Origin of the sequence: Acinetobacter sp. MD2, assembly GCF_035615575.1 — a bacterium.
GTDB lineage: Bacteria > Pseudomonadota > Gammaproteobacteria > Pseudomonadales > Moraxellaceae > Acinetobacter.
The window spans coordinates 1-54,943 of the sequence record NZ_VTDK01000009.1 but is presented as its reverse complement, the minus strand read 5'-3'; the positions used below and the strand labels follow the sequence as shown (position 1 = coordinate 54,943).

General features: G+C 39.8%; 46 protein-coding genes and 1 rRNA gene. 23 read left to right on the top strand and 24 right to left on the bottom strand.

Annotated elements, in window-relative coordinates:
• The 3 genes from FXN70_RS11185 to FXN70_RS11175 all read right to left on the bottom strand — a co-directional run.
• A partial coding sequence (locus tag FXN70_RS11185) for an ESPR-type extended signal peptide-containing protein (protein ID WP_324647546.1) occupies nt 1-1,564 on the bottom strand: 1,564 nt, incomplete at its 3' end.
• Between the two features lie 421 nt (nt 1,565-1,985).
• The gene (locus FXN70_RS11180) at nt 1,986-4,022 is read right to left on the bottom strand and encodes a bifunctional diguanylate cyclase/phosphodiesterase (RefSeq protein WP_324647545.1); all 2,037 of its coding nucleotides are present in this window, start codon (nt 4,020-4,022) and stop codon (nt 1,986-1,988) included.
• Between the two features lie 263 nt (nt 4,023-4,285).
• Nucleotides 4,286-6,481, bottom strand: a complete 2,196-nt coding sequence (locus FXN70_RS11175; protein ID WP_324647544.1) for a carboxy terminal-processing peptidase — start codon at nt 6,479-6,481, stop codon at nt 4,286-4,288.
• A 237-nt stretch (nt 6,482-6,718) separates the two neighbouring features.
• On the opposite strand from FXN70_RS11175, the gene nagZ reads away from it, so the two are divergent.
• Complete coding sequence (gene nagZ, locus FXN70_RS11170; RefSeq protein ID WP_324647543.1) at nt 6,719-7,741, top strand: beta-N-acetylhexosaminidase; 1,023 nt, start codon at nt 6,719-6,721, stop codon at nt 7,739-7,741.
• 132 nt (nt 7,742-7,873) lie between these two features.
• Nucleotides 7,874-9,139, top strand: coding sequence for a glutamate-5-semialdehyde dehydrogenase (locus FXN70_RS11165; protein ID WP_324647542.1), 1,266 nt, complete (start codon nt 7,874-7,876; stop codon nt 9,137-9,139).
• A 123-nt stretch (nt 9,140-9,262) separates the two neighbouring features.
• Here the strand turns inward: FXN70_RS11165 and FXN70_RS11160 are convergent, their stop codons facing one another.
• The 5 genes from FXN70_RS11160 to edd all read right to left on the bottom strand — a co-directional run bounded on the left by FXN70_RS11160 (nt 9,263) and on the right by edd (nt 15,588).
• Complete coding sequence (locus tag FXN70_RS11160; RefSeq protein ID WP_324647541.1) at nt 9,263-10,888, bottom strand: NADP-dependent glyceraldehyde-3-phosphate dehydrogenase; 1,626 nt, start codon at nt 10,886-10,888, stop codon at nt 9,263-9,265.
• A gap of 145 nt (nt 10,889-11,033) precedes the next feature.
• Nucleotides 11,034-11,546, bottom strand: a complete 513-nt coding sequence (locus FXN70_RS11155; protein ID WP_324647540.1) for a gluconokinase — start codon at nt 11,544-11,546, stop codon at nt 11,034-11,036.
• Between the two features lie 13 nt (nt 11,547-11,559).
• Entirely contained in the window at nt 11,560-12,918 is a 1,359-nt protein-coding gene (locus tag FXN70_RS11150; protein ID WP_324647539.1) for a gluconate:H+ symporter, read from the bottom strand.
• A gap of 163 nt (nt 12,919-13,081) precedes the next feature.
• Nucleotides 13,082-13,711 carry a bifunctional 4-hydroxy-2-oxoglutarate aldolase/2-dehydro-3-deoxy-phosphogluconate aldolase gene (gene eda / locus FXN70_RS11145; RefSeq protein ID WP_324647538.1) on the bottom strand — a complete coding sequence of 210 codons (630 nt, stop codon included), beginning with the start codon at nt 13,709-13,711 and terminating at the stop codon, nt 13,082-13,084.
• A gap of 35 nt (nt 13,712-13,746) precedes the next feature.
• The gene (gene edd / locus FXN70_RS11140) at nt 13,747-15,588 is read right to left on the bottom strand and encodes a phosphogluconate dehydratase (protein ID WP_324647537.1); all 1,842 of its coding nucleotides are present in this window, start codon (nt 15,586-15,588) and stop codon (nt 13,747-13,749) included.
• 932 nt (nt 15,589-16,520) lie between these two features.
• Here edd and FXN70_RS11135 point away from each other — a divergent pair.
• Nucleotides 16,521-17,720: an acetate kinase gene (locus tag FXN70_RS11135; protein WP_324647536.1), complete on the top strand. Its 1,200-nt coding sequence runs from the start codon at nt 16,521-16,523 to the stop codon at nt 17,718-17,720.
• 27 nt (nt 17,721-17,747) lie between these two features.
• Nucleotides 17,748-19,883, top strand: coding sequence for a phosphate acetyltransferase (gene pta, locus FXN70_RS11130; protein ID WP_324647535.1), 2,136 nt, complete (start codon nt 17,748-17,750; stop codon nt 19,881-19,883).
• A 96-nt stretch (nt 19,884-19,979) separates the two neighbouring features.
• Here the strand turns inward: pta and FXN70_RS11125 are convergent, their stop codons facing one another.
• Nucleotides 19,980-20,672, bottom strand: coding sequence for an IS1 family transposase (locus FXN70_RS11125; protein WP_324647548.1), 693 nt, complete (start codon nt 20,670-20,672; stop codon nt 19,980-19,982).
• Between the two features lie 89 nt (nt 20,673-20,761).
• Here FXN70_RS11125 and FXN70_RS11120 point away from each other — a divergent pair, with 89 nt between their 5' ends.
• Genes FXN70_RS11120 through FXN70_RS11110 form a run of 3 tightly spaced genes read left to right on the top strand, consistent with a single transcriptional unit; the run spans nt 20,762 to nt 23,862 of the window.
• Entirely contained in the window at nt 20,762-22,063 is a 1,302-nt protein-coding gene (locus FXN70_RS11120) for an O-antigen ligase family protein (protein WP_324647534.1), read from the top strand.
• Nucleotides 22,056-22,976 (top strand): glycosyltransferase family 8 protein, encoded by a 921-nt coding sequence (locus tag FXN70_RS11115; protein ID WP_324647533.1) that lies wholly within the window; start codon nt 22,056-22,058, stop codon nt 22,974-22,976. The genes FXN70_RS11120 and FXN70_RS11115 overlap by 8 nt, the downstream gene beginning before the upstream one ends.
• A 1-nt stretch (nt 22,977) precedes the next feature.
• On the top strand, nt 22,978-23,862 hold the full coding sequence (locus FXN70_RS11110; protein ID WP_324647532.1) for a hypothetical protein: 885 nt from the start codon (nt 22,978-22,980) through the stop codon (nt 23,860-23,862).
• Here the strand turns inward: FXN70_RS11110 and FXN70_RS11105 are convergent.
• From FXN70_RS11105 to FXN70_RS11090, 4 genes are read right to left on the bottom strand one after another with little or no spacing between them, the layout of a single operon-like run.
• Nucleotides 23,849-24,892 (bottom strand): glycosyltransferase, encoded by a 1,044-nt coding sequence (locus tag FXN70_RS11105; RefSeq protein WP_324647531.1) that lies wholly within the window; start codon nt 24,890-24,892, stop codon nt 23,849-23,851. The two genes, FXN70_RS11110 and FXN70_RS11105, sit on opposite strands and share 14 nt — an antisense overlap.
• A 14-nt stretch (nt 24,893-24,906) precedes the next feature.
• Nucleotides 24,907-25,671, bottom strand: coding sequence for a glycosyltransferase family 2 protein (locus tag FXN70_RS11100; RefSeq protein WP_324647530.1), 765 nt, complete (start codon nt 25,669-25,671; stop codon nt 24,907-24,909).
• The gene (locus tag FXN70_RS11095) at nt 25,668-26,423 is read right to left on the bottom strand and encodes a polysaccharide deacetylase family protein (RefSeq protein ID WP_324647529.1); all 756 of its coding nucleotides are present in this window, start codon (nt 26,421-26,423) and stop codon (nt 25,668-25,670) included. Before FXN70_RS11095 ends, FXN70_RS11100 begins: the two co-directional genes overlap by 4 nt.
• Nucleotides 26,420-27,448, bottom strand: a complete 1,029-nt coding sequence (locus tag FXN70_RS11090; protein ID WP_324647528.1) for a glycosyltransferase — start codon at nt 27,446-27,448, stop codon at nt 26,420-26,422. Before FXN70_RS11090 ends, FXN70_RS11095 begins: the two co-directional genes overlap by 4 nt.
• A gap of 177 nt (nt 27,449-27,625) precedes the next feature.
• On the opposite strand from FXN70_RS11090, the gene FXN70_RS11085 reads away from it, so the two are divergent.
• Complete coding sequence (locus FXN70_RS11085) at nt 27,626-29,149, top strand: phosphoethanolamine transferase (protein ID WP_324647527.1); 1,524 nt, start codon at nt 27,626-27,628, stop codon at nt 29,147-29,149.
• On the opposite strand, the gene FXN70_RS11080 is transcribed toward FXN70_RS11085, so the two are convergent.
• The 5 genes from FXN70_RS11080 to coaBC all read right to left on the bottom strand — a co-directional run bounded on the left by FXN70_RS11080 (nt 29,134) and on the right by coaBC (nt 37,019).
• Nucleotides 29,134-30,015 carry an ELM1/GtrOC1 family putative glycosyltransferase gene (locus FXN70_RS11080; protein WP_324647526.1) on the bottom strand — a complete coding sequence of 294 codons (882 nt, stop codon included), beginning with the start codon at nt 30,013-30,015 and terminating at the stop codon, nt 29,134-29,136. The genes FXN70_RS11085 and FXN70_RS11080 overlap by 16 nt on opposite strands.
• Nucleotides 30,016-30,075: 60 nt before the next feature.
• Nucleotides 30,076-31,002, bottom strand: coding sequence for a branched-chain amino acid transaminase (locus tag FXN70_RS11075; RefSeq protein WP_324647525.1), 927 nt, complete (start codon nt 31,000-31,002; stop codon nt 30,076-30,078).
• A gap of 29 nt (nt 31,003-31,031) precedes the next feature.
• Nucleotides 31,032-33,773 (bottom strand): bifunctional [glutamate--ammonia ligase]-adenylyl-L-tyrosine phosphorylase/[glutamate--ammonia-ligase] adenylyltransferase, encoded by a 2,742-nt coding sequence (gene glnE / locus FXN70_RS11070; protein WP_324647524.1) that lies wholly within the window; start codon nt 33,771-33,773, stop codon nt 31,032-31,034.
• Between the two features lie 71 nt (nt 33,774-33,844).
• On the bottom strand, nt 33,845-35,122 hold the full coding sequence (locus FXN70_RS11065; protein ID WP_324647523.1) for a HAMP domain-containing sensor histidine kinase: 1,278 nt from the start codon (nt 35,120-35,122) through the stop codon (nt 33,845-33,847).
• 643 nt (nt 35,123-35,765) lie between these two features.
• Nucleotides 35,766-37,019 (bottom strand): bifunctional phosphopantothenoylcysteine decarboxylase/phosphopantothenate--cysteine ligase CoaBC, encoded by a 1,254-nt coding sequence (gene coaBC / locus FXN70_RS11060; protein WP_324647522.1) that lies wholly within the window; start codon nt 37,017-37,019, stop codon nt 35,766-35,768.
• Nucleotides 37,020-37,122: 103 nt separating this feature from the next.
• Here coaBC and radC point away from each other — a divergent pair, with 103 nt between their 5' ends.
• The 3 genes from radC to FXN70_RS11045 are packed head-to-tail and all read left to right on the top strand — an operon-like array spanning nt 37,123 to nt 39,418.
• Nucleotides 37,123-37,818: a RadC family protein gene (gene radC, locus FXN70_RS11055; protein ID WP_324647521.1), complete on the top strand. Its 696-nt coding sequence runs from the start codon at nt 37,123-37,125 to the stop codon at nt 37,816-37,818.
• A 22-nt stretch (nt 37,819-37,840) separates the two neighbouring features.
• Nucleotides 37,841-38,752, top strand: coding sequence for a bestrophin family protein (locus FXN70_RS11050; protein WP_324647520.1), 912 nt, complete (start codon nt 37,841-37,843; stop codon nt 38,750-38,752).
• 42 nt (nt 38,753-38,794) lie between these two features.
• Nucleotides 38,795-39,418 (top strand): glutathione S-transferase, encoded by a 624-nt coding sequence (locus FXN70_RS11045; protein WP_324647519.1) that lies wholly within the window; start codon nt 38,795-38,797, stop codon nt 39,416-39,418.
• A gap of 36 nt (nt 39,419-39,454) precedes the next feature.
• Here the strand turns inward: FXN70_RS11045 and FXN70_RS11040 are convergent, their stop codons facing one another.
• Entirely contained in the window at nt 39,455-40,306 is an 852-nt protein-coding gene (locus FXN70_RS11040; protein WP_324647518.1) for a PHP domain-containing protein, read from the bottom strand.
• A 44-nt stretch (nt 40,307-40,350) separates the two neighbouring features.
• Here FXN70_RS11040 and FXN70_RS11035 point away from each other — a divergent pair, with 44 nt between their 5' ends.
• The 4 genes from FXN70_RS11035 (at nt 40,351) to mnmC (ending at nt 43,792) form a co-directional block, all read left to right on the top strand.
• Nucleotides 40,351-40,965, top strand: coding sequence for a septation protein IspZ (locus FXN70_RS11035; RefSeq protein WP_324647517.1), 615 nt, complete (start codon nt 40,351-40,353; stop codon nt 40,963-40,965).
• A gap of 17 nt (nt 40,966-40,982) precedes the next feature.
• A complete protein-coding gene (locus tag FXN70_RS11030; protein ID WP_324647516.1) occupies nt 40,983-41,285 on the top strand; it encodes a YciI family protein in 303 nt (100 codons plus the stop codon).
• 4 nt (nt 41,286-41,289) lie between these two features.
• Nucleotides 41,290-41,826, top strand: a complete 537-nt coding sequence (locus FXN70_RS11025) for a hypothetical protein (RefSeq protein WP_324647515.1) — start codon at nt 41,290-41,292, stop codon at nt 41,824-41,826.
• Nucleotides 41,827-41,926: 100 nt separating this feature from the next.
• The gene (gene mnmC / locus FXN70_RS11020; RefSeq protein WP_324647547.1) at nt 41,927-43,792 is read left to right on the top strand and encodes an FAD-dependent 5-carboxymethylaminomethyl-2-thiouridine(34) oxidoreductase MnmC; all 1,866 of its coding nucleotides are present in this window, start codon (nt 41,927-41,929) and stop codon (nt 43,790-43,792) included.
• 59 nt (nt 43,793-43,851) lie between these two features.
• Here the strand turns inward: mnmC and FXN70_RS11015 are convergent, their stop codons facing one another.
• On the bottom strand, nt 43,852-44,157 hold the full coding sequence (locus tag FXN70_RS11015; RefSeq protein ID WP_324647514.1) for a rhodanese-like domain-containing protein: 306 nt from the start codon (nt 44,155-44,157) through the stop codon (nt 43,852-43,854).
• A 91-nt stretch (nt 44,158-44,248) separates the two neighbouring features.
• Between FXN70_RS11015 and FXN70_RS11010 the strand changes: the two genes are divergently transcribed.
• Nucleotides 44,249-44,737, top strand: coding sequence for a YajQ family cyclic di-GMP-binding protein (locus FXN70_RS11010; protein ID WP_324647513.1), 489 nt, complete (start codon nt 44,249-44,251; stop codon nt 44,735-44,737).
• A gap of 24 nt (nt 44,738-44,761) precedes the next feature.
• Entirely contained in the window at nt 44,762-45,262 is a 501-nt protein-coding gene (locus FXN70_RS11005; RefSeq protein WP_324647512.1) for a DUF4442 domain-containing protein, read from the top strand.
• A 55-nt stretch (nt 45,263-45,317) separates the two neighbouring features.
• Here the strand turns inward: FXN70_RS11005 and FXN70_RS11000 are convergent, their stop codons facing one another.
• From FXN70_RS11000 to trxC, 3 genes are all read right to left on the bottom strand, one after another.
• On the bottom strand, nt 45,318-45,797 hold the full coding sequence (locus tag FXN70_RS11000) for a GAF domain-containing protein (RefSeq protein WP_324647511.1): 480 nt from the start codon (nt 45,795-45,797) through the stop codon (nt 45,318-45,320).
• A gap of 128 nt (nt 45,798-45,925) precedes the next feature.
• Entirely contained in the window at nt 45,926-46,327 is a 402-nt protein-coding gene (locus FXN70_RS10995) for an acyl-CoA thioesterase (RefSeq protein ID WP_324647510.1), read from the bottom strand.
• Between the two features lies 1 nt (nt 46,328).
• Complete coding sequence (gene trxC / locus FXN70_RS10990) at nt 46,329-46,763, bottom strand: thioredoxin TrxC (protein ID WP_324647509.1); 435 nt, start codon at nt 46,761-46,763, stop codon at nt 46,329-46,331.
• 210 nt (nt 46,764-46,973) lie between these two features.
• On the opposite strand from trxC, the gene FXN70_RS10985 reads away from it, so the two are divergent.
• From FXN70_RS10985 to FXN70_RS10960, 6 genes are all read left to right on the top strand, one after another.
• A complete protein-coding gene (locus FXN70_RS10985) occupies nt 46,974-47,309 on the top strand; it encodes a TIGR01244 family sulfur transferase (protein ID WP_324647508.1) in 336 nt (111 codons plus the stop codon).
• 288 nt (nt 47,310-47,597) lie between these two features.
• Nucleotides 47,598-48,995, top strand: coding sequence for a dihydrolipoyl dehydrogenase (locus tag FXN70_RS10980; protein WP_324647507.1), 1,398 nt, complete (start codon nt 47,598-47,600; stop codon nt 48,993-48,995).
• 86 nt (nt 48,996-49,081) lie between these two features.
• Nucleotides 49,082-50,137 (top strand): 5'-methylthioadenosine/S-adenosylhomocysteine nucleosidase, encoded by a 1,056-nt coding sequence (locus FXN70_RS10975; RefSeq protein ID WP_324647506.1) that lies wholly within the window; start codon nt 49,082-49,084, stop codon nt 50,135-50,137.
• Between the two features lie 285 nt (nt 50,138-50,422).
• A complete protein-coding gene (locus tag FXN70_RS10970; protein ID WP_324647505.1) occupies nt 50,423-51,922 on the top strand; it encodes an MBOAT family O-acyltransferase in 1,500 nt (499 codons plus the stop codon).
• Nucleotides 51,909-52,997 carry a DUF459 domain-containing protein gene (locus FXN70_RS10965; RefSeq protein WP_324647504.1) on the top strand — a complete coding sequence of 363 codons (1,089 nt, stop codon included), beginning with the start codon at nt 51,909-51,911 and terminating at the stop codon, nt 52,995-52,997. The genes FXN70_RS10970 and FXN70_RS10965 overlap by 14 nt, the downstream gene beginning before the upstream one ends.
• A 13-nt stretch (nt 52,998-53,010) precedes the next feature.
• Entirely contained in the window at nt 53,011-54,279 is a 1,269-nt protein-coding gene (locus FXN70_RS10960; protein ID WP_324647503.1) for a GDSL-type esterase/lipase family protein, read from the top strand.
• A gap of 487 nt (nt 54,280-54,766) precedes the next feature.
• Here FXN70_RS10960 and rrf read toward each other — a convergent pair.
• A 5S ribosomal RNA gene (rrf, locus tag FXN70_RS10955) occupies nt 54,767-54,881 on the bottom strand.
• Between the last annotated feature and the right edge of the window lie 62 nt (nt 54,882-54,943).

The window sequence follows — 54,943 nt, the reverse complement described above, 5'->3', positions numbered from 1 at the left end:
ATGCATCGGTTTTGCTGCTTGATGCTGCTGTCGCTGCATCTAACTGACCTTTGTTGATCGCATCGTTTGCATTGACAGCATTCGCGACATTGGTAATCTTTTTACCACCAACATCCAACCCATTTGCTGTACCAGACAAGGTAACTGCATTCGCACCGCTACCTATCGTAGATGTACCAGTAATAATACTATTGCCATTTACTTGCTGGCCAGTTGAAGTTACCGTGCCAGAGAAGTTCGGTGCATCCGCAATTTGGATTGAAATCGAACCTGATTGATCCGTTACTGTTTTGATATTCGCACCGCTAAATGTACCTGAAGTGCTTGCTAAACCACTAATGTTAATATTATTTCCAAGCTTACGAACAACATCAGTTGTATCACCTGATTTTCTAGCATTCCCAGTAAACGTAATTGCTTTATTGACCGCAGTATCTAAACTCGTCAATGCACCACCTACATTATTGCTTGTTACTTTTGTCCCTGTTGATGGATCAGTTGTTAGATTATAACTAGGCGCAGTAATACCTCCTGCACTCGTACCAGCAGCAGCACCACCACCTAAAGCCACAGCTGTATCTGTTGCAACCTTAGCTAGCTCAGTATTTGTATTGAATAATTGACTGCCATTCACTGCATCTGTGCTAGAAGCTATGACCTGACCAGCTGCAACATTTTGTATTTGTCTTTTTACTGTAGCAGAACCAACACTCACCACACCTGTGGCTGCTGTACCTATTGCAGTATAAGATTTTCCATTAATTGTTTGGGGAAGAGCACTATTGACAGAAGCTACTGTGGTTGCATTAGGGCCCAAAGCTATGCTGTCAACAATCGAAGCTTTTGCATTATAACCTACTGCTATAGACTGATCAGCAGAAGCAACTGTTGCATTCGCATTTGTTTCCCCACCACCAATTGCAATCGCATAAGTTCCAGAAGTTTGCCCTAATGTACCAACTCCAGCTAAACCATTTAAACTTGAAGCACCACCACCAATACGTAAAGAACCTTTAGAAGTGCCTGTTTGCCCACCACCTAAACCTAAATTTCCACTATTAACATAGGCATCACCACCCAGTGTTAAACTATTTGAACTGGTACCATTTCCATAAAATAATACTCTTGTAGTTTGAGTAGCCCTATCTGTTGCAATACATGTAGTGTTTGCGTTCCCACCTAGACCCGCATTTGATGGAAGAGACGCTCCTCCTCCCATTACTACACTATTACTAGCACCTGGTGCTCCAGTACCATTATAGTTCCCTAAAAGATTAACTCCATTTTGATCATACGTCCAAGTACAGCCATTATCAGTACCATCATTAATAAAAATGCCTGCCCCTGCGTGGACTAAAGAAGTTGTAAAAGTTCCAGATGCCAAAATAATAAATGACACCATTTTTGTCATTTTAAAAAATCGGCAATTTATTGGTTTCAATTGATGATTACATGGTTGACTCGAAGTCATTGCTGATGATTTGGTTTTTCCTTTTGCTAGTTCAGACACAGCAATCCATGCATTTTGCACACTTGACCAGATCAAGCGATATGTTTTATTCATTGTTTTATACCGTTATTGTGATTTATCTCACAAGAATAAACCAAAATTCTGCAAAAAAAAACAAAAACATGAACCAATTATCAATAATTTTATAATTAATACATTTTATCTCTATATTGAAATAAAACACCAACTAAGAATTGATTTTTTTAAATATATATCAAATACTTAACTGATAAATTAATTTAAATGAGATTTATTTATGCGAGAAAAAGTATAAACTATCGACTTTTTTAGTTGAATTTATGTTCGAAAATACATGAAATTTCATGTAAAATGAATGCTAAGCAATTGAAAATACAGCGCATTAAAGCAACAAAAATACAACGACAAAAAATAAAGTTTTGGGTCATCATATCAAAATTAAGGTTTTATTTTGATTTACACTAGAAACATCTAAAAGGTCGAATGCACGATTATGTTAATTTTGTAATTCAAGCATTTCTTTTGGCATTGGCTTACCCAATAAAAAACCTTGGAATTGCTGGCAACCAAGCATTTTCAGAATTTCAAACTGTGACTCTGTTTCCACACCTTCAGCCGTAACAGCCAAACCCAAACTTTGCGTTAATTGAATTAAACTGGCGAGAACCAGTTCGTCTTTTGAGCCAATTGTTAGGTTGCGAATAAATGCGCGATCAATTTTTAATTCGTTCACAGGCAAATCTTTTAAATATACAAAGCTAGAATGCCCTGTACCAAAGTCATCAATCGAAAGTTTTATACCTAACGCTCGAATCTGCCTAAAAATTTCAATGCTAAACTCAATGTTATGCATTGCCGTACTTTCCGTAATTTCAATAATCAAGTGCTCCGGCCGAATTGCATACCGCTTTATTAACTCTTGTAATCTCGCAATCAGCCCCTTATGTTCAAATTGTACGGCAGATAAATTAATCGAAATTGGATAAAAATTAAGTTTTTTAGAATCCCAATCTTGAAGTTGCCGACATGCTTGCTCCATCACCCAATAACCTAAAGGAACCATCAGCCCTGTTGTTTCAGCAACGGGAATAAACATATTTGGCGCTAACAATCCCAGCTTCGGATGTTGCCAACGAATCAATGCCTCAACACCACAGACCTGTTCATCGACAGTAAATTTTGGTTGATAAAACAAAATAAATTGATCTTCTTCTACTGCACGGAACAAGTCATTAATTAATTTAGATTGATGCCGTTCTTCGTACTGCACTAAATCAAAATTAAACAGATGAAAGGTATTACGCCCTTCAGATTTCGCAGCTAATGTCGCCATGTCTGAATGCATCAAAAGTTCTTGTAATCTTTGCCCATGCTCAGGATACATTGCAATGCCAAGACTTGCGGTAATATTAATATTGCGCCCTGAAATCACAAATGCTCGACTGACTGAATCTAATATTTTTTGTGCAAACTGCTCAGCCTGAACAACAGAACATCGCTCAAAAACGCATAGAAATTCATCACTCCCTATACGAAATAGCGTTTGTTTATTATTCAAAAGTGATGAAACACGACGTGCAAACATAAGCAAGAGTTCATCACCAATTGCATAACCAAAAGCATCATTCACCGCTTTGAAACGATCTAGATTAATACTAATGAAAGCAGCATTTTGTTTATGTAAGCAATGTTCAGCAAATAGTGGCTGTACATAGGCATTCAAGTACATGCGATTTGGCAATAACGTCAGCGTATCGTGTTGCATAAAGTGGGTGAGTTTTTTCTCGCTTGTCCATAACCGATTTTCCAAATGCATTAAACATTTTTCAAACCAAGATAAAAACAATACCATCACCGCGATGAAGCCAATCCCAAGATATGTCCCCCAAGACCAAATACGTGTATTTTCAACCAATAAAAAATGTTGCTGAAAAAGTGCTTCTAAACTTGGCATATAAATAGATTGAATCAATAACAAACTGCAACTTAATAAAAGTGCAATCATCCATCTTATCATCACCAAAGATTGAATTTCCTTGGCTTTAAAAATCAACCATAAAGTCGCCATCATACTGACACTTGCAGATAAAATCGCAACAATCCGTGTTTCCAACAAAGGAACATGAAAAATAGATACCGGCAAAAGTGCGTATGCTGCGAACTCATAACTCGCCCAATAACCACCAGTTAAAATACCCGTTGCCAATAACAATAAGCCTGATGAGAATTGCGCTTGACGAGTAATCCATATCGTAAAAGTAGAAACAGCTAATGCAACCACACATGAGCTAAGCAAGAAGCCAAACTGAATCGTTTGTCCAATGATCATTTGCACAATAAACAAGTTAGCAACCAGAATTGCCCAAATCATTAGGCCAAAAATCATACCGCTACCAAATATTCCTAGAGCAATATGTTGTTTTGTTTTTGTCTTCAATAACAACTGCTGTATCACTATACTGATATAACAAATCAGCGTGACGATGATGATAGAACCGATGACAAAGGTTGCGTCATGCTGAAATATGCTCATTTCATCTTTCCAAAATTCATAGCGCTTATTGTATTGGCCAAATTTAAGTAGAATACTAATTAATATTTTGAATATATATTCGTAACCTTAACACTAAACCCCAAAAATTAAAACTCTATTTTTCTTTTTAAAAACAATGATTAAAACTATAGAGACTCAAAATTATTTTTAAACCATGAAAATTAAGACCAGTTCTGGTGACATTAAAATTCAATTTAATCCATAAAAAAACCTGCTTTAAAAGCAGGTTTTGATAACACAAACTACCGCATCGGTTTTGTTGTTTGCAGCTTCGCATAATCAAGTAATACGTTACTTGCTTCTTGCACAAAGGCTTCGTCCTCTGGCAATGGTGGGCGTTGTGCAGTTTTCATTTTGGCACGTGCTTCGCCTAAACCATCCAACGCAGCCTGATAACTCTCCCAGTTACTATACGGCTTTAAACCTGTTGCTGTACGGCGTTGATTTTCAGCATCTAAGCTTTGTTGCTCTAAACTATGAATCTGTGCTTTACGCTGATCAATATCAAGTACCACACGTTTATCATCATCGGTTTTTTTCGACAATACACGGCGTTTTTCTAAATACGTAAATTGTGGGTCTTTACTCACTCGTTGCTCAGAAAGTTGATCTAAAGCAGAAACATACGGCTGTACCGAACCTTCACGTTTAAACGGTGCAGTTGGTATGGTATCCCACTTCAGTGCATATTTCGCTTTACGTTCGCCAAATTGGTCATTCCAAATATCGACCAATTTTACGTCTGGAATTACACCTTTGTTTTGGGTACTGCCGCCTGTAATGCGATAAAACTTACGTTGCGTTAAGGTTGCTTGGCCATAAGCCAAAGAATCAAGCTGAATTTGCGCTGTACCCTTACCCGTTGTGGTACTGCCAATAATCACACCACGACCATAATCTTGAATTGCAGCAGAGTAAATTTCACTTGCAGATGCCGAAGCCAAATTCACTAAAACTGCCAATGGCCCTGCATAGGTTTGATGCCCACCATCATTGTCTTCAAACACACTGACGTTACCATTACCATCGCGAATTTGAACCACAGGCCCCGACTTAATCACTTGCCCAATCATCTTCGCAACTTCTTCTAAAGAACCGCCTGGATTATTACGTAAGTCGATAATAATTCCTTCTACGTTTTTAGCAGCCAAGCTTTTAAGCGCATTGTTGGTATCATCTGCAACCGAACGATAATCTGCACCATCACGACGGGCACGATAGTTCAAATAAAAAGATGGAATTTCAATTACACCAAAGGTATGCGTTTTACCATCACGAGTAATATTAACTGTTCTTGATTGTACGCCTTGATCATCCTCTTTAATCACATCACGCACCAAAGTCACAACGCGTGCTTGACTCATTGATGCACCCGTACCCAACAATTTTAGGGTAATTTTGGTACCACGTTTACCGCGAATGAGTCCTACAATTTCTTGGCTTGACCAGCCAATCACATCAACCATTTTCTGACCATCTTGGGCCACACCAACAATACGATCCCCCGTTTTGACTTGCCCAGATTTACCCGCAGGGCCACCATCAACAATGGTTTCAATTTTGGTGTAATCTTCATTGCCGCGCTCAGGACGAATCGCAACGCCAATTCCTTCTAACTGCAACGTGGTTTGACGGTTCAATTCCATTGCATCTAAAGGTGGAAAATAATTACTATGCGGGTCATAACTTAAAGTCATCGCATTCAAAATTTTATCGAGCACATCATCGCTTTTCATACGACTAATGCGTTCGAGCTGACGCGTATAACGCTTGGTTAAGGTCTGTTCAGGGGTTAAATCTTCTGAACTCGCTAAGTCTTGACCACTCGCCAAAGATGGATCTTTCTTTAATGCAACTTGTTTGGCTAAATCTTCTTGTTTACTAATGGTTAAATTGATTAGTTGTGACACCAACATTTTACGCCAATACGCTTGTTGTTCCGCAGGTGTTTGGAAATAGGCGGCTTTTTCACGGTCAGTATCAATATAAATATCTTTTTGATGCAAATTTTGTGGCTTTTTCAGCTCTGCAAGCATAAAACGATAAAAATCTTTTAAATGCTCACGGTATTGTGCATGGATGCTATATGCAGGGTCTAAATCGCCGATTTTTAACGCAGCACCTAAATTTGCCCCATATTTATTTTTATAATTGGCAATATCCGATGCTAAAAACATGGTGTGGTCAGGGTCAAGACTGTCTAAATACATCCCTAAAATACGGCTTGACGTTGCCGCATCTAAACGCATATTCAAATAATGTTGACGGTCAATTAACGTTGCCAATTCGCGTGTGACTAATTTTTGCGCCTGTGTCGGCTGTATGTTTTGTACCACAGCTTCGGTGTTGGTTGCAGCAAAGGCTTGGTTAACCGTGTGAGTCAAAAACAAACTACTGGTTGCCAATGCAACTGCACATGCAATTTTTTGAAGTTTCATAGACGAATCATACTTCCTTGGAGTTCACCAAAATTTAGATTACGACGCTTTTTGCGTGGAATAACAGCTTTATCATCTTTCTCATACAAGAAATGTCATGAAGACTGATAAGATTCAATATCTTAATCAAATGATTTATGTTCTGTCGTGTAGTTTTATCATATTCTGTGCTGACAAAATGTAGCAATTCATTGCAAAATCTAAATTATTTCTCAAACTCACTTCACGGAATTCCTTATGATTGGCGCTTTAATGTTAGATATTGCAGGGACAAGTCTCTGCCCTGAAGATATTGCGATTTTACAAGCGCCACAGGTGGGCGGCTTAATTTTATTTGCGCGTAATATTGAATCACCACAGCAAGTCCGCGCGCTCACCAATCATATTCGAAGCATTCGTCCTGAACTTTTAATTGCCGTTGACCAAGAAGGTGGACGTGTCCAACGCTTAAAACAAGGCTTTACACGCTTGCCTGCTATGGGGCATTTTGGCGAATATTATTTAGCACAACCTGAACAAGCCGTTGCATTGGCAGAAAAGTGTGGTTGGTTGATGGCAACCGAAGTTCTTGCAGTGGGAATTGATTTTAGCTTTGCACCTGTATTAGACATTAACGATATTAGTGATGTGATTGGTGACCGAGCATTTTCTAAAAACCTTGAAGATATTCCTGAGCTTGCCCAAGCTTTTATGCAAGGTATGCACAGCGCAGGTATGGCCACCACAGGCAAGCATTTTCCGGGGCATGGCTCAGTCAAAGCCGACTCACATGTAGCTGCCGCAGTAGATATGCGTAGCTACCAAGACATTTATGATAAAGATATGCAAAGCTTCATTCAGCTCATGTCTGAATTAGATGCAGTCATGCCCGCCCATGTGATTTACCCACAAGTCGACTCGAATCCTGCTGGTTTTTCTCGCTATTGGATTCAAGAAATCTTACGCAAACAATTACAGTTTAACGGTGTTTTATTTTCTGATGATTTAACCATGCAAGCCGCTTGTGTTGCAGGTGGTGCAGATGCACGAATCCAAGCTGCATTAGCAGCAGGTTGCGATATGGGTTTGGTGTGCAATGACCGAGAAGCGGCAATTCTGGCTCTAAAAGGTATTGAAAACTTACCATTACCAGACCAAAACCGCTTAGAACGGATGCGTGGCAAAATCCCAAATATTGAAATTACAGAACAATTAAGCTTAGGTGAAAAATGGCAAAGCGTTAAAGCTGAGATTGAACAATTTAAACAAAGCTTTGCTTAATTTTATTGCATCACAACCTAAAGCCAGCATCAACGATGTTGGCTTTATTTTTAGCAAAACATCTGTAAATAGTTCAATTTCACAGCATAGACTGTTACTATCAAAGCTATCTTATTCATGATTTTAGCCAAGATGCAACAGTCAATCGAACAATACATGCATAACGTTGGACAGCAGGCACGTGAAGCATCACAAGTGCTCGCAAGTGCATCAACACAGCTTAAAAACGCTGCACTACAAGCCATTTATGATTGCTTAAACGCACAGCAAGACGCAATTTTAGCTGCCAACCAAATTGACATGAACAATGGGCGTGAAAAACAACTTGATAGCGCCTTACTCGATCGACTAGAGCTCAACCCCGCACGCTTTGCCGGTATGTTACAAGGTTTAAAAGATGTGATGACGTTAGTTGATCCGATTGGTGAGATTACAGACTTAGCCTATCGACCATCGGGCATCCAACTTGGAAAAATGCGTGTCCCGTTGGGTGTTGTGGGCATGATTTACGAATCACGTCCGAATGTGACCTTAGAGGCTGCATCTTTGGCCATTAAATCGGGCAATGCCATTATTTTACGGGGTGGTTCAGAAGCCATTAATGCCAACCAAGCCATTGCAACTGCAATTCAGCAAGGCTTGCAACAAGCAGGCTTACCTGAACATGCCGTACAAGTAATTGCGACGGCAGACCGCGCTGCTGTTGGGCAACTGATTACATTAACTGAATTTGTCGATGTGATTATTCCACGTGGTGGCAAAAGTTTGATTGAACGCATCACTCAAGAAGCACGCATTCCTGTGATTAAACATTTAGATGGCAATTGCCATGTCTATGTCGATGCACAAGCAGATTTAACCAAAGCACTGAACATTGCCTTTAATGCCAAAACCCATCGCTATGGGGTGTGCAATGCCATGGAAAGCTTATTGGTGCACCAAGCGGTTGCAGAAGAGTTTTTACCACAAATTGCCGAGCGTTATGCTACCAAACAGCTTGAACTACGTGGCTGTGATGCGGTTAAAGCGATCTTGGGCGATCACATCATCACCGCAACTGAAGATGATTGGTATACCGAATATCTAGGGCCTATTTTAGCCATTAAAATTGTAGCAGATATGGATGAAGCGATTCGCCATATCAACAAATATGGCTCGCACCATACCGATGCGATTGTGACAGAAAACTACACCCTTGCACGCCAATTTTTGGCTCGAGTAGACTCAAGCTCAGTGATGATTAACGCATCAACCCGTTTTGCCGATGGTTTTGAATATGGCTTAGGTGCAGAAATTGGTATTTCAACTGACAAAATTCATGCCCGTGGCCCTGTGGGCTTAGAAGGTTTAACTTCACAAAAGTGGATTGTGTTTGGCGATGGTCAAATTCGCCATTAAGCCATGAAATAATACGTGATTTAAATAAAAATGCCTGAACAATTTCAGGCATTTTTATTTGATGATGCAAAGTTTCAGTCATAAAAAAACCAGCCCAAAGGCTGGTTTTTTTAAAATACAAACTTAGAAAATGAAGTCGGTATTCACAAATGTAGAATAATGCTCAGACACCATAGAGGCCAACAAACCTTTATTGTCATCTGTCTGTTTGGTTGCAATCATTGAACGAATAGAGAAAGCACGCAGTGCGTCATGCACTGACAATGTCCCTTCTGCAGAGTCTTTACGACCACCAAATGGGAACACGTCTGGACCACGTTGACATTGTGCATTAATATTCACACGACAAACCTGATGAACTAATGGGTCAACCAAACGACCGATTTGCTCAGCATCACTACCAAAAATACTCACCTGCTGACCATGATCAGACGTTGTCACATAATCAAGTACCGTTTCAACATCATCATAAACACAGATTGGCACAACTGGACCAAACTGCTCTTCACGATACAGTCTCATCTCTTCTGTTACAGGGTAAACCACTGCTGGATAGAACATGGTTTTGCAATGTTCACCACCTTCTGGGTTAACTACTTTAGCGCCTTTCGCCACGGCATCGTCAATCACTTCTGTCATGTAAGCAGTACGGTGCAGACCTGGTAATGGCGTAATAAAGACACCTGGCTCCCACGGCATACCTACTTTGAGTTTCGCCAATTCAGTGGTTAAACGCTTGGTAAATTCATCGGCAATTGAACGATGTACCATTAACATTTTAAGCGCAGTACAACGCTGACCATTAAACGATAATGAACCAAGCAGACATTCTTTAACGGTTAAATCTAAGTCAGCATCTGGTAAAACAATCGCCGCATTTTTTGCATCTAGTCCCAAAATTGCACGTAGACGGTGAGATTTAGGATGTTGCTTTTTCAAGTAATCGGCAACTTTACTTGAACCAATCAACGCCAATACGTTAACTTTTCCAGAGGCCAACATATGCGGTACAACCAATGAACCTGGTGCATAAATCGTATTGATCACCCCTTTAGGGAATGAGTCACGGAATGCTTCTAACAATGGTTCAAACAATAAAGTACCAAATTGAGGTGGCTTAAAGACAATAGTATTACCCATCAGCATTGCAGGAATTAAAGTTGCAAAAGTTTCATTGAGTGGGTAGTTGTATGGCCCCATACACAACACCACACCTAGTGGTGTACGACGGATTTGACCAATTGTGCCTTCAGCCATTACAAAGCGTGAGTTGGCATTATCAAGGTCTTTGAGTGCATCAATGGTTTGACGCATATACGTCACAGTACGATCAAATTCTTTTTCAGAATCGGCCAAACTTTTGCCAATTTCCCACATGATCAGCTTAACAATCAAATCACGTTGTTTCACCATGCGCTGAATGAAATTCTGCATACACTCAATACGCTCAACAACTTTCATCATTGGCCATTCACCACGACCATTGTTGTAAGCACGCACCGCAGCATCTAATGCTTCGTCACTTTCTTTTTCGCCCATGAATGGATAACTACCAAGCTCAACTTGCGCCAAGCTACCATCAGGTTGCTGTGCACAAATTGGAGATAATGTGGTCTTGGTTTCACCTGTCCATTCCTTCAACTCACCATCCACCAATGAAACACGTTGATGAATTTGAGGAACACGCATATTTTCGGGAATAGCGTCTACTGCGGGAAACTTTTGTTGCAAATTATTTGAATCGCCCATTGTTGTTATCTCCAATTGTTTATATATCCAAACCTTAACGACTCCGTTCAGGTCTAACTTGTGTAACTCCAGTTATAAACTGGCATTGATTTGGCTCGAACTTTAGGTCACGAGCCATTAAAACTTCTCGTGTTTATGTATCGAATTAATTCTGACATACACGATGATTCATGCCGAGTTGCTGCGTGATTTGCTCAACAATCTGTTTTGGTGTAAGCGCAATATCAGCAATAATCGCTTCATTTAAGTCTGGCTCTTCCAACGTATCGAGCTGCGTTTGTAACAATGAAGGATCGAAGAAATGATCTTCTCGTTCAGCAAGACGTTGCTGCAATAACTCAAATGAACCTTTTAAATAGATAAACTGCACATTTCCATCACTACCACGGAGAATATCGCGATACATTCGTTTGAGCGAAGAACAAGTAAACACTGCTGTTTGACCTAATTGTTGTTTTTCTTCAATGGCCTGACGAATTGCCTGCAACCACGGCAAACGGTCTTCATCAGTTAAAGGAATACCTTGGCTCATCTTGCTTTTATTCGCCGCCGAATGAAAGCTATCGCCATCAATAAACTCACACGCAAAATGCTCTGACAGTAACTCACCAATTAATGATTTACCTGTTCCACAAACACCCATTGCAATCACAATCATGGAGATTCACCTTTTATAACATAGTGCTAAGTAATAGCGTGAAAGATAGGCCCAATACGGAAATAATGGTTTCCAGTACAGACCAAGTTTTGAGTGTTTGCCCCACCGTCATACCAAAGTATTCTTTGATAAGCCAAAAGCCTGCATCATTGACATGTGAGAAAATTAATGACCCTGCACCTGTGGCAAGCACCAAGAGTTCTGGGCGTACAGCAACACCCGCTGTAGCGGCAATCGGTGCCACAATGCTACATGCCGTGGTCATCGCAACCGTGGCGGAACCTGTTGCCAAGCGAATTAATGCAGCAACTAACCAGCCTAACAATAACGGAGATAAATTGACCTTTAATGCCGTAGCTACAATCTCGTTAGAAATGCCCGCGTCACGTAAAATACCGCCAAAACCGCCGCCAGCACCAACAATGAGCATAATGCCTGCAATAGAAGCTAAACAGCCACCACAGAACTTTTCAATTTGTTCGCGATTAAATCCTTGCATCGTACCAAAAGTCACAAAACTCACCAGTACCGCAATGAGCAAGGCAATATCAGAAGTTCCAATAAAACGCAGTACATCGTTTGCAAAAGTCTTTGGTGTAAAGAAAAGATCGGCCCAACTTCCGACCAACATTAATGCGACAGGCAATAAAATAGTGAATAACGTAATCCCAAAACTAGGTAACTCACGTGTTCTATTCGCATCTGCATCAACAAATTGCTGTGCTAATGGATTATTTTCAGGCAATTTGACATATTTATTGATCCAAAGTGCATACACAGGGCCTGCAACAATAGCGGTTGGAATACCCACTAATAGGCTGTAAGCAATGGTTTTACCAATATCGGCATGATATGCCTGTACCGCCAACAAAGCAGCTGGATGTGGTGGAATTAAACCATGTACAACAGATAACCCTGCCACCATAGGTAAACCTACCACCAGTAATGACTTACCTGTTTTTTTCGCAATATTAAAAGCAATAGGAATGAGTAGTACAAAGCCGACTTCAAAAAATACAGGAAGTCCAACAATAAGAGCAATACACATCATGGCCCAATGAATATGCTTTTCACCAAACCATTTAATTAATGTAATCGCAATACGTTCTGCACCACCCGACTCGGCCATCATTTTGCCGAGCATCGTACCAAGCGCAATCACAATAGCAAGGTGACCCAAGGTCTTCCCTGTACCCGCTTCGTATGATTTAACAATATCGCCCATTGGCATCCCAACGGCTAACGCTAAGCCGAGAGAGACAATGATCAGCACCAGAAATGGATAAATTCTGAACTTCGCAATCATTACCACCAAAGCAATAATCGCAATAATCGTATAAATCAGCAACATGCCGCCCTGAACGGTCTCCATGTGGCACTTCTCCTTGGCATAATCCAATTTGGACAAACCGCCCAAACGAGTGTCTTCAATTTGTGAAAGGCTCACACTGAAGACACTATTTTCCATCCTTAAATGTGATCAATATTTTATGATCACGTTGACGCAATATTTGAAAACTTCTTAAAAGTGATCGTTATTCAGCACGTAATTGACTGGCTATTTGTGCCAAACGGGTAATTTCAGCCCAATCTTGTGCAGCAACTGCCTGTTTAGGGGTTAACCATGAACCACCCACACAGACAACATTCGGTTGCTTTAAGAAATCTGGTGCTGTCGCTGCGGTAATGCCACCCGTTGGGCAAAAACGTAAGTTCGGGAATGGACCATAAAATGCCTGAAGCATTGGCACGCCACCCGCTTGTTGCGCAGGGAAGAATTTTACAATGTCATAACCCAGTTCAATCGCTTGGATTAAATCACTTGGGGTCATCACGCCAGGTAATAGCGGCAAACCTGCATCCTGAGCTGCCAAATGTAAATCTCTGGTTAAACCTGGAGATACACCAAATTTTGCACCTGCTTTTTTCGCTTGAGCACAGTGCTCTGGCTTGGTAATGGTGCCCACACCCACCACAATATCATCCGCCAATTGGCTGGCACGCTCAATCGCAGCAAGACCTGCTGCTGTACGCAAGGTGATTTCAAGCACTTTTACACCACCTGCATGCAGTGCACGTGAAACATGCTCACCTTGTTCTGCCGAATCAAATGCCAATACTGGAATGACAGGCCCTAATCCAACTACATCTTCAATCTTGATCATTACTTTTTATCCCTATTTATTATTTCAGCCTGACGTTAAGCGTCTTCGCCAACCAAAGAACCAAATACCGAAGCGCCATGCTCAGCGGGTGCAGCCGCAGAACGGAATACACCAAATAATTCACGACCAAAACCAACTTCATTTTCTGCTTGATGCTCTGGTTGTGCCACAGGACGTGACTGCCACACTTGTTCATCTAGCTCAATGTCAAGAATTCCCGCTTCGGCATCCACGACCAACATATCGCCTGTTTGGACTTTGGCAATTGGGCCATTTAACAATGCTTCAGGCGATAAATGAATTACAGCAGGTACTTTACCCGATGCACCCGACATACGTCCGTCTGTGACTAAAGCCACTTTAAAGCCTTGATCTTGTAACACACCCAACACAGGGGTTAAACGATGTAGTTCTGGCATACCATTGGCACGTGCGCCTTGGAAACGAACCACTGCAATAAAGTCTCGGTGTAATTCACCACGGTCAAAGGCAGCTTGTACAGCTTCTTGCGAATCAAACACAATGGCAGGGGCTTTAACTTTACGATGTTCAGGGGCAACAGCAGAAACTTTGATTACACCACGGCCTAAACGACCTTGCATTAAGCGTAAACCACCATCTGCCTGAAAAGGTGCATCAATGCTACGTAATACTTTGTCATCAAGGCTATGTTCAACAGCATCAACCCAAGTCAGCTTGCCATCAATTAGTTTTGGCTCTTTGGTGTAATGTTGTAATCCTTTTCCAGCGACCGTTGTCACATCGTTATGCAACAAACCAGCTTCAAGCAAATTACGAATTAAGAAGGCAACACCACCGGCAGCCTGAAAATGGTTCACATCTGCTTTGCCATTTGGATAAATTTTGGCAAGCAATGGTACGACCGTAGATAATTCATCAAAGTCATCCCAATCAATCAAAATACCTGCCGCACGCGCAATAGCAACAAGGTGTAAGGTATGATTGGTTGAACCGCCTGTGGCAAGTAACGCCACAATGCCATTAATCACTGCTTTTTCATCAACAACATGACCAATTGGCGTGTAATTTCCACGCTCAACGGTTAAATCAAGTACACGAATAGCAGCTTCTTTGGTCAGTGCATCACGTAATGGCGTATTCGGATGGACAAATGCAGCACTTGGCAAGTGTAAACCCATAATTTCCATGAGCATTTGATTACTATTTGCTGTGCCATAGAATGTACAGGTTCCTTGCCCATGATAAGCAGCTGACTCAGCTTCTAGCAATACATCACGCCCGACTTGACCTGTTGCAAATTGCTGACGAATCTTGGCTTTATCATCATTCGACAAACCACTGGTCATTGGGCCCGCAGGTACAAAAATAGTCGGTAAATAACCAAACTGTAATGCACCAATTAATAGCCCCGGTACAATTTTGTCGCACACGCCCAAGCACAGTGCCGCGTCAAACATGTTATGCGACAGCGCAATGGCGGTACTCATAGCAATGGTTTCACGCGAGAATAATGACAATTCCATACCTGCATTACCTTGGGTAATGCCGTCACACATCGCAGGAACACCACCTGCAAATTGTGCAATACCGCCATTTTCTCGCGCCGCTATTTTAATTAAATCTGGCGCTGTTTTATAAGGTGCATGTGCCGAAAGCATTTCATTATATGAAGATACAATACCAATATTAGGCTCGCGACCCACTTTAATAATGAGTTTTTCAGGATCATCCATACTGGCAAAACCATGCGCCAAATTGGCACATGAAAGCGCACCACGAGCAGGAAATTTACCTTGTGCATGTTCAATACGTTGTAAATATGCAGCACGAGTTTTTTGACTCCGTGCGATGATGCGTTCGGTAACTTTTACCAATATAGGATTCGGCAAGTCCATGCTAGACGCTCCTTTAAACCGGATAGCCGGCAAAACAAAATAAACCAAATGATGTCATGACCATTTGAAAAAGAATCAATAATCTTATTTAGGCAAGAAGCGACATGCAGCCTTAGTCAATACAGATTAAAATAGCCTGAAAACATACTTTAAATGGGATAGAGAAATTGGATAATTAAATCAAAGACTCGTGCCTATATAACGATGCTCAAAACTGGTTTTTAAACCTACAGTAAGATTATCGTAATATCAATACCAAGAAATACATTTAAAATAAACCTACCGAACAATTGTACAAAATAAAAACTAATTTTACTGTAAATTATTAATTTTACTAAATTTAATATACATTTATTATATTTATAGCATAAATTTAACAACAAAATTCCATTATATTTCAAGGGATAATAGTGGTATTTTTTGATATTATAGTACTTATAGATGACCAACTTTAATTATATATATGACTTTTCGTATACCTCTAAAATCCGTACAGCAAGGTTATAATTTGGTCTGATATTTTTTATACAATTAATTACCCATATATTTTTATTTCGGTTTATTGGATATAAATCCATATATAAAAATAAACATAACGGTTTAAATACATACTGAATTAATATTCGATTTCTTACATGAATGATATTTTGAATCCTCTACATAGTGTAAATTGCTGCGATTCAATTCACATTCATCCCAATGAATTGCTATAGTTTTTATAATTAATCATCACAGCATAAACCTGTTGTTTTAGCACTATGTTGGTGCGAAATTTAAGACCGCAACAAATCCCCAATAGTCGATAATGCTTAAGTCTAATCGGCTAAAGTCTAGCTTGGTCTAAAAAATAACCCATGTTAAAAATAAGGGAATAAAATGGCTTAAGCTGCTTCAGTATCACTCAAGACAGCATAAAAATAGGGAATAACAACGTGTCAAAAACTATTTTAGTGATTAACTGTGGTTCATCTTCAATTAAATACGCGTTAGTTTCAGAACAACGAGAAGACCGTATTTATGGTTTAGCCGAAAATCTAGGTTCAGAAAATGCCCGCATTAAAGGCATTACAGTAGGTGGCGAAGCACTTGAGCTTGCGATCCCACATGCCAACCACCAACATGCCTTAGAGGTTCTACTTGGACGACTTGCCAATTATCATCCCGAAGCGATTGGGCATCGTGTGGTACATGGCGGCACACTCACCAAAGCAGAATTACTCACCACGGAAATTATTCAACAAATTAAAGCCGCAACACCACTTGCACCCCTACATAACCCTGCACATTTGGTTGGAATTGAAGCCACCATGCGCTTATTTCCCAATTTACCCCAAGTTGCGGTATTTGACACAGCATTTCACCAAACCATGCCTGCTCATGCCTACCGATATGCTGTGCCACAATTTTTATATACCGAACATAATGTCCGTCGTTATGGTTTTCATGGTACGAGCCATGCTTATGTTTCGGAACGAGGCTCGCAACTTGCAGGACAATTTAAACAAGGCGGTTGGCTCACTGCACATTTAGGTAATGGTAGCTCGACTTGTGCGATTTGGAACGGACACAGTGTCGATACATCCATGGGTATGACCCCCTTAGAAGGTGTAGTGATGGGCACCCGTAGCGGCGATGTTGACCCAAGTTTACATAGTTTTATTGCCAACAATTTAGGTTGGGATATTTACAAAATTGACCGTATGCTCAATAGCCAAAGTGGTTTACTGGGCTTGTCAGGGCTTTCAAATGATATGCGCACATTAATTGAGGCATCAGATACAGGCAATGAAGATGCAACCCTTGCAATTGAAGTGTTCTGTTATCGTCTAGCGAAATCACTTGCAGGTATTAGCTGTGGATTACCAAAAATTAATGGCTTAATTTTTACAGGTGGAATTGGTGAAAACTCGGCTTATATTCGTGAAAAAACCGTGGCTTATTTACCCCACTTTGGTTTTCAATTTGATACAAACAAAAATAACGTACTAAAACGTGGTACAGAAGGACGGATTGATGCAGGCACAGGCCCACAAATTTGGGTTATTCCAACCGATGAAGAAGGTCGAATTGCACAAGAAACAGCCTCTGTGATTGCACAATTCAATTTACATCCAACCGCACATAGCGCCTAAGCCACCCAAATCATTAAAGAGGTATTAATGAGTACTCTACTTTTAATTCCAACCGCAACAGGTGTTGGCTTAACATCAGCCTGTTTAGGCACTATTTATGCACTTGAGCATCATGGCATTAAAGCTGGCTTTATTAAACCTTTTAGCCAAAGTCAGGATAGTCGCGATCATGGTACAGCATCGTTATACAGTGAGTTATTTAATGCCCCGACTGGAAATAGCATTTCACACCAAATACTATTAAATGCAATAGCAACCGATGCAGTAGATGAATTATTAGAAGATGCTGTTCGTCTACATCGAGAAATAGCCAAACAATACCCTTTGGTCATTGTAGAAGGCCTAGTTGCCACCGCTGAAGATTATTTTGCCAATGAATTAAATGCTCAATTGGCAAAAGCGTTAGATGCCAAAGTCATTTTGGTCAGCAAGGCTGATTTAACCCAACCACAGCAAAGCGCCAAACACGTCGAAGCCAGTTTACGTGCCTTTGGTGGGATAGAAAGCCAACGTGTCGCAGGTGTATTGTTCATGCGCACCAAAGGTTTGACTGCAAATTCCGCCCATATTCCTATAACAATCGACTCATCATTGCGCTTAAATACAGAAATTGTGAGCTTCACCACTGCACTACAGCGCTATAACCGTCATATCGGCACAGCAACGCTACCGATTATTGGACTTGTGCCATTTAGCAACACATTAAGCGTGCCACGCAGCTTAGATATTGCCGAGGTGATTGAGGCTACATGGTTACATCAAGGTGATGCAGCACAGCGCCGCATTCAACACAGCAGCTTAATTGCATCGAGCATTGAATACGAACTGGATAAATTCGTTGCAGGCGAGCTGATTATCAGCGCATCAGAACGTATCGATGTAATTTTAGCCGCAAGCGTTGCCTCTCAACAAGGCATTCCACTTGCAGGTTTAGTCTTAACTGAACGTGATGCACCCCATGCAAACATCTTAAACTTCTGTCAGCAAGCGATTCAACAAGGTTTGCCGATTTTACATACTGCATTAAATACACTTGAAACTGCACAACGCTTGGCAAATTTAAGCAATGAAGTTCCTGCTAGCGATCTTGAACGCGCCAAGCAAGTTTGCTGTTTTGTGGCCAGCCATCTTGACCCAAATTGGTTGAATCAACAGAGTAGCAACCTAATTAAACCTCGTTTGTCACCTGCGGCTTTTCGCTATGAATTGGTACAAAAATCAATTGCCGCGAAAAAACGGATTGTCTTGCCTGAAGGTGATGAACCGCGCACAGTGGAAGCCGCTATTATTTGTCAATCTCGTGGTTTAGCCAATTGTATTTTATTGGCAAAACCAGAAGCTGTGCAGGCAGTTGCGGCCGCACGAGGCATTTCTTTACCAGAAGATTTAACCATTACCGACCCAGACAGCATTCGAGCGCGCTATATCGCCCCAATGCTCGCCCTACGCAAAGGAAAATTAGACGAGATTCAAGCCGCAGAGCAACTTCAAGATACGGTGGTTTTAGGCACCATGATGTTGGCTTTAAATGAAGTAGATGGTTTGGTCTCGGGTGCGATACACACCACAGCCAATACGGTGCGCCCTGCTTTTCAACTCATTAAAACCGCGCCCGACTATTCATTGGTTTCGTCTATTTTCTTTATGTTGTTGCCCGATGAAGTTTATGTCTATGGCGACTGTGCCATTAACCCTGACCCAAGCGCAGAACAACTAGCAGAAATTGCAATTCAATCGGCTGATTCTGCGATTGCTTTTGGCATTGACCCACGAATTGCAATGATTAGCTATTCAACAGGAAGTTCAGGTGCAGGTGCAGATGTTGAAAAAGTCGCACAAGCTACAGAAATTGCCAAACAACGCCGTCCCGATTTACTCATTGATGGCCCATTACAATACGATGCCGCTTCAGTTGAAAGTGTTGGGCGCTCTAAAGCTCCAAATTCGCCCGTTGCAGGGCGTGCCAATGTCTTTATTTTTCCCGATCTTAATACAGGCAACACCACTTATAAGGCGGTACAACGTTCGGCAAATGTGATTAGTGTTGGGCCAATGCTGCAAGGTTTAAATAAACCTGTGAATGATTTATCTCGTGGAGCTTTAGTCGATGATATTGTATTTACAATTGCATTAACGGCAATTCAGGCGGAACAAATGAGATAAGCATCAACCGCCATAAATCATGGCGGTTTTTAAAGTTTGCTTATTCACTTAGACTTAAGATAAAAGTAAGGTGGTGTTTCAAAAAGTATGCTGGCATTAGACGAATCCATTATTGATATAAAAGAAGACTAAGTCAAAGGCTTTGAAATGATTCTCAAGCTTTTTGGAGAAGTTGCAGCTCCTCCTAAAGCCTCGCATGATCCGATGTCGTAATCGACAATTATTGCCTTCAATACCGACAGTGAAAAACTTACCAATCAACTGTTTGCACTTTCTAAAGGTCATAACAAAACTATCCCAGTTGTCACTCGATATTCGAGCATAGCGTATTCCTAGCTGTTTTAGTCTTGCCTTAAGCCGTTTTTCAGTCGCTAAATCTCGCTTACCCCAAACATAAGCAACTATTTTACCTGTTTCTCGATGATAGGCATAAATCAACCATTGTTTATTCTGCTTATTGCCAACAAAAGTCCAGAACTCATCTACTTCAAGGGTTTCATAATAATTTTGCTGTGCTTGGATCTGATACTTGGATTGACTGAGTGTGCGTAAAACTTTACCGATAGTGACTCTTTCGACTTCTGCAATATCTCTAACGCCACTGCCTCGTGCCATGAGGTGTAATCTTTTGGTTTTTATGCCTGAGTGGCAGCCTTGGTAGCTGAGCGCATGATCACCAATAAACTGACATTTACATATTTTAAATTGGGAGTTTTGTTTACCATCCACTTTTGCGCCACTTTTCTTTATACTGTCGCTTAGGCAGGTATGATACTTGGATGTGAAGATTGATTAGCATTTCTCTATAGTATCAAATTCTTGCCTATTTTTCTTTCAGCATACTTTTTGAAACACCACCTAAAAGGAATATGTATATAATGTTCGATTCAAATATTTGTCCTAAAAGAACATTACCATCCATACTCATCAACATTAGCTTTCTTTATATTTTTTACCGTATAATTTTCGTAAAAGCAAGTATCGAAGGACTTGCCATTTTTATAATTTACTCTTTAATCGCATCTTTTCTTTTCATAAAAAATAGTAGGAATATTTTAACATTAGAAATGATTTTATACTGTGTGATACCACCATTAATCACACTTTTTTGTGAATTCATTCTTCACAATCACCCTGATCTAAATATTTTAACTGTACTAACAAACAAACAAATTTTAGAAATGTATAATATAAACTATGCATATCTCCTTGCTTTCCTACCATTACCATTTATCTTATACAACTTAAAATATAGGACTCTAAATCTATTTAAAATAACAATGCTATCAACAATCACTTACATCACGTTAAATTTATATCTATACTTTGCATTAAATCTAAATCGAGATGGATTTAATGAAAAATTTGGACAAATAATAAACTATGATTTTTTAACTTTAATCATAATATCTACGAGTTTAATCTATAGTTTTTATCTATTTGAAACTAGAAAAAAATATACAGCATGGATACTATTTCTAGTCTCTTTATTTGCATTTAGTTTAAATATCATGCATGGAACACGAGGAGCATGGCTTGCAATACCCATAATATTTTTATATACAATGTTTTCATATAAAAAAACCTGCAAACCTTTCATACGAACATTAATATTTAGTTGTTTTTTACTGATTATCGCATTAAGTTCTTTTCGTATTAACGGAATTACTGATCGTCTACAAAATACAAATCAAGATATAAGCTTAATACAAAATAATAGCAGCCAAGTTACAAGTATTGGCTCACGTTTAATTATGTGGAAAAACAGTATTGATATTTTTCAGTCTTCACCACTTATTGGAGTTGGAAGTCTTAATCTTGCACAGGAAACATGTAACCTAAATAAGAAAGGATTTCTAGATAAAAATAGTTGCTTTACACACGTACACAATATTTACTTTCAAGAACTTGCAAGCCATGGAGTTTTAGGGTTAATTTCTCTGTGCATTTTATTTTTCTATCCATTATATCGTTTTATAAAGTTCCGATCATATCCTGACAGTACGACTAAACTAGTTGTTACTACAGGCATCGTAACTATCCTCACAGTAATGATTTGTGGTTTAACTGACTATTTTTTTATTTCTCAAGTTTCAATGAGCCTATATTCTGTTATTATTTTAGTATTACTTACCCATCTACAGCGCATCTCTCACACTGGAGTTTTTAGCAATGATTAACTTGAATAATTTAGTGATTGCTAATCATCTGTTGTCAGTAAGTGACTTCTCTCCTGATATAAATATTGCATTTGCAATCGATAAAAACTACTTAAAGCCTTGTGGAGTTACAATTTTTTCAATTATAAAAAATAACTCTGACTTAAAGATAAAATTCCATATTTTTACAACCTACTTTGATGAGAGTTTTTTTAATGAATTAATAGCTGAAAATATACAAATTGAGGTACATATACTAAAAACAGATTATTTTGACCAACTACAAACCACTGGACATTTTACAACAGCAATTTATTATCGATTATCAATTGCAAATATTCTCAATAATAAAGTAGATAAATTCATCTATCTAGATGCGGATATATTATGCAGTGGCTCCATAAAAGAGCTCCTAAACTTAGAATTAAATGATCACCTCCTTTGTGCTGTTCGCGATAGCAGCATGAAAGTTCAAGATATTACTAATTTAGGTTTACCTAAAAATCAGTTATATTTCAATTCTGGTGTTTTATTAATCAACACAAAGAAATGGTTAGATTTCAAGGTTTTCGAAAAGTTCACCCAATTAATTAATAAGAAAAATTATGAGTATCCAGATCAAGATGTATTGAATATTATCCTTAAAGATCATACTTATTATTTAGATGAAAAATTCAATTATTTTAGTAAAAACCCCATTGCTCCAGTATTTACACATTTTGTAAGTACACCTAAGCCTTGGAGTATATGTGCGATTAACAATGAAAGTTATTTAGAATATTACTATCAGTCACCATGGAGAAATATTCCCTTAGATGCTCCAAGAAACTATAAAGAAATGAAAAAATATGCTAAGAAATTATGGTTTAGACGAAACTTTTTACAGAGCTTTAAATGGTTTTATATGTACTTAATAGGGAAGTTAAAACAATAGTATGAGATCCTTATTAAAAAAATGGTACAAATACCAGCAAAAGAAACAGCAAAAAATCTTCAATTCACATTGGTACATCCGTTTTGGCTGGTTAAATGAACCTTTTTCCAATTTAGCTCAGTTAAATGATTTATTTGAAATTCACTCTCCACAGAAATTTACCTTTGCTGATTGTTTTTATGCCAAGCAGAATGACAAACATTATATTTTCTTTGAAGAAGTCGATGATCAACACCATGTCGGATTTTTATCTGTGCTTGAGGTCTTTAAAGATGGTACGCATTCAAAACCTCAAACCATATTAAAGCTCGACTATCATTTGTCTTATCCATGTGTATTTCAGGTAGACAATGATTGGTACATGATTCCTGAAACCTCAGAAAATAAAACAGTGGAGCTATGGAAATGTATCGATTTCCCATTAAAATGGGAAAAACATTTAAATCTTTTAGACAATATCGAAGCTGTAGATAGCACACCTTTTTATCACGAAGGGATGTGGTATTTATTTACTTCGACTCGCCGTAACTGTAAAAAATTTGGTGACCGCTTAGACCTATTCTTTACAGAAGATATATTACAACCTGAATGGAAAGAACACCCACAAAATCCTGTTTGCAAAGGTAGTCAACAATTCCGTATGGCAGGGAAACCTTTTTTTTATCAAAGCCAATTGGTTCGACCTAGCCAAGACTCATTAAAGCGTTATGGTGGTAATATCGAATTAAAAGCAATTACACATCTAAGTCCAACAGATTATCAAGAACAGCTTTTAGAGGTCGTTTTACCAAACTGGAATAAAGCCGATGACGGTTGCCACAGCATTAATGTAGAACATGATTTTGTCGTTTTAGATGCAATCCGCTTATCTGCTAAAAAGCCTTAATCTTTAGTAGTTGCCCATAAAGACCTAATGTTTGTTTCGCCATTGCCGCAACGGTCAGTTCTGCCTTGGCTTTTTCAAACAGCAAAGAAAATTGGGCTTTTGCATCGGGTTTGAGTGCTGTTTGAATCGCGGTTGCTAAAGCCTGTGCGTCTCCAACATCTGCTAAATAGTCAGCGTCTAACCACTCCACCACACCATTGACTTTGGTCGAAGCCATCACCTTATCTGCTTGCAATGCTTCGACCATCACCAATGGAAAACCTTCTCGGTCAGATGATAACGCCACTACATCTGCCAATTCAATTAAATCACGTGCATCCATCCGAAAGCCTAAAAATGCCACCTGATGCTGCATATTTAAGATATTCACTTGCTGTTCTAATTCTTGACGCAGTGAACCGTCTCCGACAATCCATACATTGGCATCAATGTGTTGCATGGCTTGAATCAGTAAACGTATATTTTTAACAGCTTCAAGCCGCCCCACACATATCACCACTTTTTTGGTTGGGTCAAGCTGAGGAAAATTTTGCTGAATCGTTTGGCGCAAATGGTGTTTATGCTCTGGGCTCAGGCTTGGCTGAGGATAAACCCCATTATAAATCACCTGCGCTTTGTGCTGAGAAATACCCTGCGTTAATGCCTGACTCACCGCAATCACCGCATCTCCAACCAAATAAGCAGATTTATTTTTTTTGGTGCCATGAATTGTGGTCACAATTTTACAATTACCCAAAAAAGGACGAATACGTGCAATCAGCCCAGCTGCTTTGCCTGCCTGTGCATGTACAATATCTGGCTGAATCTGTTCAATTAAAGATTTAAGCTGCCAAAGAAGTGCAATATTCCAACGACTACGAGCAAAATTTAAACCATGAAAAATTACGTTTGCGCTAAATTTTTCGGCATAGCATGGATGCGCAATCACATGCACTTCTTGGCTTAATGCCAACTCATTACTCAAATTAAAAGTATGTTGCTCTAACCCACCTAAGCCACCACTGGTTGCTAAAACTTGAACAATTCTCATACCTGACCTATTAATTACTTGTTATCTCTATTTATGTGTTGCTCAAACAATTTAGCTTCTTTTAAAAAGGCATAAAAAGCATTGATCATACTATTGACGAAACCACGCCAACCATTGAAACAACTACGGCGGATAAAATAGGATTTAACAAACGTCATCGGCATCACCAACACCAATTTTGCCACACTAGGTGATTTGCCTTTTTGGAACTTTTCAGCAGCTTTTAAGTTTGAATACTGATTATTCTTTTCAACTTTTACAAAAATGCTCGATTCGCCATAATGATAAATGTCGTGCTCGGCACGGCGTGATTCACCCGTAACCACAACATTTTCATGCACTTTATTAGCAAGGTCATATTGCCCTTTCGACTTGCGGAAGAAACGCACTTTGGCATGTTTTTTCGTGTGTTTACTGTTCGGCATACCCAAAAACACATCGTTGATTGGGGTAATTAATGCATCCAATTGATCTTGTTGAATGACCTCCACAATCTCTTGTTTCAGTTCTTCAGACAGCACTTCATCACCATCTAAGTTCAAAACCCAATCATTACGGCACTGTGCCAAAGCCAAGCTTTTTTGTGCGGCATAACCTTGCCAATTTTGATGAGAAATTTGCACATTGGCAAACTGCTGAGCGATTGCATAGGTCTGATCGGTACTTCCCGAATCTAAAATAATGACTTCATCAAAGTCTCGGACACTGTCAAGTGTTGCTTGCAACCACTCGCCACAATTCAAAGTCACAATATAAACGCTACATGGAATTTTGTTCATAGCTTATAGCGTCCTTTTGCCAGTGCAATGCGCATTTGCAATGCGTTCATCGCCCCGTGCGTGCTTACTCGTGGAATATTAAATGGCTGATCAGAATTGTATGCTTCAATTTTTTTACGGGTCGATACCGCATTTTTAAAGCCAATCTCAGATGCCATTTGCTGATGCTTTTCATTAAAACGCCCAAATGGATAAGCAAAGCTTGGACATTTGCCCACCATTTTTTCAACATCTAATTTCGATTGCTGCATTTCTTGAAAAGCAGTCTGATCATCAAGTTTAAGTAAATTGACATGATGTTGTGTATGCGCGCCAAATTCAATAAGCCCTGATGCAGCCATCTCTTGAATTTGCGCAAGCTTTAATTTTTCAATACCTTCAATTTGCGTGGCTAAATAAATAGTGGCTTTGGCTTGGTATTTTTTTAATAACGGATAAGCATATAAATAGTTATCCATAAAACCATCATCAAAACTCAGTGCCACCACATTTTTTTGATTTTGATGATCGCCAATTTCTGACACAAAACAAAAAGTCGATTTTTTCGCGACCAACAACTGTAAAAACTGCTCAAACTTTTCAGGGGGCATATTCATACCTGAAGCAACCTCATGCGGTGTTACCTGATGCAGCATCACAACACGCGGTAACTTTGCTGAACGAAATGGCAACCAAAAGGTGTAATTTCCCAATAAATACAGCAGCCCTGCAAAAAGAATAAAGCCAATCACAAGATACAATAACCACATCATACATACACCTCATGCGACCATTCATAGCTTTCAGAAAGTGGCTGTCTAAAGGTCACCTCAAGCATATATTGAGTAATGCGCTTGGCATTAAACGATTGACGTGTTTTTTCCCATCCTGCTATAGCAACTTGCTTCGCTTGCTCAGGATGTTGGTCATAAAATTTAATTTTTTGTGCCAAATCGAACTGGTCATCAAAATAGACCACTTCATGCTCATTATACAGTTTTTCAAAGCCTGGAATACGCGGGCTAAAAGTTAACAAACCGTTGCCTGTTAGTTGTACAATTCGATCTGAACTATATAAACATACGTCATTACGGCGCGAATAATTTAAACCCATTTTCGACTCAGAAAGCACTTTATAATAGGCTTTACCATAAACACCTGCTTGCTCGAAACAACCATAATAACGGTAGTTAATATGTGACTGTGTCAAAGCATCGGCTAAATCTTTTAGAAAGGTTTCACGCTCGGGTTCTTTATAAACAACTCCACAAAAAATAAAGGTTTTGTCTGTCTGTACATTTTCAAATTGAGTCAGCGTTTCTACATTACGATGCCCAATATTTGGCATATACGCCACACTTAAATGTGGCTGTTTTAATTTAGCTAAGTATTCGCCTGCTGTGGTACAAAAAATAGCATCTAAATATGGTGCAAATGCTTTGATAAAACCAAGTTTATATTCCAAGTAAAGTGGATCGACATACCAAAAAGCAATTTTTGTTTGTGGATACAATTGCTTAATTTGTTTGAGTACATCTGGGCTCATTAAATCGCTATGTCCAATTAGCACCAAATCGGGTTCAATATTGGCAACAATTTTTAAGATTTCTTTATTAGCCCAATTCGCACCTAATTTTTTTGTTTTAAAAATAGTGCCCATACGAGCCATATCACGAAAACTAAAGTCATAAACAAAATGACCATTTTCAATCAATCCTGCCGAAATTTTACGGTCAGTACAATAAAAATGAGCGCCTTGTTTATTAAAACCAAAATTTGCAATATGTAAAATTTTCATCTAAAACCCAATTTCATCTCACCCTTACCTAGGCGAATAGCAGCATCATAACATGACTGTTTTTGAGTAGACACTTTTGTCAAAATATAGCATGATCTTTCCATTTTTAAATGCAGTACTATGGGTATGATCTCTTCCGCTAAAGTAGGCAAACTCTGGTTTTTTGCTTATTGCTTCATGCTCCTTATCCCCTCACTGATCATTTCTGGTGATGGTTTTTTTAAGGCCTTATATCCATTAATATTTTTCGTTTTTTTAGTTTATCATTATCGACGTTTTTTTTGGTTAAGCCTACCCGTTTACGCCCTCGCTCCCTTCGCGCTTTACTATGAAATCACCTATAATGCCCCCACAGAAATTTCTGTTTGGTTGACCATTTTAGGCAGTTCAAGTACCGAAGCAAAAGTCTATCTTTCAACAATTGATTTAAAATTAGCCACTGCGTTACTTATTGCATACATTATTCCTTTATTTTTTTTCTACCGCTTTATTCCCAAGCAAAAACTACAAACACCTTTTTGGTTGCGTTTAATTGCACTTTGTCTAATTATTTCCCCGATCCAACGCTACGTCAAAGCACCCGATCATAGCCAAGGTTTTTTGAATGTTTATCGACATTTTAAACAATCCTATCCTTTAAACTTATTGCTTGGTTTACCTGCGGCAAGTTTAGAAGTCAGTCGTGTAAAAAGTTTTATTGCAACGCAAAATCAAATTCAGTGTACGCAAATTAAAGAAACTCCACCGAATATTACTGTACTTGTGATTGGTGAAAGTGCTCGTCGTGATCGTTTAAGCTTGTTTGGTTATAGCAAAAACAATACAACGCCTTATCTGAGTCAATATAAACAAGATTTATGGCTATTTAATAACGCGATTTCTGGTTCATATATGACCAGCAAATCTGTTCCAAGCTTACTCACAGGTAGACTCAACAGTACCGATCACTTAAGCCCTTCTGTCGTGAATGCATTTAATTCCGCAGGCTATAAAACCTATTGGTTTAGCGCGCAATCACAATATGGTGAATATGATTCTTTAGTTTCGGCTTATGCCTCTTCTGCACAGGAAAAAAGCTTCCTCACCCAACACTCATACTCAGCCTCACTCGAAACACATTACGATGGTGAGTTATTAAGCTCATTCGACCGTGCGCTGGCAGAAAAAACACCACATAAGTTTATTGTTTTACATTTATATGGTTCTCATGCCGACTTTACTAAACGCTACCCAGCAGAATTTAATAAGTTTCAGGACAAGTATGACAACACCGTTTTATATACCGACTATTTACTCAACCAAGTCATTCAAAAGTTAAAAGCTAAAAATGCTGATGCCAACTTGATTTATACCTCTGACCATGGTCTCAATCTTGGACAATGTCCACAAAATTCTTCGTTACATCTAGATATGAAAAGTGATTTTAATGTTCCGCTCATCATGTGGGCATCTGATTCATGGAAACAGCACCATGCTCAATTGGCAGATACGTTAACGAAGGAACAAAATAGCGCTGTCAGTTCAGTGAATATTTTGCCAACTTTATTAGATATGACGAGCATTCAATGTAAAACCATCCCTATGGAAAAATCTTTATTTAACTCCCAATATATGCACTACCCTCGTGAAGTCCTCACTACATCAGACAAAGTGAATTATGATACTGGTCATGATGACGATCAATGTCATTTAGTCAACTGATCTACAACTCGTTTAGCTTCCTGCAATGCTTTAGCTTGAGGAAGCTGAGCGACGTCATAACAGGCAGCTATCCATTGTTGCAATAACCGATCTACCGACTGAGTAATTCGATCTTCTCTTAAACGATCAATCAAAATTACTCCGACCCGACATCCAGCGGTTAACGCTTCATAAATCATAGAAACACTGTCTTCTGTGACCCACACCGCTTGCGCCAATTGCATTTGCTCATAAATCCAACCTTGTGGCGTTTGCTCTACAGGAAAGAGCTCTAGCTTTTTTGCAAAATCCTGTTGCATCAATTGTGTTAAAAAGTTTGCAGGCGTTCTTCGTGATGTGGTCACAATAATCTGATGATTTGGCTGGTGTTTTACAATTTGTGCAATTGCATTTAACACTTTTTCTGCATTCCACTGATGCCGCTTAGATGAACCACCCAATGCAACCAAAATTCGTTTGGGCTGATGGCGATGTTCATTAACAATCGGATTCAACGCACCTTGTGTCACCACCACCCGATCGCAAGCTGTAAGCCCATCGTGTTCAGGAACAATCGAATAATCAAACCATGTAAGTGGTAAACTGGGCTTCATTAAAATAATGGTTTTAGCATGTGGATAGATTTTTCCAAGTAGCCAAACTCGAAAATGCGTATGACTGCCCACCCCAACAATCCAATTCGGAATAACGACAACAGCAGATAATTTTTTAGTAAAAAGTGCAGTAAAAATTGATGCTAAGGGTAAATCTTCAATTAAAATTTCTTGTAAGTTTGCCTGTGGCTTTTTTGCTTGAATGGCCTGAAACAACCCTAATGCTTGTGAACGATGCCCTGCTTTTCCATCACTAATATAGACCATCTGCATTCAGTTTTTCTCCATAAAAAAGCGCAACCTAAGTTACGCCTTCATATTAACTGATTTTACTTATTTAACGTAAGTCAACCAGTGTGCATATTTGTCATTACGACCTTGCACAATATCAAAATAAGTTTTTTGAATTAAGGTGGTAATTGGACCACGGCAACCTTCACCAATTTGACGATCGTCATATTCACGGATTGGAGTCACTTCAGCAGCTGTACCTGTAAAGAAGGCTTCATCGGCAATGTAAAATTCATCACGGGTGATACGGCGTTCAACCACGTCATAGCCTAAATCTTTAGCAATAGTGATAATCGTTTGACGAGTAATACCGTCTAATGCACCGCCTGAAATATCAGGAGTATGTAACACGCCATCTTTCACCAAAAATACGTTTTCGCCTGAACCTTGGCACACATAGCCTTGTGGGTCCATCAACATTGCTTCATCATAACCTGAATGAGCAACTTCTTGATGCGCCAAAATAGAGAGCGTATAGTTACCCGATGCTTTGGCTTTACACATCGTCACGTTTGGATGATGATGGGTAAATGATGAGGTTTTAACACGAATCCCTTTTGCCATCGCTTCTTCGCCAAGGTAAGCCCCCCAACCCCAAGCCGCAACCGCAGCATGAATCGTGTTTGAAGTTGCAGCAATGCCTAGTTTTTCAGAACCAATCCAGATCAGTGGACGCAAATAGCAAGACGCAAGTTTATTTTCACGTACGACATCAATTTGTGCTTGTTCAAGTGTTGCTTGATCATAAGGGACGTTCATTTGATAAATTTTGGCAGAATTTAACAAACGTTTTGTATGTTCTTTCAAGCGGAAAATTGCAGTACCATTCGGTGTTTCGTAAGCACGAACCCCTTCAAACACGCCCATACTATAATGCAGAGTATGAGTTAAGACGTGGATTTTTGCATCACGCCAGTCAACTAATTGTCCATCTTGCCAAATAAAACCATCACGATCAGCCAAGTTCATGGCACACACTCCAAATTTTCACATTATTATTACTGTCCAAGCACCATTGCACTTGGATCAATCAGTCTTTGCCATAACTTGCAAACGATCTCACGGGTGTCGCGCCACTTTGCAGCTTGAACTTGCATATTATGGTTTGCAAGTGCTAAACGGTGGCTCTCGGCTCGTTCACTGAGATAAGCTTGAATCAATGCTTGCGCATCACTGCTGGATAAGCAATCTAAGCGCGCCGCATCCTCAAGGATACGAACATTGTCAGAGAAATGGGCGAGATCCGGCTTCGCACCACTCCATGCGAGTACGATATACTGTGCCATAAATTCAATGTCAACGATACCACCTGTATCCTGTTTTAAATGAAAAATTCCATCTTTTTGCTGCTGTTTATTCGAGCCAAGATGGTCTTTCATCTTCTGACGCATTTCAATCACCTCAGTCCGAACAGTTTGTTCATCTCTTGCTTGGGTCACGACTTGACAACGAATTTGCTCAAATTGCTCACGTAACTGTGCATCACCTGCTATTGAACGTGCCCGAACTAAGGCTTGATGCTCCCAAAGCCATGCGCTTTTCATTTGATATAATTCATATGCTTTTAAGCTCGTGACTAATACCCCTGCTTCGCCCGATGGTCGTAAGCGTGTATCAATTTCATAAGCACGACCATCCAAAGTTTGGGTGGTCATTAATGACATAAATTTTTGTGCCACCCGCAAAGCAAACTCAAAACCGCTAATGACTTTAGCACCATCGGTATCGGCTTGCTCATCTAAGCCATGAATAAAGACTAAATCAAGGTCGGAACTATAGCCCAATTCAATGCCGCCTAATTTTCCATAGCCAATCACAGCAAAACCTTGCTCATCAATTGAACAACGCTTGCCATTCATAGCAACAGGATAACCATGCCGTTTTGCTACCATTTGATAGGCTAAGTTGAGCGTGGCTTGCACACAAACTTCAGCAATATCCGTAAGCGTATCAGAAACTTTCATTAAAGGACTTTCTGCCAATACATCACTTGCCGCCGCTGCTAAAACATGGCTCTTTTTGAACAAGCGTAAGACCCGCATTAAATCCTCAACGTGATCCAACTCTATACGCAGCAATTGATGGCGCATGGTCGCTTCTAAATCGGCACGACTCGGTAATTCAAAGTCCATCGATAAAAATTCATCGAGTAATACCGGATATTGAGTGAGCTCTTCACAAATCCATGGACTAATATCCGCCATTTTGACCAAGCGTTGTAATGCGCCTTTACTTTCGACCAGCATGACCAAATACACACTACGGCGCATGATGGATTCAATTAATGGCATTAAACGCAACAATGCCAATTGCGGATGTTCAGCCAACAATATTGCTTCAATCAAAGGCGGCCAAAAAGCCTTTAAACGCTCGACCGATTTGGCAGGCAGTTTTTTAATCGCTTGCCCCGACCAAAAGGCATACACAATTTTTTGTGCATTTTCATCAAGTACTTGCTGTAGTCGTGGTTCTAAATCACAAAAATTATCTAAGGCCGTCTGAATATCTTTTTCTTTAATCACATTTTTAAATTGCTGACTGACTTTGTCGCGTTTTTGGTTTAATTCGATTAAAAAATCATCCCATGAATTAAAACCTAAAGTGCTTGTCATGCGCTGACGCAGTTCAGGATCGTGCGGTAAAGCTTGGGTTTGTTGGTCGTTCAAAGCCTGAATGGCATGCTCCACACGGCGCAAAAATAAGTAGGCATCTTTTAAGTCTGCAACAGCTTGAGCATCTAATAAACCGACATCACCAATATGTTGTAAGCTTACTAAACATTGCCGATCTTGCAATTCTCGTTTTGAACCACCGTAAATGAGCTGAAAAACTTGCACAATAAATTCAATTTCACGAATGCCGCCCGCACCGAGTTTAATGTCTTCATAAATATTACGGCGCGCAACTTCACGTTCAATCATTACTTTCATTTCACGCATAGCGTCAAAAGCGGAGTAATCGACGTAGCGCCGAAACACAAACGGTCGAGTCATCTCCATTAAACTTGCGCCTTGGTTGCCTGTAATCATACGGGCTTTAATCCATGCGTAGCGCTCCCACTCACGCCCATGTTGAATTAAGTATTTTTCAAGTGCCGCATGACTAATTGCTAAGGCCGAACCATCTCCCCACGGACGCAAGCGCATATCCACCCGAAATACAAAACCATCGGCGGTGATATGATCAAGTAAATAGATCAGCTTTTGTCCCCATAAAATACAAAATTGCTGCACATCAATACACTTACGACCATTAGTTTCACCTTGCTCATCAAAGGCAAAAATAAGGTCGATATCACTAGATAAATTCAGTTCTTGTGCACCAAGTTTACCCATGCCTACGACCATCAAGTCCTGTACCTGACCATCGTAGCCCATCGGTTCTCCATATTTTGCAACCAAGGCAATTTTGGCATACGCTTTTGCTGCAACAATACAAATATCAGCAAAATCAGATAGTTCTTGCGTTAAAGTAACGACATCGGTAAGTTGATTTGCATCTTGCCAAATCCAACGAAACATTAAACGGGCGCGTAAAATGCGCAAAGCCCGCATCCATTGCGACTCATCGCCAATATCTAACAGGCTTTGTTCAACATATGCCTGAATATCTTCTCGGCTAAGGCGCGCTGAAAATGGTAGATGCTGATTATCCTGCTCAAGTTCAGTTGGATAAAGTGCCAGAATTTGTTCTGCATATTGACTGGCACATAAGGTTTTTTGTAGCTGCGCTGAATCCATAACCACACATGTTTTAAATTTGCTATTTACTTATTGTTATATCAGTTGCTTTCACGCTTTAAAATGAATTTTTAGCAGTCGATATATTTTTTCTCTTGTGGTGAACTTTGTAAATGCACATGCGGATCATGTGCAAGCGGAATTTTCACCACAAAGGTCGTACCTTGACCCTCTTTAGAGCGAACCGATATTTCCCCCTGATTTAAATCGACAAAGCGCTTACACAATACTAAACCTAAACCCGTCCCTTTTTCTCCCGCAGTCCCTTTTAATGACAACTTCAACTTTGGTTCAAAAACTTTATCAAGCTGTGCCTGGGTCATACCTAAACCGGTATCTGCAATTGAAATTGCAACAAATCCAGCATCTAAACGTGCCGAAATACTGACTTTTCCTAAACCATCAACAGAAGTAAATTTTAATGCATTTGAGGTCAAATTTTGTAAGGTTGAAGTAAGCATATTCATATCAGCATGAACATAAATATCATCAGTAACATCTTCTATTAATTCAATATTTTTTTGTTTTGCTAAACTGGTCAATACATTTTTCACAATCTGTGTGACTTGTTTTAATTTAAAGTTAATCGGGTGATAAACAAAACGTCCCCCTTCTGCCATCGCCCAATTGAGTAAATTTTCTAATAAATGATAAGTGGATTTGGCAGTATCATTTAAATAGCCCGCCATATGCTCAACTTCAGTTGGGCTTAAAGTATAATGCTCTTCTGCCAAAACCTCAGAAAACCCAAGTAGACCATGAAACGGGGCACGTAAGTCATGTGCAATCACTTGAAAAAATTTAGTCCGACTATAATTTAATGCAGATAATTCTTCATAGGTTTCTTGTAGCTCCTGAAAATCAAATTGCAGCTCAATATAACCCAACATACCCGTAAGTAGCTCAGCAACTAACGCAATATCTTCGAGGGAAAATGGCGTTTCAACCTCATCAAAGAAGAAAACTTGACCAATTTTTTGCTGATTTACAACCAGAAAAAATACCACTGCACGACCATGCTTACAACCTAATTGCGTTAATGCAGCAGAAAGATGCGGATACTCTGTATGTGTATGAGTAATGTAAGTCGCAGCTTCGGAATCAAATAAAAATTGGCGCTGAACAGATGCTGGAATAACACAAGGTTGAAATTGTTCTTGTTCGGCAAACCATGCATAAGGTTCATGAAAAAATGTCCAAATAGACTGCTTTGCCGTTAACATTCTACGTGCAAACTTTAAACAATTGCTAATTTGATTACGTTGACCTTTGACACCCAAAATTAAGGAGAGCTTACACTCACTTAATCGCTCTGTCTGATTAAAATCCAATCGCTGTAATCTTTTCATACCCGCCTCACGATTCATCATATTTGCGTTACGTTACGGACTGAAAACATTTTTACACTACCTACTATAACAAATAACAATATATTAAAAAAAAAGCAACTGAATATTTCTTATACAATAAAATAACTATTCTATTTCTTTATTAAAAATACAATAGCAACTTGAAAGGTATAAAATTTATCCAAAAATTTCATGTACTTCTCCACATTTTGTCATAAATTAGATATCGATTTAACACAAACCACCCAAGTACTCACTGTACTTAGCCTAGTGGCATTTTTTTACGATCGGTATAAAACAAGACGTAGAGATAGCTTAAATAAACTACAAATATACAAAAAATAACACTCCAATATTCTAGCATGATTTCCACTCATACTTGCGCAGTGTGTAAAATGCAAAAACAACCACTTAATTTTAGTTTTGCTTATAGAATGGCCTTATGTAAGCTTTAGCGTACAAAAATCGAGGATATTGTCGGCTAGGCGACAACACGCTATTTTTATATGATGTATTTAAAGGAACAGGAAGTCCCTTAGATATAAAAAAGCAAGATGCAATTCGGAAATAGGACATTTCCACTCGGTGAAGAATTCAAAAAACCCTTAACAGGACGTTAAGGGTTTTTTGTTATGTAACGAATTTAATGTGCTGTCATTGCATCAGCAATCGCTTCGACCAATTGCTCTGCAATCTCTTGTTTAGATGCTTTAGCCAAGTCACGTTTTTCCATCTGGTAATTTTCAGCAAAAAATACTGTCATGGCATTTTGGTCAGAGGCAAAGCCAATATCGCTACGAGATACATCATTACATGCAATCATATCTAGTTTTTTAGCCACCAATTTTCCTGCGGCATAACTTTCTACATTTTGAGTTTCAGCAGCAAACCCAACCATAAATGGCCGTTTGCTTTGCTTGGCAATAGTTGCAACAATATCTGGATTTTTAATCAGTTCAACTTGTAACTCATCGCCTGCCTTTTTAATTTTATGTTCGGCAACTTGCGCCACGCGATAATCGGCAACTGCTGCGGTTGCAATAAAAATATCGCAGCCCTGCTCAAGCTGCACCAAACTATGCTCTAACATTTGCATGGCAGAACTGACATTTTCACGCTGCACACCATTTGGCGTATCTAAACTGACTGGCCCTGCAATTAAAGTAACTTTCGCACCTGCAGCATAACAAGCACTCGCTAAAGCAAAGCCCATTTTACCGGTACTATGGTTAGAAATATAACGTACGGGGTCGATGGCTTCTCGGGTTGGGCCTGCTGTAATGACCACGCGTTTACCTGCAAGCAAACCAAATTTTTCAGCCAATGCACGCTGTACTTGATGAAAATACAAACTGACTTGCTTAGCCAATACTTCAGGTTCAGGCATCCGTCCTAAGCCCACATCACCACAAGCTTGCTCGCCAGATGCTGGCATAATCACATGTACGCCATCCTCCACTAAAATTTTTAAATTGCGCTGTGTCGCTTTTGCCGCCCACATTTGTTGATTCATGGCAGGTGCAACCCAAACAGGGGCTTTAGTGGCTAAAAATAAAGTGCTAAGTAAATCATCGGCAAGGCCATGGGCAAATTTTGCCAAAGTATCACAGCTTGCAGGTGCAACCAAAACTAGGTCTGCCCAACGTGCTAACTCAATATGCCCCATGCCTGCTTCAGCCTCAGGGTCAAGTAATGCCGTATGAACAGGATTGCCTGAAAGTGCCTGAAATGTGAGTGGTGTAATAAAGGCTTGTGCGCCTGTCGTCATCACTACACGGACATTAAAACCATAATCTTTTAAACGGCGAACTAAAATGGCAGATTTATATGCGGCAATGCCGCCTGTTACCGCAACAATAATATTTTTAGTTGAAAACACACTTACATCAAAGCTCACAGATGGCTACCTTTGTGTTACAGTGAGGCTCACAATAGCATTAAATTATATAATCCCCAAGCGGGATAAAATAAAAACAACTTTAGAAAGAATGAATTAGCCCATGCAGCAAGCAATTAAATTTTGGCCTGAGCAAGAGCGGCCGCGCGAGCGTTTATTAACACAAGGTGCAACAAGTTTGTCCGATGCCGAACTGCTCGCGATTTTTCTACGTTCAGGTTCACAACAACACTCTGCCGTTGAATTAGCACGACTTTTAATTCAACATTTTCAAGGACTCAACCCTGTTTTTGATGCATCATTTGAAGATGTTTCAAGCTTCCATGGCATTGGCCCAAATAAATATGCACAGCTTATGGCGGTAAAAGAGCTTGGACGGCGCTATATTCAACAACAATATATCAATACACCCGAATCGTTCGGACATTCAGAAGCCGTTCTGAATTACTTGCGCCTTGAACTTTTAGGCGAAAAACAAGAAGTCTTTGCGGTATTATGCCTAGATAATGACTTACAAAAATTGCACTTTAAAAAATTGTTCTACGGTTCTATCCAACACTGTAACGTGTCAATCAATCAACTCATGCGCTATGCTATTGCTCAACATGCGAGTCATATAGTAATTGCACACAATCACCCTTTTGGACAAGCAATACCATCGAACGCCGATATTGAGCTGACGCAACAAATCCAACACGCCTGCCAATTACTTGAAATCAGGCTGCTCGATCATTGCATTATTGCCCCAACAGGTTCATGCTCTTTAGCAGAATTGGGGCATCTGCCTGTTTTAAAATAATTAGTTTTAATGGTTTTTACGCATGATCATTCGGGATAAAAGCAACGTCTTTCAATTATTATTTGCATGGAAAGGCACAGTTTTGCCCAAAGTACTGCCTTCACTTGCCGTACTCACACTGATTTCGTCTATGATTGCTGTACTCACCTATCATAATTTAGTGCATGTTCCGCCTGTGCCCATAATTGGTTTTACCATCTTTGGGGTTATTTTATCAATTTTTCTTGGTTTTCGGAATAACGCATCTTATGACCGCTGGTGGGAAGGCCGCAAACTTTGGGGCTCACTAATTGCCACCGCGCGACATCTTGATCGAGATACCCGCTTACTCAGTGACATACGGCGCGAACGTGTGATTCATCAGGTCATTATTTTTGCAAATATGCTCCGAGATCGCTTACGCCACCAAACTGCACACCCCGAGCAATTTTTAGAAACGGCTCAACTTGATGCGGCCTCGATTGATACATTAAACCAGCACTTAAATGCAGCTCAATATACGCTTAGACAAATCCAAATAGAGCTGATGCAAGCATTCCAAGAGCATGAAATTAGCGATATTTTATATACTCAATTGAATCGACATGTTATTGAAATGGGATTGGTACAAGCAGGTTGTGATCGGATTGCGAGCACACCGCTACCTTTTGCTTATTCTGTTTTACTTAACCGCACCGTCTATTGCTTCTGTTTTATTTTACCCTTTGGCCTTGGTTCAATTTTGGGCTTATGGACACCGATTTTAGTTGGCTTAGTCGCTTATTTATTTTTAGGGCTCGATACTTTAAGTGCTGAATTAGAAGAACCTTTTGGCACACAAGACAATGATTTACCTCTCGACTCTATTGTACGACTTATTGAACGAGAATTACTCGATGGATTAGGACGCGCCACGCCTGAACCAATTCAAGTAGAAGCATATAAATTGCTATAAGCATGAACATTATCACAACAACAATGAGGCAAAGGAAAAAACATGCTCAAAATTTTAGGTCGCACCGACTCAATTAACGTTCGCAAATTATTATGGCTTTGCGATGAACTCAATCTTCAATATGAACGTGAAGATTGGGGACGTGGTTTTCGCTCACCAACAGAAGCCGAATTTATCACAATGAATCCAAATGCCACCATTCCAATTTTAATCGATGGTGAATTTACGCTTTGGCAATCCAATTCAATCATTCGTTATTTAGCCAATGCTTATCATGGCGAGTCGCTTTATCCAACCAATGCCAAACAACGTGCACTCATCGACCAATGGATTGATTGGCAAGGCATAGAGCTCAATAACAGTTGGTCATATGCACTCATGCATATCATTCGTAAATCCCCTAAACATCAAGATTTAAACCAAGTCAACGCCAGTATTGCCTCTTGGAATGAAATGATGCAAATCTTAGATCGGCAACTCGCAAAAACGCAGGCTTATATGGTAGGCGAAGACTTTTCACTGGCAGATATTGTGATTGGACTTTCAGTACAGCGTTGGTATTTAACGCCATTTGAGAAACCCGATTGTCCACATGTTCAGCGTTATTATGATTTACTCAGCCAACGCCCTGCTTATTTAAAATGGGGCAACAATGGGCAGAATTAAATAGCTTCTCAATTTACGCTCTCAAAAGAGAAACAATCAAATAAAACGTTCCCAAATCCCACATTGCCCAGCTTGCGGCTGTGGGGTTTTACCAAGTTTTAACCACGGCATATGTTCGCCATGAAAATCACTGCCAATCGAAACAGCTAAATGATGTTCTTCAATCATGCGATTGACCATTTGTCGTGTTGCAGGTGGGTCATTTTCGGGAGCAAGCTCTACAGCATCACCACCAAGTTGTGCAAAAAGTTCAATTAAATAACGAATATTCGTCGCAGATAAATCATAACGGGTGGGATGTGCTAGTACCGCAAAACCTTGCGCTTGATGAATAACATGAATGGTGTCAGCCAAAGACAAGCCATCAAATGCCACATAAGCGGGTTTACCTTCTTTTAAGAATCGGTCAAAGGCTTGCTGTAACCGTGTCACCACATTACGCGCTTGTAAAGCTTGCGCAATATGACTGCGTGTCACGCGATCTAAATGTCCATCCACTAAAGCCAAAGCATCAGGTAAAAAATCATGTTTTAAAATTTTAGCGAGCTTTTCACAAATCAAAACCGCACGTTCGGCGCGAATCTGTTTTTGTTGTTCTAAAGCTAAAAGTAAAGGTTCAGGTTGCTGCATATTCAGTGCAACAATATGCACACCATAACTTTTTTTAGTATTTGGCCGTGACCATTGGCTTGAAATTTCAACGCCAGAAATGATTTTAATATCACAATCTTGTGCGGTTTGACGTGCTAACTCAAGCCCTTGCATCGAGTCATGATCGGTAAGTGCCAAAGTATGCACACCCACAGCCTTTGCAGCCAACACTAACGCTTGTGGTGACAAATGACCATCAGAAATATTGCTATGCGTATGTAAATCTATGCCCTGCATCTTTATACTATGTGATTCGCCAAAACTGGATTCGATACTCTAACATGAAAGCGCTTTTAGACTTTGTGCCGCTGATCATTTTCTTTTATTTATATAAAACAGTTGATCCAACCAATAATCATCACCCATTACTGACCTTAATTGGCTCGGCAGGTGGTGTAGATAACAATAATATCTTAGCAGCAACCACAGGTCTGATTATTTCAATGTTAGTGGTTTACGGCGCATTGTTCGTTTTCCAAAAATTCCGCTTAGACAAACAGCAGTGGATTGTGCTGTTTATGACGGTAATTTTTGGTGGAATTACCCTGATGCTCAGCGATGATTTTTATATTCGCCTAAAAGCAGCACTTTTAAATTTAGTCTTTGCAGGTGCATTTGCACTATCACCTTTTGTAACCAAAGACCGTAGCCCCCTCATTAAGCGTATGTTTGGCCCTGTTTTAGAGCTAAGTGCATCAGGTTGGAAAAAACTGAATTATGCATGGGCAGGCATGTTTGTGGTGATGTCAGGTTTACATGTGTTTTTTGCCTTCTTATTTGCACATGGTAAATATTGGGGTGAATTCACTGCATTTGGTGATATGCTCGTCATGTTTTCTTTTATCATTATCCAGTTTGTGATATTGCGTAAACATTTTAAAACAACAGACGAATAATTCGGCGAGAACGCATCATGGCTTTATTTATCATTCACTGTACCGACAAAGAAGGTACGTTAGCACAGCGCCTAGCGGTGCGCTCAGAACATTTAGCACGCTTAGAGCTTTTAAATGCAGAAGGTCGTGTGATTGTTGCAGGACCAATGCCAAAAGAACCCGGCCATATCGAAGCGGGCTTTTATGGCAGCGTGATGATTGTTGATTTTGAAAGCCGTGAAGCGCTTGACCTATGGCTTGCAGATGAACCCTATTTAAAAGCTGGGGTTTATAGCCATGTTGATGTTAAACCATTTATTCAAGTTTTCCCTAAAGGATAAAATCATGCGTGTTGTTGCTTCATGTTTCTTAAGCTTAAGCCTGTTGTGTATGGCTGCACATGCCGAAGAAACGCCAACTCCAACTCCAACAACAACCGCTCAGCCGCAGGTACAAACCGCGACGCCAACACCGGTGCAGCCTAAGGTGACAAAACCTGCTCAGCCGCAGCAAACCACAGTAAAACCAACAGCACATGCGCTTGTAGTGAAGCCTATTATCACTTCAGGGGCTGCACCATTGGTTGAAATGACTGCCGCACAGATTGCACAAAAAAAAGCCGATGAAGATTTAAAAATCAAAGCATTGGTAAAAGATCAAACCAACCGTTTGCAACAACTTGAAAAAGCCAATTTGGACGCTTTAGCACAAAACCAAGCATTACAACTTAAAAATGACAATTTAGGCGTGCAAGTCCAAGTTTTACAAAGTGAAAGTAGTGCACAATTATTTATGTACGGCGCAGCAACGCTTGGCGTTGGCGTATTAATTGGTTTTATGCTCGCAGGTTATATTTATACCAAACGCCGCAGACAATGGTAATTTCACCATAACCATCTTCAAAGATGGTTATTTTTCATCATGAGCATGTATCTCTCACAGTGTTATACATGTCTTCCTTTCTGTTTTCTCGCAATAGGACCTGTGCGTGTTTAGCTCAATTCAAACCGCCGAATTAGACTGGCAATCTATTGATGGGATTGAAATCCCAATTTCTACACAATTTGGTGATGTCTATTTTTCTAAAGACAATGGCTTACTTGAAACACGGCATGTTTTTTTAAACGGTAACGACTTATCCGAACGTTTGAGCAACCTTAAGCCCTTTGAATATTTTTGCGTGGGTGAAACAGGATTTGGCACAGGCTTAAATATTTTGGCCCTATGGCAACTATGGCAGCAGGTACGACCTGACAACCAAAGTCACTTACATGTCATCAGCGTTGAGAAATACCCATTAAAGAAAGCTGATTTGATTCGTGCCTTAGCAACATGGCCTGAATTATCTGAATTTTCAGAGCAACTGATTCAACAATACCCCCTCGCCATTCCAGGCTGCCATCGCTTAAATTTTGATAAAGCACGTTTTAGCCTCGACTTATGGCTAGGTGATGCCACCGATATTTTTCCCATCATTCAAAAAACCCATTGCGTAAATGCGTGGTTTTTAGATGGCTTTGCACCTTCGTGTAATCCTGAGCTGTGGCAACAACAGGTACTTGACCATATTGTGCGGTTATCCGACCACGGCACAACCTTTGCATCCTTTAGTGTAGCAGGTGTGTTAAAACGTGGCTTACAACAACACGGCATTCAAATTAGTCGTCCACGTGGTTTTAAACATAAGCGTGAAATGCTCAAAGCGATTTGGCTCAAAGAGGATTCAAGCACTCATGCTTCTTTGCCTCGGCAACAAAAAATCGCCATTATTGGTGCAGGTATTGCAGGATTATCGACCGCGTGGGCGTTTGCCAAACGTGGGCATGCGGTGACTATTTTTGAAGAAAAAGGCATTATTTCAGGGGGGTCAGGCAATCCTTTAGCCTTGCTTAACCCTAAACTCAGCCCAATTGCCCAAAGCCACGAACACCTCATGACGGCGTGTTGGCAATATGCCGTGCGTCACTATGCACAATTTAAGGCTTTTCGTGCATTAAGCGTAGAGCAATTCGACCTAAAACAGACAGGTGAATTACAACAACTGATTACTCAGTATCCCGCGCCAATTTTAAGCGCCGTAACCGACAACAATGCAAGTCCTATTCCCTCTCAACCCCTAAATTTGAGCTTGAATTTGGCAGGTGCAGTCATACCGAAAACGTTAAGTGAAGAAATCTTAGCGCATCCGAATATTCAATGGACAAAAGCCAAAATTACACAATTGAGTGAAGTTAATCAGCAGGTTCAAGTATATGACGAAAATTCAGTCTGTTTGATGCAGGCTGACCATGTCGTGGTCTGTGCCGCAAAAGACAGTGCAGCACTGTTCCAAACCTATCCACACTTAAAACCAATTCGTGGTCAAGTCAGTTGGATGAATACTCCAGAGGCTTTACACGCCAATCGCGCTTATAGTTATGGGGGGTATTGTGCCCAGCTTGATGATACACAGCTCATTTTAGGGGCATCTTTTCATCCTAATCGAGAAGATTGTGATGTCACTACGGCAGATCACCAACATAATTTAGATTTACTCAGCCAAATTGCACCTGAATTTGCAGCAAGCTTACCAAGTATTGATTTATGGCAAGGCCGCGCTTCTATTCGTGCACAAAGTGCCGATTATTTCCCATTATTGGGGCAGCTAGAACCTAATTGTCGTATTTTTAGTTTTGCAGGTTTAGGCTCTAAAGGATATTTATTTGCGCCGCTATGTGGTGAAGTATTGGTAGCACAGGTGCTAAGCCAAGCCTGTCCAATACCGAACAGCTTATTTGAGAAGTTGCAACCGCAACGTTTGATAAAGAAAGTAAAAGCTAAAAAGCCTTATTATTCTAAGTCGACTTAAACGACTGAACATATAACGCTGACACACCATTCAACAATGATATGTCAGCGTAAGCATGCTTATTCGATTGGTAAGCCCGCAACTTTTGCAGCACGTGTGCCACCCATCAATACAACGTATTCACGCGATTGATCAAATTCTTCTAACTTTTCAGCTGCACGTGGGGCTTTACTACCACCACCACATAAAATATAAATCGGTTGACCCGCGTCCACTTGAGCTAATGTCTCTAATTCCAGCACACTAATCGGTTGATTAACTGCGCCTTTTAAATGACCTTCTGCATAGGCACTTGGGTCACGGACATCCCAGATTACTGCATTTTCTGGGAACTCAAATGTTGTAATTTCTTGTTTACGGATCATTGTGCACTCCTTTTCTATAAACAACACTTGGCAAATGGTGAAAACCCTCTTAGCATCTCAAATATTTCATCCATTTGCAAAGGTCTATACTATGCCATCGTTCGATATTGTATCTGAATTAGAGTTATTTGAAGTGAATCATGCGGTTCAAAACACGCAAAAAGAGATTGCAACCCGTTTTGACTTTCGTGGTCAAGACGTAACAATCGAAATTAATGAAAAAGCCAAAGAAATTAAGATCAGCACTGAAAGCGATTTCCAATGTGAACAAGTCTATAGTATGTTAGAAAATCATTTTTATAAACGTAAAATTGACGTTCAAGCATTAGACCCACAAAAAGCAACTGCTTCGGGAAAAAATGTGGTACAAATCATCAAGCTCAAAGATGGTTTAGATTCCGATACGGCAAAGAAAATTAACAAAGCCATTAAAGAAAGCGGCATTAAAGCGCAATCTTCAATTCAGGGCGATAAAATTCGTGTGACCGATAAAAAGCGTGACACGTTACAGCAAATCATGAATTTCTTACGTGAACAGCAGTTTGGTGTACCTTTGCAATTTAATAATTTTAAAGATTAATTGTATCGGCTTTAAGGATATGAGATGACACAAAGTAACCGCTTATCAAAACTGGTAAAAACCACAGCGAAACTGCCTAAAGGCTTAAGAAGTACGCTGTGGAGCAAAGCATTTGGTCGTATTGTTCCGATGGTGGGAACAGCAAAAATTCGTTATTTAGAAGTCGATGCTAACCATGTGACGGTGCGAATTGAAAACCAACGGAATATGCAAAATCATATTCATGGGATCCATGCTGCTGCGATGGCTTTACTAGCAGAAACTGCTACAGGTTTTGTGACAGGTTTACATGTGCCAGACCATCGAATTTTATTGATTAAGTCCTTACATGTAGATTATTTAAGAGTAGCAAAAGGTGGCTTAACCGCGACCGCTACGCTTTCGCAGCACCAACAGCAATTTATTGCAGAACAGGAAAAAGGCGAACTGCTCATCCCTGTTAGTGTGGTCGATGATGCAGGCAATCAACCGATTCAATGCCAAATGCTTTGGGCCTGGTTACCGAAGTCTCAGTCAAAACCTTAAAGTATAAAAAAAGATAGCCCAAATATAAATTTGGGCTATCTTTTAAATATCTGACTTAAAATAATTTTTCAATCATGTTAATTAATTGCTGTAAATATTGGGCATCTACCGCATCAAACGTACTCAGTTGATCGCTATCAATATCTAAAACTGCCACAACTTTGCCTTGCACAGAAATCGGCAACACAATTTCAGACTTAGACGCCGAACTACATGCAATATGTCCTGCAAATTGCTCAACATCGGGCACAAGCATAATGGCTTGTTGTTGCCATGCAGCCCCACACACGCCTTTACCAAAACCAATTCGCGTACATGCAAGTGGCCCTTGAAATGGCCCTAAGACCAATTCATTTTCTTTCACCAAATAAAAACCAACCCACAACCAATCAAATTGCTGTTTTAATGCAGCACAAATATTGGCTAGATTGGCAATTAAATCAGATTCATCTGCAATAATTGACTGAATTTGCGGCAGTAGACTTTGATATTGCTCAATTTTATTTCCTTGCTGAATCTGTAACTCTTCGGCCATTTTTAGCTCCTGCATCACTATAAATTGGTATACATAACAAATTAAACTAACCGATAAATAACACAATTTCATCGTGACTAAATAAAAAATCCTGATTATTATCAGGATTTTGATTGGCTATACAAAAACTACATGTGTTTAAGTTCTTCAGGAATCTGACGTTTATTCCCCTCTCGGTCTACAGCCACAAAGGTAAACACCCCTGCGGTAACACGCTTGGCAAGACGAGAATCATCATGGCTGTCCCATACCTCAATTTGCATTTGAATGGATGTATTGCCCACCTTCAAAATTTTAGTATAGCAACTGATCACATCCCCCACTTTAACAGGGACTAAAAAAGCCATTTGATTAATCGCAATGGTTGCACAGCGCCCTTTGCTAAAACGTTCGGCATGAATGGCACCAGCCAAATCCATTTGTGAAACAATCCAGCCCCCAAAGACATCACCACTCCAATTGGTATCGGCAGGCATTGCAATCGTTTGTAAGGATAAAGTTCCTTCTGGTTTTAAGTCGATCTCTGACACATTATTGTCCTATTTTACTACGTTGCTGTTCGAGCCATTGTTTCAGCTCAGGTGTTCTTAATGCACCACTGATCCGTGCAATTTCAGTGGTTTTATCCATGAGTACCAAAGTTGGAATACTACGCACATGAAATGCTTGGCTTAACCGTGGATTTTTTTCAGTATCAATTTTAGCAAAAATCACATCGGGATAGGCTTTTGCAACTTCGGCAAAATGCGGTGCCATCATTTTGCATGGCCCACACCAATCTGCCCATAAATCAATAAAAATGGGCAAATCGCTATGCTGAATAAACGTTCCAAAGTTTTGTTCATTCAGCTCAATTGGTGCATACGGGGTTAAGCTGGCCTGGCATTGACCACACTGTGGCTTTTCGGCAATTTTTTCATCAGCCACACGGTTTTTTGCTAAACATGCTGGACAAATCACAATCATTTTGGCTTCACCTTAATTTAGAAATTTCTTATTGGAATAGTTTATGCTTAAAATAGCTCGTCGCACATCGTCAGAATAAGTCTTTTTTCAGGATAAAAATCTGTTGAGACACACATAAACATTCCAAAATTTAGTTGTATCACTCGGTTAAAATCAATAAGCTAAATACGAATATCTTTGCATCTAACCAACTTTTTTATGGAGCAAAAAATGAGTGAGCAAGTCGGCTTTGCAGGACAAATTTTTCCTGAACAACTCAGCCAAGTCGTGGAAAAAGGCTTTAAATCTGTCATTAATAATCGCCCTGACTTAGAAGGTGGTGCCGAACAACCCACAAGCGCTCAAATTGAAGATGCTGCACGTCAAGCTGGTTTAGACTATGTGCACCAACCTGTAGTGGGTGGACAAATTACCGAGCTTGATGTACGTACTTTTGCCAATCATTTTAATGAGTTACCTAAGCCCATTTTAATGTTCTGCCGCACAGGTAATCGTTCCAATAATTTGTACCAACTTGCTAAACAAATGGACTTATTAGACGACTAAACCATTTAAAGATTCTATCTTAACGGTAGAATCTTTTTTTTACACAATAAAACGCTTATGCACCGTATGATGTTATCTATATTTCAATTACGGTCACAGCTTATGTTCAAAATGTTAATGACGCTCAGTTTAATCAGCTTTATGGCGTTCTCTACGGCATGTAGTTCGTTGTCGCTTAAGCCCACCGCAAGCGTGATGGTGGGCGGTGCCATTTAACGATGTGACGCTTCATTGAGGTCAATGCTATTTCCCGTAATAATAAACCTTACATTAAAGAGAATAAAAATAATGCAATATGATCTCATTATTATTGGTGCAGGCACTGCAGGAATAAGTGCCTACAAAGAAGCCATCAAATACACTCAAAATATTTTAATCATCAATCAAGGGCCTTGGGATACGACCTGTGCCAGAGTTGGCTGTATGCCAAGCAAAGCCTTAATTTCAGCTGCACATCAGTTATATGATGCCGAACACCTTGCAATTTTTGGTATGAAAGCGACATTAACGGTAGATCGCTCACAGGTGATGTCACATGTGCAACAACTCCGCAACCGCTTTAGTAGCGCAACCCTGAAAGACGTGGCACAGTGGCCATCACAGCATAAAATCAGTGGTCAAGCCCAATTTATCAATTCCAATACCATTGCAGTAAACGGACAGCATTATCAAGCAAAACGCTTCATTTTAGCAGTCGGCTCAACACCCAATCTAAACCCCGATTGGCACGTAGCCATTGGTGATAAACAGTTAAGTTCAGATAATATTTTTGAATTAACACAACTTCCTGAATCGATTGCAGTTGTGGGTAGTGGTGTGATTGCAATTGAATTGGCACAAGCCTTACACCGTTTAGGGGTGAAAACGACAATTTTTGCCCGTAGCAAAAAGGTGGGGAATTTGTCGAGTCCTACGCTACAACAGCTGATGCAGCAGCATTTTGAACAAGAATTAAATATTTTATTTGAAACCTTGCCCAATCAAGTCTCTCGCCACAATCATCAAGTCAAAATCGATTATCAACATCTTGGGGAAAACCACAGTATTGTGGTGGATTATCTTCTCAATGCCACTGGTCGCAATTCACTATTACCGACTTTGGCACTTGAAAACATCGATCCGACATTCAAGAATCTTAAAAATTTACCTATCCATAAACAGACCAAACAACTTGCAGATTATCCTATTTTTATTGCAGGCGATGCCTTTAGCCAAAAGCCGTTACAACATGAAGCTGCTAATGATGGGCGACTTGCTGTGCAAAATTGCTTGAATCCACAAAATAATGACACTCCATCTCGCCCCACGTTGGGCATTGTTTTTTCATCGCCACAAATGGCAACCGTTGGTATGACTCAGGCAGATTTAATCCAACAAGAAATAGCATTTGTTACAGGACATGTGTCTTTTGAGCGCCAAGGACGCGCCCTCGTTTTGGGCAAAAATGTGGGTGCAGTTGAGATTTATGTAAAATGTTCCACACGTCAAGTAATTGGTGCAGAACTGTTTGTTGAAGCCGCCGAACATTTGGCACATTTGCTCAATTGGATGATTGACGAAGGCTGTACCGTTGATACCCTCTTAGCCAAAAGCTTTTATCACCCAACACTTGAAGAAGGGCTAAGGAGTGCTTTGAAAGATGCAAAAACAAAACTAGATCAAGCAATTATTTTGAATCCTAAATAAATTAATGTTAGAAAATTGGAATATTTTTTGCATTTTAATTGATATTATTCAGGTCTTCACTTTCACGTTCTTTTCAAAGGTGTGCTATGCGTTTATTAAAACTATCTTTACTCCTTGGCGCTGTCGGTCTAACTGCGGGGTTAATTGGCTGTGCAACGACAACAACGTTACAAAAATCAGCCGTTCCTACACCTAAGCCAGTACAAGAGGTTTTAACTGATACTACGCCTCGTTTAGCCATTATTGCGGCATTCGGACAAGAAGCAGACTTATTAATTCAATCTACTCAAGACAAACACGAATATATGATCAATGGTCGTAAATTCGTAACAGGAACACTTGAAAACACCCCTGTTGTGATTACGTTAAGTGGTATTAGCATGACCAATGCTGCGATGACTACACAAATGATCTCTGATCACTTTAAACTTAAAGGCATTGTATTTAGTGGCATTGCAGGTAGCTTAAACCCAAATTACCACGTGGGCGATGTCGTTATTGCCAAAAGTTGGATTGCACCAAACGAAGTGTATTTCAATAATAACAGCACACTACCGAATGCGTGTGGTAAAGCAGGCGATATTTCATGCCTCGGTATTAAACTTGCAGACAACGTGCCTGCATGGAAAAATCAATTCTTACGTGAAACCAACGTAATGAATGCCAACAACTACAAAAATGTGGCGTTAACCAGCCGTTTTGGTGACACTGATGTGCCGATGGCATATGGTGAAATGCGTGTTGATTTCCCTGTAGACAACAAAATGTTGAATGTGGTGAATAAAGTTCAAGCCAACACGCAAACTCAACTAGAAGCAATTTGCACAGGCAGCAACTGCTACAAGCCTAAAATTGTGGTCGGTAACCGTGGTGTTTCAGGCGGTGCTTTCTTAGCCAATGCAGAGTATCGCGATTATCTAAATAAAAACCTAAAAGGTGATTGTGTCGATATGGAAACCGCAGCCGTAGCACAAGTGGCCTATTCCAATAATATTCCATTTATCGCATTCCGCAGTTTATCTGACCTTGCAGGTGCAGATCACGATCCAAACGTTGCAGCATTCTTTGGTTCAGGTATTGCACAGCGCAATGCCGCTAAATTAACAATGGCATTTATTAAAGAGTGGAATGCCGAGCAGTAATTGTGACCAGATCACCTTGATAACTTCAAGGTGATCTACGCCTTCAAATCGATTACAGGCATTTAAAGCGCATCTTGTCCAAAATCACGCCAAGAGAATTCGCAAAAAATCATTCGCTTTTTAGTCCGCTAAACACCGCATGACCGTGGATTAAAACCTTAGCGAACACGCCATATTTTAAAAAAGGTCAACTTGAATCATAAAAAAGAAAAAAGTCATAAAAATGATTGTAAAAAAAACCTTTTTCTTTAGAATTCAGCCAACAATTTATATCATAAAGAAAAAATGTTTTCCTTTCTGTCTGTCGAGTTTAGCCTGCTGTTTATTGTATTTTTAATATTGTATTGGGGCTGCCGCGCCAAACCACAATGGCAAAATATTTTACTCATTTTTTTTAGCTATGGCGTGATTTATGCCATGTCAAATTTGCTTGCTGTAAGCATTTTATTTGGCTTTAGTGTGCTGATTTATCTATTGTCTTTAGCAATCGAAAAATGGCAGATACAGAAAAAAATATTTTTACTTTTGGGGGTTGTCACAACCCTCTTACAACTCAGCTTATTTAAATATTACGACTTTTTCAAACCTGAAATTACCCAAGCATTAAATTTCCTCCATCTAGACAGCAGTGGACTGGCTGCAAACTTAGTCTTGCCAATTGGACTGTCTTATTATTCATTTCAGGCAATTAGCTATTTGGTCAGCCGTTATCGCAACAGTACAGAAGTGCCCCGCTTTAATTTTGCAGATTTACTGATGCACTTTTCATTTTTCGCGACCATTACCGCAGGCCCAATTGCGCGTGCTGAATCTGCCAAAGGTTTAACTGACATTCAAAATCAAGCCTGTGGAATGAGCGAACAAATTCGGCAAACACAACCACGGCAAATTCTTTATCCAAGCTTGGCATTATTTTTGTTGTCACTGGCATTGCTTAAAAAATGGTGGATTGCAGGTTGGTTAGCTGACAACTGGGTCAATCCTGTTTTTGCAAATCCAATGCAATATCATAGCCTTGAAATTTTAACAGCTATTTATGGTTATACCTTACAGCTATTTTTAGACTTTTCAGGCTATAGTGAAATGATGATTGCTTTTGGCTTGCTGCTTGGTTTTCGCTTGCCTGTCAATTTCAAAGCACCATTACTGGCTCATAATATTCGTGATTTTTGGGATAAGTGGCATATCAGCTTATCAACTTGGATTCGTGACTATATCTATATTCCACTGGGTGGGAGTCGTGGAAGTTTTGGACGCACTCAATTTAACTTAGTTGCAGCAATGGTGTTGTCAGGCGTTTGGCATGGCTCAGGTTGGAACTTCTTTTTATGGGGACTGCTACATGGTTTAGCATTGGTAAGCTTAAATATTAGCGACAAACTTTATGCCAAAATATTTAAAGTCAGTGCCAAAGAGTCACGTAATGCTCTGTATAACTCAGGTATTTGGGGGCGCATACTCGGCGTTTTTGTGACCATCAATTTTGTCTGCTTCTGCTTTGTATTCTTTAGAGCCAAAAGCTTAGATGAAGCACTTAACGTATTTAAAGCCTTATTTCATAACACCATCAATATACAGTGGAACAACAATCCCTTATATGCCTTAAGCTTATTTGCTGTAGCATGGATTCTTTATCCCTTTATTCGCAAAAGCTGTCAAAACTTACCGCTTTATTTTGCCAAATTGCCCAAATATACCTTGGCTATCCCTCTCTTTGCCTTCTTTATGCTGATTGTCATTTGCGCACCATCAGGTATTCCAGGATTCATCTATGCCAACTTCTAATTCACCTGAAATCCTTGACCTGCAAGATTACGAAAATCAGCCACCCCTCTCGGCACAGACCAAGGCAGATCCGCATATTGCAAATTTAATGTTTACTCTTGGTTTGTTATGTAGCTTTGCCCTGCTTGGTATTTGGATCATGCAGAATTCAGTCAATGCCTATTTTCAACAAACTTATCATCAACAAAGCCCGTTAAGCTATTTCGAGCGTTATGCTTACTGGCAAGAAGGCGGTAAAATTGGCGATGCTTTATATGCCAAATATAATGCAGCCAAGGACCAAATAGATGGATTCAATAGCAGCATGGTTGAAACATTCAATCACGACTATGCCTACACCCCCGAATATAAACATTATTTAGCCCAAAAAGCCGCACAAGAAAAAATTCAGTTAGCAAAAGAAGCTGCCGCACGTGCCCATCAAGCCTTAGTCAATCAATTTAGCCTAACCAAAACTGATCAAGTATTTTTTGCGGGCGATTCAATGATGCAAGGCGTGGCACCCTATGTACAAAAGTTCTTGCAAGAAAACTATGAAATTAATACCGTTAACCTTAGCAAACAAAGTACGGGCTTAAGTTATCCAAAGTTTTTTGATTGGCCAACCACCATTAAAAATACGCTTAAAACCAATCCCAATATTAAGATTTTGGTGGTGTTTTTAGGGCCAAATGACCCTTGGGATATGCCAAACCCGAATGGTGGAAAATACTTACAATTTAAATCGCCAGAATGGGAACAAGAATATCGTGCGCGAATTTCAGGCATTATTCAAAATGCAGCACAACATCACGTTAGTGTCATGTGGGTTGCCCCACCCAATATGCGTAAACCATTGCTGAATGAACAAATGATCTATCTCAATCAAATCATTACAGATCAAGTTAAAAAAGACAAAGGTTATGCCATTGATGCACGAGAAATTCTTGAAACAACCAACAATATCTATAATGACTATTTAAGCAAAGATGGCAATACTATCAAAATGCGCAGCGCAGATGGCACTCACTTTTCACCTGAAGGTCAAAAACGGATCGCACAAGTCATTGAAAGCCACTTAAATATCATCAATTAGGTAAAGAACAGCCATGCCCCTTAAATCGCTCTATTCTGCCCTTCCACTCAGTTTGATGCTACTGGCAAGCACGCAGCACAGCAGTGCCTCCGACCTAATTAATTTTGATGATCCTAATACCGCAAAATTACAGCAAGCATTTCAGCAGCAACAGGTCAATGTGGTGCAATTTGGCGATTCACACACCGCTGCCGATGTATTTACCAATGTGCTGCGGGTCAAACTACAATCGGTACTCGGCAATGGTGGTATGGGTTGGGGCATGCCGATGTATTTTTCAGGGCAACGCCTAAGCCTATATGGCTATGACAATGTCGGTTGGACGCCTATTAGTAGCCGCACGCAATCCAATGGAAACTATGGCTTAGGTGGTTTAATTGCTGTACCACAATACGATGGTGCAAGCTTAACCATCAAAGCCAAACAAAATGAACAACGGCAAAAATTTATTGTGAGTCTGCGTCAAGCACCTCAAGATGGAAAATTTATTGGAACTGATGCCGATGGTCAAAGTTTTCAAATCGAGGCTCCCATCAAAAATAATAGCTGGCAAACCACAAGTTTTAACGCAAAACTCCCCTTTACCATTAAAGCTGAAAATGCCAACAACTCTGCTATTGGTGGATGGTGGGCACAAAATAACAATAAACAAGGCGCGATTGTATCGGCTTTAGGAATTAATGGTGCAGAATTATCGTATTGGAACCGTTGGAACAATAGTTGGAAAACGGAACTTGGTACAATTGCACCTAATTTAATTATATTGGCTTATGGCACCAATGAAGCTTATAACGATAATTTAGATATCGAACATGCCAAGAGTCTCTTGGTCGAGAAAATTGCTGAAATTCGTCGTGCTAGCCCAAATAGTGCAATTTTACTGATCTCAGCACCTGAAAGCCTGAAAAAAACCTCAGGTGAATGTGGTATCCGTCCAATTAAGTTAAATGCGATGCAAGCTATGCAAAAACAAGTTGCACAAAGTAGCCATACTTTATTTTGGGATTGGCAACAAGCAATGGGTGGCACTTGTTCGATGAAAGCATGGATTCAACGTGGTGAAGGTCGTAGCGATGGTGTGCATTTCACTGCTTCGGGCTATCAAAAACTTGGCGATCAACTTGCCAACGATCTACTTGAATTGACAGGTCATAGTTCGAATCCGATGACAACATCACCTCACCGAGTAGTTAATGCCAACCAACTTGATATAGTGACACAGCAAAAAATTGGTTCTGCTAAGATTTGCTTAGAAGACAACCATAGCTGTAAAAGTATTTAGTACAATACTGTGCCATAAAAAACCGAGCAAAGCTCGGTTTTTTATTGAAAATTTTTTAATGTTATTACAAACAGATATCATTCAAGAGATGATCCGACAACGAAGTACAGCACTTTTGAGCATCGTTGAAAACGATACCACATTGATGCATATTTGAAAAAGAAAAACATCACACTCAAAGCACTAAATAACTCGATCAATCAGCTGTAATATTATATATACATGATTAACTTGTAACAGACCTGCTATCTATAAACTAGAAATGTAATTGATCAAAGACAAACCTGTTGCTGAAGTAATTTAACTTTATAACAATTGCCAGATTGCATATCTCCGTACACTTTCACTATTATTTTCCTGACTGATATTTAAATTGCATATTTTTATAGCATAAGCCTGCTGTTTTAGCATTAATTGTTTATTTTCATTCTATTTTTTTAGCATAAAAAAACACCCCCAACTGTTGTTGAGGGTGTTTCGAATAATGAGCTGGCGATGACTTACTCTCACATGGGTAACCCCACACTACCATCAGCGCTAAGAGGTTTCACTTCTGAGTTCGGGAAGGGATCAGGTGGTTCACTCTTGCTATTGTCGCCAGCACAACTTGTATGCTTACTCGTTTGGTCTTATTTGAATGCCGAACTTTCGTCAAATGAGTTTA

Bases quoted from the DNA above. Each gene is read 5' to 3' on its own strand.
- FXN70_RS11180 (WP_324647545.1), bottom strand. From the start codon at position 4,022: ATGAGCATATTTCAGCATGACGCAACCTTTGTCATCGGTTCTATCATC.
- FXN70_RS11175 (WP_324647544.1), bottom strand. From the start codon at position 6,481: ATGAAACTTCAAAAAATTGCATGTGCAGTTGCATTGGCAACCAGTAGT.
- nagZ (WP_324647543.1), top strand. From the start codon at position 6,719: ATGATTGGCGCTTTAATGTTAGATATTGCAGGGACAAGTCTCTGCCCT.
- FXN70_RS11165 (WP_324647542.1), top strand. From the start codon at position 7,874: ATGCAACAGTCAATCGAACAATACATGCATAACGTTGGACAGCAGGCA.
- FXN70_RS11160 (WP_324647541.1), bottom strand. From the start codon at position 10,888: ATGGGCGATTCAAATAATTTGCAACAAAAGTTTCCCGCAGTAGACGCT.
- FXN70_RS11155 (WP_324647540.1), bottom strand. From the start codon at position 11,546: ATGATTGTGATTGCAATGGGTGTTTGTGGAACAGGTAAATCATTAATT.
- FXN70_RS11150 (WP_324647539.1), bottom strand. From the start codon at position 12,918: ATGGAGACCGTTCAGGGCGGCATGTTGCTGATTTATACGATTATTGCG.
- eda (WP_324647538.1), bottom strand. From the start codon at position 13,711: ATGATCAAGATTGAAGATGTAGTTGGATTAGGGCCTGTCATTCCAGTA.
- edd (WP_324647537.1), bottom strand. From the start codon at position 15,588: ATGGACTTGCCGAATCCTATATTGGTAAAAGTTACCGAACGCATCATC.
- pta (WP_324647535.1), top strand. From the start codon at position 17,748: ATGAGTACTCTACTTTTAATTCCAACCGCAACAGGTGTTGGCTTAACA.
- FXN70_RS11120 (WP_324647534.1), top strand. From the start codon at position 20,762: ATGTTCGATTCAAATATTTGTCCTAAAAGAACATTACCATCCATACTC.
- FXN70_RS11115 (WP_324647533.1), top strand. From the start codon at position 22,056: ATGATTAACTTGAATAATTTAGTGATTGCTAATCATCTGTTGTCAGTA.
- FXN70_RS11110 (WP_324647532.1), top strand. From the start codon at position 22,978: ATGAGATCCTTATTAAAAAAATGGTACAAATACCAGCAAAAGAAACAG.
- FXN70_RS11105 (WP_324647531.1), bottom strand. From the start codon at position 24,892: ATGAGAATTGTTCAAGTTTTAGCAACCAGTGGTGGCTTAGGTGGGTTA.
- FXN70_RS11100 (WP_324647530.1), bottom strand. From the start codon at position 25,671: ATGAACAAAATTCCATGTAGCGTTTATATTGTGACTTTGAATTGTGGC.
- FXN70_RS11095 (WP_324647529.1), bottom strand. From the start codon at position 26,423: ATGATGTGGTTATTGTATCTTGTGATTGGCTTTATTCTTTTTGCAGGG.
- FXN70_RS11090 (WP_324647528.1), bottom strand. From the start codon at position 27,448: ATGAAAATTTTACATATTGCAAATTTTGGTTTTAATAAACAAGGCGCT.
- FXN70_RS11085 (WP_324647527.1), top strand. From the start codon at position 27,626: ATGCTCCTTATCCCCTCACTGATCATTTCTGGTGATGGTTTTTTTAAG.
- FXN70_RS11080 (WP_324647526.1), bottom strand. From the start codon at position 30,015: ATGCAGATGGTCTATATTAGTGATGGAAAAGCAGGGCATCGTTCACAA.
- FXN70_RS11075 (WP_324647525.1), bottom strand. From the start codon at position 31,002: ATGAACTTGGCTGATCGTGATGGTTTTATTTGGCAAGATGGACAATTA.
- glnE (WP_324647524.1), bottom strand. From the start codon at position 33,773: ATGGATTCAGCGCAGCTACAAAAAACCTTATGTGCCAGTCAATATGCA.
- FXN70_RS11065 (WP_324647523.1), bottom strand. From the start codon at position 35,122: ATGAAAAGATTACAGCGATTGGATTTTAATCAGACAGAGCGATTAAGT.
- radC (WP_324647521.1), top strand. From the start codon at position 37,123: ATGCAGCAAGCAATTAAATTTTGGCCTGAGCAAGAGCGGCCGCGCGAG.
- FXN70_RS11050 (WP_324647520.1), top strand. From the start codon at position 37,841: ATGATCATTCGGGATAAAAGCAACGTCTTTCAATTATTATTTGCATGG.
- FXN70_RS11045 (WP_324647519.1), top strand. From the start codon at position 38,795: ATGCTCAAAATTTTAGGTCGCACCGACTCAATTAACGTTCGCAAATTA.
- FXN70_RS11040 (WP_324647518.1), bottom strand. From the start codon at position 40,306: ATGCAGGGCATAGATTTACATACGCATAGCAATATTTCTGATGGTCAT.
- FXN70_RS11035 (WP_324647517.1), top strand. From the start codon at position 40,351: ATGAAAGCGCTTTTAGACTTTGTGCCGCTGATCATTTTCTTTTATTTA.
- FXN70_RS11030 (WP_324647516.1), top strand. From the start codon at position 40,983: ATGGCTTTATTTATCATTCACTGTACCGACAAAGAAGGTACGTTAGCA.
- FXN70_RS11025 (WP_324647515.1), top strand. From the start codon at position 41,290: ATGCGTGTTGTTGCTTCATGTTTCTTAAGCTTAAGCCTGTTGTGTATG.
- FXN70_RS11015 (WP_324647514.1), bottom strand. From the start codon at position 44,157: ATGATCCGTAAACAAGAAATTACAACATTTGAGTTCCCAGAAAATGCA.
- FXN70_RS11010 (WP_324647513.1), top strand. From the start codon at position 44,249: ATGCCATCGTTCGATATTGTATCTGAATTAGAGTTATTTGAAGTGAAT.
- FXN70_RS11005 (WP_324647512.1), top strand. From the start codon at position 44,762: ATGACACAAAGTAACCGCTTATCAAAACTGGTAAAAACCACAGCGAAA.
- FXN70_RS11000 (WP_324647511.1), bottom strand. From the start codon at position 45,797: ATGGCCGAAGAGTTACAGATTCAGCAAGGAAATAAAATTGAGCAATAT.
- trxC (WP_324647509.1), bottom strand. From the start codon at position 46,763: ATGATTGTGATTTGTCCAGCATGTTTAGCAAAAAACCGTGTGGCTGAT.
- FXN70_RS10985 (WP_324647508.1), top strand. From the start codon at position 46,974: ATGAGTGAGCAAGTCGGCTTTGCAGGACAAATTTTTCCTGAACAACTC.
- FXN70_RS10980 (WP_324647507.1), top strand. From the start codon at position 47,598: ATGCAATATGATCTCATTATTATTGGTGCAGGCACTGCAGGAATAAGT.
- FXN70_RS10975 (WP_324647506.1), top strand. From the start codon at position 49,082: ATGCGTTTATTAAAACTATCTTTACTCCTTGGCGCTGTCGGTCTAACT.
- FXN70_RS10970 (WP_324647505.1), top strand. From the start codon at position 50,423: ATGTTTTCCTTTCTGTCTGTCGAGTTTAGCCTGCTGTTTATTGTATTT.
- FXN70_RS10965 (WP_324647504.1), top strand. From the start codon at position 51,909: ATGCCAACTTCTAATTCACCTGAAATCCTTGACCTGCAAGATTACGAA.
- FXN70_RS10960 (WP_324647503.1), top strand. From the start codon at position 53,011: ATGCCCCTTAAATCGCTCTATTCTGCCCTTCCACTCAGTTTGATGCTA.